53 protein-coding genes (2 of these 53 cut by a window edge) are annotated in these 56925 nt (G+C 70.0%); 12 read left to right on the plus strand and 41 right to left on the minus strand.

Features of this window, described 5'->3' with window-relative positions:
- From AB0K60_RS19095 to dacB, 11 genes are all read right to left on the minus strand, one after another.
- On the minus strand, positions 1 to 247 hold the 5' portion of the coding sequence (locus tag AB0K60_RS19095; protein ID WP_364056186.1) for a DUF3180 domain-containing protein. It extends 215 nt beyond the left edge of the window; 247 of the gene's 462 nt are visible here — the first part of the coding sequence; its start codon is at positions 245 to 247; its stop codon lies beyond the left edge, outside the window.
- Positions 248 to 261: 14 nt separating this feature from the next.
- The gene (folK, locus tag AB0K60_RS19100; RefSeq protein WP_364056189.1) at positions 262 to 762 is read right to left on the minus strand and encodes a 2-amino-4-hydroxy-6-hydroxymethyldihydropteridine diphosphokinase; all 501 of its coding nucleotides are present in this window, start codon (positions 760 to 762) and stop codon (positions 262 to 264) included.
- Positions 759 to 1127, minus strand: coding sequence for a dihydroneopterin aldolase (gene folB, locus AB0K60_RS19105; RefSeq protein ID WP_364056192.1), 369 nt, complete (start codon positions 1125 to 1127; stop codon positions 759 to 761). Before folB ends, folK begins: the two co-directional genes overlap by 4 nt.
- Positions 1124 to 1564 carry a nuclear transport factor 2 family protein gene (locus AB0K60_RS19110; protein WP_364056195.1) on the minus strand — a complete coding sequence of 147 codons (441 nt, stop codon included), beginning with the start codon at positions 1562 to 1564 and terminating at the stop codon, positions 1124 to 1126. The genes folB and AB0K60_RS19110 overlap by 4 nt, the downstream gene beginning before the upstream one ends.
- Complete coding sequence (gene folP / locus AB0K60_RS19115) at positions 1561 to 2427, minus strand: dihydropteroate synthase (RefSeq protein WP_364056198.1); 867 nt, start codon at positions 2425 to 2427, stop codon at positions 1561 to 1563. The genes AB0K60_RS19110 and folP overlap by 4 nt, the downstream gene beginning before the upstream one ends.
- 292 nt (positions 2428 to 2719) lie before the next feature.
- Entirely contained in the window at positions 2720 to 3331 is a 612-nt protein-coding gene (gene folE, locus AB0K60_RS19120; protein WP_364056201.1) for a GTP cyclohydrolase I FolE, read from the minus strand.
- 434 nt (positions 3332 to 3765) lie between these two features.
- Positions 3766 to 5763, minus strand: a complete 1998-nt coding sequence (gene ftsH, locus AB0K60_RS19125) for an ATP-dependent zinc metalloprotease FtsH (RefSeq protein ID WP_364056204.1) — start codon at positions 5761 to 5763, stop codon at positions 3766 to 3768.
- 307 nt (positions 5764 to 6070) lie between these two features.
- Positions 6071 to 6628 carry a hypoxanthine phosphoribosyltransferase gene (hpt, locus tag AB0K60_RS19130; RefSeq protein ID WP_364056207.1) on the minus strand — a complete coding sequence of 186 codons (558 nt, stop codon included), beginning with the start codon at positions 6626 to 6628 and terminating at the stop codon, positions 6071 to 6073.
- Between the two features lie 12 nt (positions 6629 to 6640).
- Positions 6641 to 7675: a tRNA lysidine(34) synthetase TilS gene (tilS, locus tag AB0K60_RS19135; RefSeq protein ID WP_364056210.1), complete on the minus strand. Its 1035-nt coding sequence runs from the start codon at positions 7673 to 7675 to the stop codon at positions 6641 to 6643.
- A gap of 83 nt (positions 7676 to 7758) precedes the next feature.
- Positions 7759 to 8835 carry a zinc-dependent metalloprotease gene (locus AB0K60_RS19140; RefSeq protein ID WP_364056213.1) on the minus strand — a complete coding sequence of 359 codons (1077 nt, stop codon included), beginning with the start codon at positions 8833 to 8835 and terminating at the stop codon, positions 7759 to 7761.
- 121 nt (positions 8836 to 8956) lie between these two features.
- Positions 8957 to 10345 (minus strand): D-alanyl-D-alanine carboxypeptidase/D-alanyl-D-alanine-endopeptidase, encoded by a 1389-nt coding sequence (gene dacB / locus AB0K60_RS19145; RefSeq protein WP_364056215.1) that lies wholly within the window; start codon positions 10343 to 10345, stop codon positions 8957 to 8959.
- A gap of 104 nt (positions 10346 to 10449) precedes the next feature.
- On the opposite strand from dacB, the gene AB0K60_RS19150 reads away from it, so the two are divergent.
- Complete coding sequence (locus AB0K60_RS19150) at positions 10450 to 10947, plus strand: inorganic diphosphatase (protein WP_364056218.1); 498 nt, start codon at positions 10450 to 10452, stop codon at positions 10945 to 10947.
- 818 nt (positions 10948 to 11765) lie between these two features.
- Here AB0K60_RS19150 and AB0K60_RS19155 read toward each other — a convergent pair.
- The 4 genes from AB0K60_RS19155 to AB0K60_RS19170 all read right to left on the minus strand — a co-directional run bounded on the left by AB0K60_RS19155 (position 11766) and on the right by AB0K60_RS19170 (position 17359).
- On the minus strand, positions 11766 to 12965 hold the full coding sequence (locus AB0K60_RS19155; RefSeq protein ID WP_364056221.1) for an NlpC/P60 family protein: 1200 nt from the start codon (positions 12963 to 12965) through the stop codon (positions 11766 to 11768).
- A 141-nt stretch (positions 12966 to 13106) separates the two neighbouring features.
- Entirely contained in the window at positions 13107 to 14675 is a 1569-nt protein-coding gene (locus AB0K60_RS19160; protein WP_364056224.1) for a sigma factor-like helix-turn-helix DNA-binding protein, read from the minus strand.
- Between the two features lie 109 nt (positions 14676 to 14784).
- Complete coding sequence (locus AB0K60_RS19165) at positions 14785 to 15600, minus strand: hypothetical protein (RefSeq protein ID WP_364056227.1); 816 nt, start codon at positions 15598 to 15600, stop codon at positions 14785 to 14787.
- Between the two features lie 94 nt (positions 15601 to 15694).
- On the minus strand, positions 15695 to 17359 hold the full coding sequence (locus AB0K60_RS19170; RefSeq protein ID WP_364056230.1) for an ABC-F family ATP-binding cassette domain-containing protein: 1665 nt from the start codon (positions 17357 to 17359) through the stop codon (positions 15695 to 15697).
- 221 nt (positions 17360 to 17580) lie between these two features.
- On the opposite strand from AB0K60_RS19170, the gene AB0K60_RS19175 reads away from it, so the two are divergent.
- Positions 17581 to 18171 carry an RNA polymerase sigma factor gene (locus AB0K60_RS19175; protein ID WP_364056233.1) on the plus strand — a complete coding sequence of 197 codons (591 nt, stop codon included), beginning with the start codon at positions 17581 to 17583 and terminating at the stop codon, positions 18169 to 18171.
- Positions 18171 to 19103, plus strand: coding sequence for a CU044_5270 family protein (locus AB0K60_RS19180; protein ID WP_364056237.1), 933 nt, complete (start codon positions 18171 to 18173; stop codon positions 19101 to 19103). The genes AB0K60_RS19175 and AB0K60_RS19180 overlap by 1 nt, the downstream gene beginning before the upstream one ends.
- 118 nt (positions 19104 to 19221) lie before the next feature.
- Here AB0K60_RS19180 and AB0K60_RS19185 read toward each other — a convergent pair whose 3' ends face one another.
- Genes AB0K60_RS19185 through AB0K60_RS19195 form a run of 3 tightly spaced genes read right to left on the minus strand, consistent with a single transcriptional unit; the run spans position 19222 to position 21291 of the window.
- Complete coding sequence (locus AB0K60_RS19185) at positions 19222 to 19746, minus strand: DUF6789 family protein (RefSeq protein ID WP_364056240.1); 525 nt, start codon at positions 19744 to 19746, stop codon at positions 19222 to 19224.
- Positions 19743 to 20138: a hypothetical protein gene (locus tag AB0K60_RS19190; protein WP_364056243.1), complete on the minus strand. Its 396-nt coding sequence runs from the start codon at positions 20136 to 20138 to the stop codon at positions 19743 to 19745. The genes AB0K60_RS19185 and AB0K60_RS19190 overlap by 4 nt, the downstream gene beginning before the upstream one ends.
- 1 nt (position 20139) lies before the next feature.
- On the minus strand, positions 20140 to 21291 hold the full coding sequence (locus AB0K60_RS19195) for a zinc-dependent alcohol dehydrogenase (protein ID WP_364056246.1): 1152 nt from the start codon (positions 21289 to 21291) through the stop codon (positions 20140 to 20142).
- Positions 21292 to 21577: 286 nt separating this feature from the next.
- Here AB0K60_RS19195 and AB0K60_RS19200 point away from each other — a divergent pair, with 286 nt between their 5' ends.
- A complete protein-coding gene (locus tag AB0K60_RS19200; protein WP_364056249.1) occupies positions 21578 to 21751 on the plus strand; it encodes a transposase in 174 nt (57 codons plus the stop codon).
- A gap of 867 nt (positions 21752 to 22618) precedes the next feature.
- Here AB0K60_RS19200 and AB0K60_RS19205 read toward each other — a convergent pair.
- Entirely contained in the window at positions 22619 to 22768 is a 150-nt protein-coding gene (locus AB0K60_RS19205; protein ID WP_364056252.1) for a hypothetical protein, read from the minus strand.
- Positions 22769 to 23093: 325 nt separating this feature from the next.
- Here AB0K60_RS19205 and AB0K60_RS19210 point away from each other — a divergent pair, with 325 nt between their 5' ends.
- The gene (locus AB0K60_RS19210) at positions 23094 to 23645 is read left to right on the plus strand and encodes an RNA polymerase sigma factor (RefSeq protein WP_364056255.1); all 552 of its coding nucleotides are present in this window, start codon (positions 23094 to 23096) and stop codon (positions 23643 to 23645) included.
- Positions 23646 to 23673: 28 nt separating this feature from the next.
- Positions 23674 to 24918 carry a hypothetical protein gene (locus tag AB0K60_RS19215; RefSeq protein ID WP_364056258.1) on the plus strand — a complete coding sequence of 415 codons (1245 nt, stop codon included), beginning with the start codon at positions 23674 to 23676 and terminating at the stop codon, positions 24916 to 24918.
- 103 nt (positions 24919 to 25021) lie between these two features.
- On the opposite strand, the gene AB0K60_RS19220 is transcribed toward AB0K60_RS19215, so the two are convergent.
- Together AB0K60_RS19220 and AB0K60_RS19225 are read right to left on the minus strand one after the other, a co-directional pair.
- A complete protein-coding gene (locus AB0K60_RS19220; RefSeq protein WP_364056261.1) occupies positions 25022 to 26221 on the minus strand; it encodes an RNA-guided endonuclease TnpB family protein in 1200 nt (399 codons plus the stop codon).
- A gap of 9 nt (positions 26222 to 26230) precedes the next feature.
- Positions 26231 to 26500, minus strand: a complete 270-nt coding sequence (locus tag AB0K60_RS19225; RefSeq protein ID WP_364056264.1) for a hypothetical protein — start codon at positions 26498 to 26500, stop codon at positions 26231 to 26233.
- A 664-nt stretch (positions 26501 to 27164) separates the two neighbouring features.
- On the opposite strand from AB0K60_RS19225, the gene AB0K60_RS19230 reads away from it, so the two are divergent.
- The gene (locus AB0K60_RS19230) at positions 27165 to 27554 is read left to right on the plus strand and encodes a cupin domain-containing protein (protein WP_364056267.1); all 390 of its coding nucleotides are present in this window, start codon (positions 27165 to 27167) and stop codon (positions 27552 to 27554) included.
- 174 nt (positions 27555 to 27728) lie between these two features.
- Here the strand turns inward: AB0K60_RS19230 and AB0K60_RS19235 are convergent, their stop codons facing one another.
- The 8 genes from AB0K60_RS19235 to AB0K60_RS19270 all read right to left on the minus strand — a co-directional run bounded on the left by AB0K60_RS19235 (position 27729) and on the right by AB0K60_RS19270 (position 36770).
- The gene (locus tag AB0K60_RS19235) at positions 27729 to 29171 is read right to left on the minus strand and encodes an aldehyde dehydrogenase family protein (RefSeq protein ID WP_364056270.1); all 1443 of its coding nucleotides are present in this window, start codon (positions 29169 to 29171) and stop codon (positions 27729 to 27731) included.
- A 32-nt stretch (positions 29172 to 29203) separates the two neighbouring features.
- Entirely contained in the window at positions 29204 to 29638 is a 435-nt protein-coding gene (locus AB0K60_RS19240) for a limonene-1,2-epoxide hydrolase family protein (protein WP_364056273.1), read from the minus strand.
- Positions 29639 to 29693: 55 nt separating this feature from the next.
- A complete protein-coding gene (locus AB0K60_RS19245) occupies positions 29694 to 30905 on the minus strand; it encodes an amidohydrolase family protein (protein WP_364056276.1) in 1212 nt (403 codons plus the stop codon).
- Between the two features lie 88 nt (positions 30906 to 30993).
- Positions 30994 to 31407: an OB-fold domain-containing protein gene (locus AB0K60_RS19250; protein WP_364056279.1), complete on the minus strand. Its 414-nt coding sequence runs from the start codon at positions 31405 to 31407 to the stop codon at positions 30994 to 30996.
- Complete coding sequence (locus AB0K60_RS19255) at positions 31404 to 32630, minus strand: amidohydrolase family protein (protein ID WP_364056282.1); 1227 nt, start codon at positions 32628 to 32630, stop codon at positions 31404 to 31406. Before AB0K60_RS19255 ends, AB0K60_RS19250 begins: the two co-directional genes overlap by 4 nt.
- A 106-nt stretch (positions 32631 to 32736) precedes the next feature.
- The gene (locus AB0K60_RS19260; RefSeq protein ID WP_364056285.1) at positions 32737 to 33960 is read right to left on the minus strand and encodes an acetyl-CoA acetyltransferase; all 1224 of its coding nucleotides are present in this window, start codon (positions 33958 to 33960) and stop codon (positions 32737 to 32739) included.
- A gap of 18 nt (positions 33961 to 33978) precedes the next feature.
- The gene (locus AB0K60_RS19265) at positions 33979 to 35157 is read right to left on the minus strand and encodes an acetyl-CoA acetyltransferase (protein WP_364056287.1); all 1179 of its coding nucleotides are present in this window, start codon (positions 35155 to 35157) and stop codon (positions 33979 to 33981) included.
- Positions 35154 to 36770: an AMP-binding protein gene (locus AB0K60_RS19270; protein WP_364056290.1), complete on the minus strand. Its 1617-nt coding sequence runs from the start codon at positions 36768 to 36770 to the stop codon at positions 35154 to 35156. The genes AB0K60_RS19265 and AB0K60_RS19270 overlap by 4 nt, the downstream gene beginning before the upstream one ends.
- Before the next feature lie 767 nt (positions 36771 to 37537).
- On the opposite strand from AB0K60_RS19270, the gene AB0K60_RS19275 reads away from it, so the two are divergent.
- On the plus strand, positions 37538 to 38050 hold the full coding sequence (locus AB0K60_RS19275; RefSeq protein ID WP_364056293.1) for a DoxX family protein: 513 nt from the start codon (positions 37538 to 37540) through the stop codon (positions 38048 to 38050).
- Between the two features lie 39 nt (positions 38051 to 38089).
- On the opposite strand, the gene AB0K60_RS19280 is transcribed toward AB0K60_RS19275, so the two are convergent.
- Complete coding sequence (locus AB0K60_RS19280) at positions 38090 to 38890, minus strand: helix-turn-helix domain-containing protein (RefSeq protein ID WP_364056296.1); 801 nt, start codon at positions 38888 to 38890, stop codon at positions 38090 to 38092.
- Positions 38891 to 38892: 2 nt separating this feature from the next.
- Complete coding sequence (locus AB0K60_RS19285; protein WP_364056299.1) at positions 38893 to 39162, minus strand: helix-turn-helix domain-containing protein; 270 nt, start codon at positions 39160 to 39162, stop codon at positions 38893 to 38895.
- 219 nt (positions 39163 to 39381) lie between these two features.
- On the opposite strand from AB0K60_RS19285, the gene AB0K60_RS19290 reads away from it, so the two are divergent.
- Both AB0K60_RS19290 and AB0K60_RS19295 read left to right on the plus strand, forming a co-directional pair.
- Complete coding sequence (locus tag AB0K60_RS19290; protein ID WP_364056302.1) at positions 39382 to 40122, plus strand: TetR/AcrR family transcriptional regulator; 741 nt, start codon at positions 39382 to 39384, stop codon at positions 40120 to 40122.
- Entirely contained in the window at positions 40119 to 40919 is an 801-nt protein-coding gene (locus tag AB0K60_RS19295) for an SDR family oxidoreductase (RefSeq protein WP_364056305.1), read from the plus strand. Before AB0K60_RS19290 ends, AB0K60_RS19295 begins: the two co-directional genes overlap by 4 nt.
- A 12-nt stretch (positions 40920 to 40931) precedes the next feature.
- Here the strand turns inward: AB0K60_RS19295 and AB0K60_RS19300 are convergent, their stop codons facing one another.
- The 6 genes from AB0K60_RS19300 to AB0K60_RS19325 form a co-directional block, all read right to left on the minus strand.
- Positions 40932 to 41297 (minus strand): 2Fe-2S iron-sulfur cluster-binding protein, encoded by a 366-nt coding sequence (locus AB0K60_RS19300; RefSeq protein ID WP_364056308.1) that lies wholly within the window; start codon positions 41295 to 41297, stop codon positions 40932 to 40934.
- A complete protein-coding gene (locus AB0K60_RS19305) occupies positions 41281 to 42606 on the minus strand; it encodes an aromatic ring-hydroxylating dioxygenase subunit alpha (RefSeq protein WP_364056311.1) in 1326 nt (441 codons plus the stop codon). The genes AB0K60_RS19300 and AB0K60_RS19305 overlap by 17 nt, the downstream gene beginning before the upstream one ends.
- A gap of 24 nt (positions 42607 to 42630) precedes the next feature.
- Positions 42631 to 44160: an AMP-binding protein gene (locus tag AB0K60_RS19310; protein WP_364056314.1), complete on the minus strand. Its 1530-nt coding sequence runs from the start codon at positions 44158 to 44160 to the stop codon at positions 42631 to 42633.
- Between the two features lie 33 nt (positions 44161 to 44193).
- Entirely contained in the window at positions 44194 to 46797 is a 2604-nt protein-coding gene (locus AB0K60_RS19315; RefSeq protein ID WP_364056317.1) for an alpha/beta hydrolase fold domain-containing protein, read from the minus strand.
- Between the two features lie 234 nt (positions 46798 to 47031).
- Entirely contained in the window at positions 47032 to 47694 is a 663-nt protein-coding gene (locus AB0K60_RS19320) for a response regulator transcription factor (protein ID WP_364056320.1), read from the minus strand.
- Positions 47691 to 48818: a sensor histidine kinase gene (locus AB0K60_RS19325; RefSeq protein ID WP_364056323.1), complete on the minus strand. Its 1128-nt coding sequence runs from the start codon at positions 48816 to 48818 to the stop codon at positions 47691 to 47693. The genes AB0K60_RS19320 and AB0K60_RS19325 overlap by 4 nt, the downstream gene beginning before the upstream one ends.
- 176 nt (positions 48819 to 48994) lie before the next feature.
- On the opposite strand from AB0K60_RS19325, the gene AB0K60_RS19330 reads away from it, so the two are divergent.
- Complete coding sequence (locus AB0K60_RS19330; RefSeq protein ID WP_364056325.1) at positions 48995 to 49465, plus strand: hypothetical protein; 471 nt, start codon at positions 48995 to 48997, stop codon at positions 49463 to 49465.
- Positions 49438 to 50988 (plus strand): multicopper oxidase domain-containing protein, encoded by a 1551-nt coding sequence (locus AB0K60_RS19335; protein ID WP_364056328.1) that lies wholly within the window; start codon positions 49438 to 49440, stop codon positions 50986 to 50988. Before AB0K60_RS19330 ends, AB0K60_RS19335 begins: the two co-directional genes overlap by 28 nt.
- A gap of 113 nt (positions 50989 to 51101) precedes the next feature.
- Here the strand turns inward: AB0K60_RS19335 and AB0K60_RS19340 are convergent, their stop codons facing one another.
- From AB0K60_RS19340 to AB0K60_RS19355, 4 genes are all read right to left on the minus strand, one after another.
- The gene (locus AB0K60_RS19340; RefSeq protein ID WP_364056331.1) at positions 51102 to 51854 is read right to left on the minus strand and encodes a hypothetical protein; all 753 of its coding nucleotides are present in this window, start codon (positions 51852 to 51854) and stop codon (positions 51102 to 51104) included.
- Between the two features lie 122 nt (positions 51855 to 51976).
- Positions 51977 to 52261: a hypothetical protein gene (locus tag AB0K60_RS19345; protein WP_364056334.1), complete on the minus strand. Its 285-nt coding sequence runs from the start codon at positions 52259 to 52261 to the stop codon at positions 51977 to 51979.
- Between the two features lie 65 nt (positions 52262 to 52326).
- Positions 52327 to 56418, minus strand: coding sequence for a Pls/PosA family non-ribosomal peptide synthetase (locus AB0K60_RS19350; RefSeq protein WP_364056337.1), 4092 nt, complete (start codon positions 56416 to 56418; stop codon positions 52327 to 52329).
- A gap of 394 nt (positions 56419 to 56812) precedes the next feature.
- Positions 56813 to 56925: the 3' end of a diaminobutyrate--2-oxoglutarate transaminase family protein gene (locus tag AB0K60_RS19355; protein ID WP_364056340.1), read on the minus strand. 1255 nt of this gene lie beyond the right edge of the window; 113 of the gene's 1368 nt are visible here — the last part of the coding sequence; its start codon lies off the right edge, out of view — the gene reads right to left on this strand; its stop codon occupies positions 56813 to 56815.

The raw sequence follows: 56925 nt of genomic DNA on the forward strand, positions 1-56925 counted from the left end.
CCTTGGCGAGGGCGACCAGGCGGGCCACGGCGATCGGATCGACGGGCTTGGTGCCGGGTTTGCGGTGGATGCGGGCGCGGGTGGCCCAGCCGGTGTACGCCTCGCCGATCGCCAGCAGCAGCACGGTGGGGATCGCCGTCCACGGCAGCGTCTGCAGCTCGGAGTAGGTCTTTTGCAGCAGCGCCCAGGTGATCAGCGCGAAGACGACGACGAGGACGACGAGCAGGCCGGGGCGGCTGGGCTTCACGGAGTTCCGGTTCCTTACGCGGGAGGTTGCAGTTTCAGGTCGGGGCGCCGCCGTACGCCCTCCTGGTCGAGGGAGGCGAGCAGGGCCGCGGCCGAGCCCCGGCCGGGCAGTTCCGCCGCCGGGTCGGCCTCCACCCAGGGCACCAGCACGAAGGCGCGCTCGTGCGCCAGCGGATGCGGCAGGGTGAGGTCGGGGTCGCTCAGGGTCACGTCATCGACGGTGATCAGGTCGACGTCGAGGGTGCGCGGACCCCAGCGCTCGGCGCGGACCCGGCCGAAGGCGTTCTCCACGCCCAGCGCCCGATCCAGCAGCGTACGCGGGTCGAGCGTCGTCTCGCCGATGACGACCGCGTTGAGGAACGGCCCCTGCTCGGGCCCGCCCACCGGGTCGGTCTCGTACACCGACGACATCGCCACGAACTCCAGCCCGGGCGCGTCGAAGAGGGTGTCGATCGCGCCCTGAAGATTCTCCAGCCGCCGCCCCACGTTGCTGCCCAGCCCGATCACGACTCTCATGACCGCCTCCGCCTGATCGTCACCACCACGTCGTCGAACGGCAGGGGGATGGGAGCGGCCGGTTTGTGTACGCTCACCTCCACCTCCTCGACCCGTTCGTGGGACAGGCAGACGTCGGCCAGCTTCTGCGCCAGGGTCTCGATGAGGTTCACCGGCTTGCCCGCCACGACTGCGGAAAGGCGCGTGGCCAGCTCGCCGTAGTCGACCGTCCGGGTCAGGTCGTCCTCCGCCGCCGCCGGGGCGGTGTCCAGGAACAACGTGACGTCCACCACGAACTCCTGGCCCAGCTCACGCTCGGCCGGCAGCACCCCATGGCGGCCACGCGCCCGGATGCCCCGCAGGGCGATGGCGTCGAGCGCCCTCACACGACCTCCTGCCCGTCCTCGTCGTCCTCCTCGCCCTGCAGGACCGGCGACCCGTGGTGGATCCACAGCTTCCAGCCGCGGGGCGTGAGCACGAACGTGTTCGTGGCCACCACCTTTCCCGCGACGAAGCCCGTCTCACCCTCGTCGCCCGCGGTGAGGATGTTTTCCGCGCAGGAGACCACCGCGACGTCGCCGACCACGCAGGTCCACACGTCGGTGAGCACGAACTGGATGTACGGCGTGTTCGCCATGATCAGCGCATAGGAGCGCATGATCGCCCGGCGGCCGGTCAGCATCGACCACCCGGGGTGCACGCACATCGCCACCCGGTCGCCGGTGTCGTCCGCCCAGATCTCCTCCATGCGGTCGAGGTCGGCGCCCTCGATGGCCGCGTAGAACTCCTGGTTCAGCGACTCGATCTCCGTGACGACGCTCACCGCTCGGCCCCCGCCTGCCAGGCGGCGGCGACACGGACGGCGTCGGCGTTGGGGCGCACCTCGTGCACGCGCACGCACCAGGCCCCGGCGCGGGCCGCCAGGGCGGTCGCGGCGACGGTCGCGGCGTCGCACTCGTCGAACGGGCGGGGGGTGCCGTCGGGGGCGGCCAGGAGGCGGGTCAGGAAGCGTTTTCGGGACGCGCCGACGAGGAGCGGGCGGCCCAGCTCGGCGAGCCGGTCCAGGCCCGCCAGGAGGCTCCAGTTGTGCTCGGCGCGCTTGGCGAAGCCGAGGCCGGGGTCGAGCACGATCTGATCCTCGTGTACGCCCTCGGCGAGCACCGAGTCCACCCGCTTGGCCAGCTCCTCGCGCACCTCGGTCACCACGTCGGTGTAGACGGCGCGGTTGTCCATGTCGTGGCTGTGGCCGCGCCAGTGCATGACCACGTACGGCACGCCGGTCGCGGCGACCATGCGGGGCATCGCGGGGTCGGCGAGCCCCCCGCTGACGTCGTTCACGAGCACGGCCCCGGCGGCGACGGCGATCTCGGCCACCTCGGCGCGCATCGTGTCCACGCTCACCTTCACGCCTTCGGCGGCGAGGGCGCGGATGACGGGCTCCACCCGCCGGATCTCCTCGTCGAGCTCGACGCGGGCCGCGCCCGGCCGCGTCGACTCGCCGCCGACGTCAACGATGTCGGCGCCCTGCTCCACCAGTTCCAGGCCGCGCCGGATGGCCGCCGCCGAGTCGAACCATCGGCCGCCGTCGGAGAAGGAGTCGGGGGTGACGTTCACCACGCCCATCACCAGACACCGCGCCGGGCCCTGTGACTGACTGGGCAACCCCCGCAGACTCCATGTGGTCATGCTCCCCAGCCTAGGCGGTCGCGGGCGATCGAAACGAGGGGGACCTTCGCCCTGCGGAAGACCGGTCGGCGGGACCGCACGGCCAGGGGCATCCCCCTAACATCCCCTCGGCACGGACACGGCCGCGTCGCGGAAGCCTGCCTCGCGGGGCACCGATCAACGATCCTCCCCGATCAGGGCAACCAGGTCGGCACAGGCGCGTCACGTCGCGAAACCCACCTCACAGGACACCGACGCCACGGCACAGGGACAGGTACGGCCACGGTACGAGACCCACCCCACGGGACGCCGATCAACGGTGCCCCAGGATCAGGGCCATCGCCTCGGCGCGGGTGCGGTCGCTGTTGCGGAAGTTGCCGCGTACGGCCGAGGTGATGGTCTTCGCGCCGGGCTTGCGGACGCCGCGCATGGTCATGCACAGGTGCTCGGCCTCGATTACCACGATTACGCCGCGTGGTTCGAGGACACGCATCAGCGCGTCGGCCACCTGCGAGGTCATACGCTCCTGCAGTTGCGGGCGGCGGGCGAAGACGTCGATGAGCCTGGCCAGTTTGGACAGCCCGGTGACCTGGCCGCGGTCGTTGGGGATGTAGCCGACGTGGGCCACGCCGTAGAAGGGCACCAGGTGGTGCTCGCAGACGCTGGACACCTCGATGTCGCGCACCAGGACCATCTCGTCGTGGTCGGCGTCGAAGACCGTGGTGAGCACCTCTTCGGGGGTCTGGCGCAGCCCGGCGAACTGTTCGGCGTAGGCGCGGGCGACGCGGGCGGGGGTGTCGCGCAGCCCGTCCCGGTCGGGGTCCTCGCCGATGGCGATGAGGATCTCCCTGACGGCCTTCTCGATCCGGGGAGCGTCGAAGGGCGGGGGCTCCGGGGGCAGTTCCGGCATCGGCTCGCTGTCCATGAGACTTCCTTACCGGCCGAGCCTCGGCCCGCGCGGTGCCGCCGGCCTCGGCCGTGTTGTCACCGGCGTTCCCACGCCGGTATGGCGTTCGCCGGCTCCTTTGCCGACGCTTTCTTCGTCGGTGCCAGTTCTACCGGTGCGTGCGTACCGGCCTGACGTCGAGGTCGGCGTACGGCCACCGGCCCCGATGACACCGAGTTTGTCACCGGGCTTGTCACGGGGCCTGTCACCAGGCCGCCGCGGGCCCGCCGCGAGGCCCTGCCGACGGCTTGTCACGTCGTGAGGTCGCCATGGGCTCACCGTGACGTCCGCGACATGCCTGAGGTCGCCAGGTCGCCACGGGGGGTTCACTGTGAGGACCGTGACGACCTCGTGCCGACGAGGTCGCCGTGGGCTTGCGATGAAGTCCGCGGCGACCTCGCCTGCGAAGCTCGTTACGCCTCGTCCTTCGGCGCGCGCTCGCTCAGCCACGGCTGCTCGACCGGCGAGCCGCCGTTCGGCGCGCCGTTGGGCAGGGCGGGCGTGGATCCGTTGCCCGCGCGCTCCTTGGGCGTGATGACCGGCGGGCGGTCCGACGGCAGGCGCTTGCCGTAGCCGGAGTAGGACGGGCGGTGCTCCTTCTTCACGACCGGGGAGAAGATCTCCATGACCTGCTGGCGGGAGAGGGTCTCCTTCTCCATCAGCTCAAGGACCAGGTTGTCGAGCACGTCGCGGTACTCGACGAGGATCTCCCACGCCTGGTCGTGCGCGGTCTCGATGAGCCTGCGCACCTCCTCGTCGATCGTGGAGGCGATCTTCTCGGAGTAGTCGCGCTCGTGGCCCATGTCGCGGCCGAGGAAGACCTCGCTGTTGCCGGTGCCGAACTTGCGGGCGCCGAGCTGCTCGCTCATGCCGTACTCGGTGACCATGCGGCGGGCGATCGCCGTGGCCTTCTCGATGTCGTTGGCCGCGCCCGTCGTCGGCTCGTGGAACACCAGTTCCTCGGCCGTGCGGCCGCCGAGCAGCATGGCGAGCTGGTCCATCATCTCCGAGCGCGTGGCGAGGAACTTGTCCTCCATCGGCAGCGTCATCGTGTAGCCGAGGGCGCGGCCGCGGGACAGGATGGTGATCTTGTGAACCGGGTCGGCGTTCGGCAGGGCGTGCGCCACCAGGGCGTGGCCGCCCTCGTGGTACGCGATGATCTTCTTTTCCTGGTCGGACATGACCCGGGTCTTGCGCTCCGGACCGGCCATCACGCGGTCGATGGACTCCTCGAGGGTCGCCATCGTGATGAGCTTCTCGTTCTTCCGGGCGGTGAGCAGCGCGGCCTCGTTGATCACGTTCGCCAGGTCGGCGCCGGTGAAGCCCGGCGTACGGCGGGCGATCGTGTCCAGGTCCACGTCGGGCGCGAACGGCTTGCCGCGGCCGTGCACCCGCAGGATGCCCTTGCGGCCCTCCAGGTCCGGCCGGTCGATGACGATCTGCCGGTCGAAGCGGCCGGGACGCAGCAGCGCCGGGTCGAGGATGTCGGGCCGGTTCGTCGCGGCGATGAGGATCACGCCGCCCTTGACGTCGAAGCCGTCCATCTCGACGAGGAGCTGGTTGAGCGTCTGCTCGCGCTCGTCGTGGCCGCCGCCGAGGCCGGCGCCGCGGTGCCGGCCGACCGCGTCGATCTCGTCGATGAAGATGATCGCCGGGGCGTTCGCCTTCGCCTGCTCGAACAGGTCGCGCACGCGGGAGGCGCCGACGCCGACGAACATCTCCACGAAGTCCGAACCGGAGATCGAGTAGAACGGGACGCCCGCCTCACCGGCGACCGCGCGGGCCAGCAGCGTCTTGCCGGTGCCGGGCGAGCCGTACAGCAGCACGCCCTTGGGGATCTTGGCGCCGATCGCCTGGAACTTCGCCGGGGCCTGCAGGAACTCCTTGATCTCCTGGAGCTCCTCGATGGCCTCGTCGGCGCCGGCGACGTCGGCGAAGGTGGTCTTGGGAGTGTCCTTGGTGACCAGCTTGGCCTTGGACTTGCCGAAGCTCATCACCCGGGAGCCGCCGCCCTGCATCTGGTTCATGATGAACAGGAAGATGAGGACGATGATCACGATGGGGAGGAAGCTCACCAGCAGGCCGACCAGGAAGTTCTCCCGGGGCACCTCGACCGTCCAGCCCTGACGGGGATTGGCGGCCTTCAGCGCGTCGGCGAGCTGCAGACCCTGCCCGGCCACCCAGGACGAGTAGTAGCTGCGCCCGTCGGTGGTGGTGACCTCGATGCGCTGGTCCTTGTCGATGATCTTCGCGTTGGAGATCTTCCCCTGGTCGATCAGCGACACGATGGTGGAGGTGTCGGTCCTCTGGTAGTTGCCGTCGCCCCCGAACATCGTGGTGACGAGCAAAAGCAGCACGACAATGCCTAGGATCCACAGCAGTGGCCCACGTGTAAATCGCTTGAGATCCATCCGATGCGGAACCCCGGCGGGCCCGTCCCTTCCTGACCAAGGCCTTGGCACCCCCGTGAGGGGGTCGCGGCATCCCTAGCCGCTCCTTCTGCGTACCCGAAGGCGCCGTGATGGCACCTTCGAGAATCAGAAGGTACACCGCTCACCCGAGTGGGGTAACCGCTCGGGCTTCGCGGCTCTTGCCATTCCAACGTACGTCAGGTGCCCCTGTGTTCCAGGCGGCAGAGCGGAATATCACGTTATTCACAGGCCACTTCGCTCAGGGCGAATTGATTGCGACGCCGGCGCGTCGCGGCGAGCTGGAGGTTCATTCGCCGCCGTACACGTGAGGGGCGAGGGTGCCGATGAAGGGAAGGTTGCGGTAGCGCTCGGCGTAGTCGAGGCCGTAGCCGATGACGAACTCGTTGGGGATGTCGAATCCCACGTAGCGGACGTCGATCGGCACCTTCACCGCGTCGGGCTTGCGGAGCAGGGCGCAGACCTCGACGGAGGCCGGGTTGCGCGACTGCAGGTTCTGCAGCAGCCACGACAGGGTCAGGCCGGAGTCGATGATGTCCTCCACGACCAGCACGTGCCGCCCGGCGATGTCGGTGTCGAGGTCCTTGAGCACCCGGACGACGCCGGACGACTTGGTCCCCGCCCCGTACGAGGAGACGGCCATCCAGTCCATCTGGACCGGCAGGTGCAGGGCGCGGGCGATGTCCGCCATCACCATCACCGCCCCCTTGAGCACGCCCACGAGCAGCACTTCCCGGCCCGCGTAGTCGGCGTCGATTCGCCCGGCGAGCTCCCGGATCTTGGTCTGGAGCTCTTCCTCGGGGATGAGGACCTTCGAGAGATCCCTGCCCATGTCGGCTACGTCCACCTGGAGTTCCCTTTATGCGTCGTTTCTGGCGAATATCAGGGTGCCATACCGCCGGAAGGCCCCTACCCCCCCGGGCAGATCGACACGCCGCTGCCCCCGCCAATCGGTGATCAGCCGATCCACCTGCTCGATGTGCACCGCCGCCAGCGCCGACGCCGTCGCCCCGGCCGCCACCGCCGCCCGCTGAACGACCCGCCGCCGCACCGCCGCCGGGGCCTGCTCCAGCACCGAAACCGCCAGCACCGAGCCCGACAGCTCTTCCGTGACCAGCAGCCCCGTAGCCTCCCCCTTAGCTTCCCCCGTGGCCGCCGCCCGCGCCTGGGCGGCCACCCGCTCGGCCCACGCGTCGAGGGCGTCGGCGTCGTCGGCGCAGAGCCGGGCCGTACGGGCGAGCGCCTCGGCGACGCCGGGGCCGAGGGCGTCCTCCAGCACCGGGAGGGCCTTGTGGCGGACGCGGACCCGGGTGTAGGCCGGGTCGTCGTTGTGGGGGTCCTGCCAGGGGTCGAGGCCGAGCGCCTCGCACGCCTCGGCCGTGCGGCGTCGCCGGATGCCGAGGAAGGGCCGCCGATAGCGGCCGGAGACGCGGGGCATGCCCGCGAGCGACCGGGTGCCGCTGCCCCGGGACAGCCGCAGCAGCACCGTCTCGGCCTGGTCGTCCAGGGTGTGGCCGAGCAGCACGGTCACCGCCCCCAGGCGGTCCGCGGCCTCCGCGAGCGCCGCGTAACGGGCGTCCCGCGCCGCCGCCTCGGGCCCGCCCGCGCGGCCCACGGTCACGGTCAGCGCCTCGGCGGGCGACAGCCCCAGGCGCGCCGCCAGCGCCACCACCTCGCGGGCGCGGGCCGCCGAGCCCTCCTGCAGGCCGTGATCGACGGTCACCAGCCCGGCCCGCAACCCCATGCGCGGCGCGGCGAACCCGGTCGCGGCGGCCAGCGCCAGCGAGTCGGCCCCGCCGCTGCACGCCACCAGCACCAACCCGCCCTCGGGCAGGTCGGCCAGACACTCTCGTACGGCCCGCCGGACATCGGCGACCGCGGGATGCGGACCCATGCCCTCAGTCTGGGCCAATCACCGCAGCGGCCCGTCCACGCCCGGCCGCGCGGGCGGCCTCGGCCGTGGTCGGTCGTGGTCGGTCAGTTGGCGCTGGGCAGCTGGCCGGTGCCGTGGACGCGGTTGAGCCAGCGTTCGGGGGTGGTGATCTCCACGTGCGTCGGCAGCGTCTCCGGGGAGGTCCAGACGCGGTTGAAACCGTCCATGCCCACCCGGTCGACGACCGTGCGCACGAAGACCGAGCCCTCGGCGTACTGCTTCATCTTCAGGTCGATGCCGAGCAGGCGGCGGACGAGCTGGTCCATCCGCGAGCCGCCCTGGCGGCGGTGCTGGAACTTGCTGCGGATCTCCGCCACCGTGGGCACGACCGACGGGCCGACCGCGTCCATGACGTAGTCTCCGTGGCCCTCGACCAGGGTCATCACCGCGGTGAGCCGGTCGAGGATCTCCTTCTGCTCGGGCGTCTGGATGACGTCGATGAGGTTGCCGTCGCCGCCGCGGAACACGTCCGCGACCACGTCGGAGGCGGCGCGCAGCCGTTCGAGCAGGGTGGTGACGTCGATGTCGGAGGCGAGCAGGAAATCGGTCATCTGGGACCGCACGTACTCGCGCAGCCACGGCACGCCGGTGAACTGCACCCGGTGGGTCTCCTCGTGCAGGCACACCCACAGGCGGAAGTCGTGCGGGTCTACTCGCATCTCGCGCTCGGCGTGCACGATGTTCGGCGCGACGAGGGTGAGCCGGCCGGTGGGGGCCTGGCCGGTCGGGTCCGGCGGCAGGAACAGCTCGTACTGGCCCAGCACGCGAGACGCCATGAACGCCAGCACCGCGCCGACCTCGACGCCGGTGATGCGCGAGCCGACGGCGCCGACGATCGCCGGCATGTTCGAGCGTGACGCGCGCTCGGTCAGGGGCTCCAGGATGACGCGGAAACCGTCCACGTTCGCCCGGATCCAGCCTGGTCGGTCGACGATGGTGGCAGGCTGCGGCGCGACCCCCCCGTCGATGCGGGTGAACTCCCGCACATGTCCTTCGGCCACGCGGGACAGCCGCCGCAGCTCGGTGACGGCCTCGCGGGCCTCTTGTCTGCTCACCTGCGGGCCGGGCCGCACCAGACGTGTCCCGGTCGCGACGGCCAGATCCCAGTCGATCACCTGCATAGTTCCACCGTATGCGCTCGTGGGTGTGTCCGCGCGTCTTACCCGACACAGGGCCGTGAAACTCAGTACGCCGAATTTCAGGTCGCCGAACTCAGGTCGCCGAGACTCAGGTCGCCGAGACTCATGACGCCGAAACGATCGCGGCCAGGCGGTCCAGGGCGGCGACGGCGGGGTCGGGGGCCGGGACGCGGTCGGCCATGAAGGCGAAGGTGACCAGGTGGCCGTTGGCGGTGCGGGCGATGCCGGCGAGGGTGTTGACGCCGTTGAGGGTGCCGGTCTTGGCGCGCACCAGGCCCGCGCCGTCCGCGCTGCCCTTGCCGTCGTAGCGGTCGTCGAGGGTGCCGGTGAAGTGGGCCACCGGCAGGCCGCTGATCACGGTGTGCAGTTCGGGGTGCTCGGGCGAGGCGGCCAGGGCGAGCAGGCGGGCCAGGGCCTGCGGGGTGATGCGGTTGCCTGTGGACAGGCCGCTGCCGTCGAAGACGCGCACGCCCTTGTCGACGCCGAGTTCGCGCAGAATGCGGGTGGTGGCGCGGGCGCCGTCGGCGAACGTGCCGCGCAGGCCCTCCTTGACCGCGACCTGGTGGGCGAGGGCCTCGGCGAGGTCGTTGTCGCTGTAGGTGAGCATGCGCTCGACGAGCTGGTAGATCGGGGGCGACTCGACCCGGGCGATCTCCTTGGCCGAACCTGCCGCGTGCGCCGTACGCACGCTGGGGGCGACCGTGACGCCCTGGCGGCGCAGCAGCGAGGCGAACGCGACGGCGGTGGCGCGGGAGGGCTGGGGCCAGCGTTCGCGTACGCGAGGGGCTACCCGGCCGACGTCGTGCATGAGCGCGGTGACGGGGGCGACGGTGCCCTCGGGGACGTAGTTGGGCTTCCAGCCCTGGGCGGTGTGGGGGGCGCTGAACAGGGAGTCGTCGTACGCGAGGGTGACCTTGGTGACGCCGGCCGCCTTGAGCGCCTTGGCGGTGCGCGAGGCGAGCGTGACGAGGGACGCCGGGCGCGGGTAGCCGCGGTCGGCGGACTTCGGGCCGGCGAGGGTGGGGTCGCCGCCGCCGACCAGGATGATCGCGTCGGCCGCCGCGCCCTGCACCACGCGCGTGGACAGGCGGGCGTCGGGGCCGAGGGAGGTCAGCGCGGCCACCGCCGTCACCACCTTGGTGGTGGAGGCGGGGGTGAGACCGGTGGTGGACCTGCTGCTGAACAGGGTGGCGCCGGAGGCGGCGTCGATGACCACGGCGCCGACGTTGCCGCCGAGGGCGGCGGCGGACAGCGGGCCGGAGAGCCGGGCGGCGAGGGTCTTCTTCTCCGGGGGCGCGCCGCCCGCCTCGGTGGAGAGCACCGGGGCCGAGGTGAGCAGGGGGATCGGGGCGCGCGACGGGCTCGGGGCCGCCGCCTGCGGGCGTTCGCCGGAGGCGGTCAGGCCGCCGGACCACACGTACAGGGCGGCGCTGATCGTGAACGCCTGCAGCAGGACGAGGGTGACGAGCAGCACCCAACGTCCCCGGACCACCACCGCACCGACCTCTTTTCGCCATGCGTCATGCTGAGATGTACGACTACGAGACATTAGCCCCCGCCCCGGGAGGCCCGGGGACGGAGCCGGGAGGAAATACCGTGGAGTTCGACGTCGTCGTTGAAATCCCCAAGGGTCAGCGCAACAAGTACGAGGTGGACCACGAGACGGGCCGCATCCGGCTCGACCGTATGCTCTTCACGTCCACCCAATACCCCGCCGACTACGGGTTCATCGAGCACACGCTCGGCGAGGACGGCGATCCGCTCGACGCGCTCGTGCTGCTGCAGGAGCCCACGTTCCCCGGCTGCCTCATCCGCTGCCGCGCCGTCGGCATGTTCCGGATGACGGACGAGAAGGGCGGCGACGACAAGGTGCTCTGCGTGCCCGCCACCGACCCCCGCATGGGGCACATTCGCGACATTCACCACGTACCGGAATTCGACCGGCTGGAGATCCAGCACTTCTTCGAGGTGTACAAGGACCTCGAACCGGGCAAGTCGGTTGAAGGCGCCAACTGGGTCGGTCGCGCCGAGGCCGAGGCCGAGATCGAGCGCTCACTCGACCGCGCCGCCGCCCAGCCCCCCGGCGAACACTAGGCCGCCGGTCGCGCCACCGGCATCGGCGAGCGTCGTCAGGCGACGTGCCCACAGGTGCGCGTCCCTGGACTCTGCGACCGCGTTCGGCCCGGACGTTCGGCTCGGACTGCGTCCGCGGCTCCCGTACGGCGGGGCCGTGGATCGCTCCGCGGTCGGCCGTCTCGCATTCGGCGCGGCAGAGGCGATATCCCGCCAAACCCCTCCAACCGGAGGTCGGCTTTTCCTGCCCGGCCGGTGCGACTGGCCCGGACGTTCGGCTCGGACGTTCGGCTCGGATTGCGTCCGCGGCTCCCGTACGGCGGGGCCGTGGATCGCTCCGCAGTCGGCCGTCTCGCATTCGGCGCGGCGGAGGCGATGTCCGGCCAACCCCTCCAACCGAAGGTCGGCTTTTCCTGCCCGGCCGGTGCGACTGGCCCGGACGTTCGGCTCGGACGTTCGACTCGGACTGCGTCCGCGGCCTCCGTACGGCGGGGCCGTGAATCGTCCGCGGTCGGCCGTCTCGCATTCGGCGCAGCGGAGGCGATGTCCCGCCAAATCCCTCCAACCGGAGGTCGGCTTTTCTGCCTGGCCGGTGCGACTGGCCCGGACGTTCGGCTCGGACTGCGTCCGCAGCTCCCGTACGGGCGGAGCCGTGGATCGCTCCGCGGTCGGTCGTCTCGCGTTTCGGCGCGGCGGGGCGATGTCCCCTCCAACCGGAGGTCGGCTTTCCCTGCCCGGCCGATGCGACGGCCCTTCGACCGGCCCTGGCGGTCGGCCCCTGCGGCGAGTCGGGCGGCCGTCCGGCGTGTCCCCCGGCGCTCCCGGCGGGACGGGCCCAATCAGCCGATGGGGCGGGTGGCGCCGAACAGGTCGCGGCGCCAGATGGGCGCTACGCGGACCACGTCGCCGGTGTACGGGGCGTGGACCATCAGGCCCGCGCCGATGTAGATGCCCACGTGGTGGATGCTCTTGGGATTGTTCTTGATCTTTCCGAAGAACACCAGGTCGCCGCGGCTGAGTTCCTCGATGGGCACGTGCGGGCCCGAGGTCCACTGCGTGCCCGTCCAGTGGTCGAGGCGGATGCCGACCCGTTCGTAGGCGCGCATGGTCAGGCCCGAGCAGTCGTAGGCGTGCGGGCCGGATGCCGCCCACACGTACGGCTTGCCCAGCTGGGTGAGCGCCCAGCTCGCCACGATGTCGCCGCGCGCGGCCTGCGCGCCCTCGGCGCGGGCGGCCCTCGCCCACTTGGCGTTCGCGTACTTGAAGCCGATCCGCCGCACCGTGCGCGCGTTCAGCAACGTGCTCAGGAGGGTACGCCGCCGTTCGATGCGGACGACCCGGTCGCGCGCCCGGTCGAGCCGCTGCTGCAGCTCGGCCTGCTCCTGCTCGATCCGGCGTACCTGCTCGACCTGCCGGGCGACGGCCTCCTCGGCCGCCCGCTTCGCCTCCTCGGCCCGCTGGACGGCCCGCAGCCGCTCCAGGTGGGTCGCGCGGGCCTGGTCGCGGATGATGGCCTGCACCCGCCGCATGTCGCGCAGGCGGCGCAGCTTCTCCGCCCGCTCCGCCTTCAGATGGCTGAGCACGCTGGTGCGCTGCAGGTAGCCGGTGGGGCCGCCCTCACCGGCGACCGCGGCCATCGCGGGCCGGGTCGCGTCGTAGCCACCGTAGCTGCTCGCCGCGATGTCCACGGCCTCCTCGCGGGCGGCGCGGAGCAGTTCGTCGGCCCGCTTGACCGCCTCGGCGGCCCGCTCGTGCTCGGCCTTCGCCTCGGCGGCGAGCACGTCGGCCTCGTGGAAGGCCTCAACGGCCTGGGAGGCCGCCCAGGTCAGCTCCTCCTGCCTGGCCCGGGACTCGGCCAGGCGGACCGCGGTCTCATCGAGTTCCTCAGCGCGGTCGCGCACCTGTTTTCGGGCCTTGGACGCCTCCTGAGCCGACGGCCTGGGTTTGGCCGCCACCGCCGGCTGGCCAATGGTCACGGCGTAACCGCAGGCGAGTCCCACCACTATCGCCGCTATGCGGCGGCAGCCTGTGTTCGGCATCTGTCCCCTCCTCAGGGTTTGGATCACCTTTCACAGGCTTCCCGTCAGTCACTCTCCGCACACGTTTTGATTACTGAAAGTCATCATTGAGGATTGGGTGGCGGTGAATGTGCCCGTGCGGGCATCTCGCGTGCGGGCCGGTCAGCACTCGGACGGCGACGGGCCCGCACCCGCCGCGCACGGGCGCGGGGTCGGCGCGGGCGCCGGGGCGGGGATCGTGCGGGGCCGCGGGGAGTCCGGGGTGCGGTGGACTCCGGGCAGCGAGGGCATGCTCTCGGGCGTACGGCGGACGGGCGGCCACGGCCCGTCGAGCGCGCGCGGCGTCCAGGGCGAAGGGACGCGCGGCCGGTCGGTGGGCCCGGCCGGCCGGTCCTCGCCGTCCGCGGCGCGATCCTCGCCGGGGTCGCCCGGAGACGGGAGGCGACCGGGTGCTCGATCGGGGGCTCGATCGGGGGCTCGGTCGGAGGCTCGGTCGGGGGCTCGGTGCTTCGGCGTGCCGTCCGCGTCGTGCGCGTCCTTGAGGATGCCGTCGCCCGGCGCTTCGCCGCCGTCCCGGCGGGGCACCCGGGTGGGATGCCCGCGCGGGCGGTCCCGCTCCGGACTCCCGCGATCCGGATGCTCCGGATGCCGTCCGTTCTCGCTCGCGCCATCGCGCGCCGCGCCGTCCCCGGCGTCGTCACGGTCGCCTGCCTCCGACGCCTCGCCGGTCATGTCGCGCCCGTACCGTAAGGGGTCGGCGGGCGTGGACGCGCTCCACGGCAGGACCGTCGCCGGGGGCTCCCCGTACGGCGTGGCCGCCATGGGCCGAGCCGGTGTCGGCAGCCCGACGCCGACGACGGGCATGCGGCCGAACGGGCGCGTGGGCGTGGGAACGCCGTCGCCGCGACCTTCGGCGAGGGTGCGGACCCCCGCGGGCTCACCGGACGGCGCGTACGTGCCGGAGGCGGCCGTGCCCCCGGTGCCGCCCCCGCTCCAGACCTGGTTGAAGACGAGCGTGACCGCCAGCGTCACGGCCACCGAGGCGGTGCCCGCCACCACGCCCCGTACGACGCGGTGCTCGGAGGCGACGGGGAAGCCCGAGCCGTCGAGCGGGCCGACGCGGCGGGCCACCAGGCGGCGGTAGGGCAGCAGGTCCGGGTCGACGAAGCAGCTCATCACCCGCACGCGCAGGGACTCGGGCAGCACCGTGCGCGGGAGCAGTCCGAACACCTGGGATTCGCGTCCGCGTAGCTCGGCGGTGACGGCGTCGAAGAGGCGCTCGGCGGCGGCGCCGTACCGGGCCCTGGCGTGCCTGCGGGACACGCCGAGGACGCGGGCGGCGTCGGGCAGGGTGAAGCCGTGCCGGTGGACCAGTTCGAGGATCTCGCGGTCGGCCGGGGCCAGGCGGCCGACGGCGTCGCGGGCCACCGCGCCCAGGCCCGTGTGGCCGGGGTCGGTGTCCGCGTCGAGGGGGGCGGCGGAGCGGCGGCGCAGGCATTCGCCGCGGGCCAGCGCGTAGAGCCAGACCCTGAACCGGGAGGCGTCGGTGAGCGCGTGGATGCGGGCCTCCGCGGCGATCATCGTGTCGCGCAGGGCCACCTGCGCCCCGTCCGGGCCGCCGGTCAGGGTCCAGCAGTATCCGTAGACGCTTTCCGCGTACTTGTCGTACAGCTCGGCGAGGGCGTTCGCGTCGCGGGCACGAAGGGCGTCCACCAGACCGCGGTCATTCATGTGACCGACAGTAATGACTGTTAACTAGGAGTTCCACCTTTTTAGGAAAGCAGAATGAAGACTCGACTATGCGTGCCCCACGGAAAAGAATCCGATTTATCGTGTCAAATCACTCGAAAGACGAAACCTGCGTGTTGCGATCCTTCGGGAAGGGTTCGGTCTTCGGCTTGACCGTGTGCAGCGGGACCAGACCCGCCTTCACCAGTTCCTCGTACGGCCCGGCCGTCGATCCCCACGGCGAGACGAACAACTGGGTCCGCTCCGGCGCGACCGTGCCCGTGATGCCCGGCACCGTGATGACGAACCGCTGCCGCCCGCCCGCGCTCACGTCATCGACGAAATCGCTGCGACCCCCCAGCAGCCGGCCGTCGCCATCGTGCAGCAGGGCCGTCACCCGGAGCGTGCTCGCCGGTTTGCGGTACGGGTCTATCACATATCCGCTCACCAAATATTGGCCGTCGCGCAATTTAACCGTCTGAACATCGGTCAGCGGAAATTGCCGGAACGCCGACGGAACCCGAACCGCCTTGCGCCACTGCGGCGACCGCACGTCGATCTCCACCTTGGCCGGCCGCCGCGCCGCCGTCACCGTGCCGCTGAACGCCATCGCACGCCCCGGCGGCACCGCGTCCATGGGCTCCCGCTGGCGTACGACCTCCTTGCCCTGCGCGTCCCGGCCGACCACCGTGGCCACCACGTTCTCCCCGAAGTGCCAGCGGTTGGGGTTGGCGACCAGCACCACCCAGTTCACCCGGTAGTCCTTGCCCACGGCGACGATCGACGACGCCTGCCCCTTGGCCGCGAGCGGCCGGAACGCCTCCGTCGTCTCCTCCGGCCCGGCCGAGCACCCGGCGACCGCGGCGGCCAGGGCGGCGGCCATGAACGATGAACAGAGCATCCCGATAGCACTACGCTGTGTCACCATTCCGTGATATCCGGGCACAGCACCGCAGCCGCACTGACACGCCCAACCAGGACGAAGACGTATAGATCTCTTTAACCGGCCCTCCGGACGGCGCTCACCGGCGGCGGGCCACCCGGCCCTCGTCCCAGACCGGCTCCGGCGACTCGTACACCCGGCCGTCCGCCCCGAAGACGAGGTAACGGTCGAAGGCTGAGGCGAACCAGCGGTCGTGGGTGACCGCGAGAACCGTGCCCTCGAAGCGCTCCAGCCCGTCCTGCAGCGCCTCGGCGCTGGCGAGGTCGAGGTTGTCGGTGGGCTCGTCGAGCAGCAGCATGGTCGCGCCGGACAGCTCAAGCAGCAGGATCTGCAGACGCGCCTGCTGGCCGCCGGAGAGGGTCTCGAAGCGCTGGTCGCCGATGTCCCCGGCGAGTTCGTAGCGGGCCAGCGCGCGCATCGCCTCCTGGCGGAGCTTGGCGTGCTCGGTCATGACGATCTCGCAGGGCGTACGGCCGTGCAGGTCCGGCCGGCCGTGCGTCTGCACGAAATGCCCGGGTACGACGCGCGCGCCGAGCTTCGCCGTACCGGTATGCGGGATGTCCTCCCCCGCAAGCAGCCGCAAAAAGTGGGATTTGCCGGATCCGTTCGAGCCGAGCACCGCGACCCGCTCGCCGTACCAGACCTCCAGGTCGAACGGCTTCATCAGCACCGACCCGTCCTGGGTGTGCAGCGTCAGGTTCTCGCAGGCCAGCGCCCGCTTGCCGGTCCGGCCGCCGCGCAGCCGCATACTGATGTTCTGGTCGCGCGGGGCGAGCTCGGGCGGCCCGGCCTCCTCGAACTTGCGCAGCCGGGTCTGGGCCGCATGGTAGGCCGGAGCCATGCCGTCGTTGTACGTGGCCTTCTGCTTGAGCGTGTTCACCAGCCGTTTGAGCTTGGCGTGCTCCTCGTCCCACCGGCGGCGCAACTCGTCGAGACGCTCGTTGCGCTCCTTACGCGCCTGCGCGTACGTCGCGAACCCCCCGCCGTGAATCCAGACACCACCGGACTCGACGGTGACGATCCGGTCGGCGGTGTTGGCGAGCAACTGACGGTCGTGCGAGACGAGCAACACCGTCTTGGGCGTCTCCCGCAGCGCCTGCTCCAGCCACTGCTTGCCCGGCACATCAAGGAAGTTGTCCGGCTCGTCCAGCAGCAGCGTCTGCTCCGGCCCGCGCAGCAGCGCCTCCAGCACCAGACGCTTCTGCTCGCCGCCCGACAACGTGTCCAGCTCCCGATATTTCACCCGATCGTACGGCACGCCCAACGCGGCGATCGCGCACGCATCCCACATCACCTCGATGTCGTAACCGCCCGCGTCCGCGTAATCGGTGATCGCCTGGGCGTACCGCATCTGAGTCTTCTCGTCGTCCCGCTCCATCATGAGCAGCTCGACCTGCTCCAGCCGCGCCGCCGCCTCCCGAACCCGCTCCGGCGCCACCGACAGCAGCAACTCCTGCACCGTACGGCCGCCACCCGCCCCCGGCCCGCCCTCGCCCTCCGGCCCGGCCTTCCGGCGCCCGCCGATGAACTGCCGCATGACCCCCAGCCCACCCGAGCTGGTCACGCTCCCCTCGACCGGCTGAATATCCCCCGCGATCAGCCGCAACAGGGTCGTCTTCCCCGCGCCGTTCGGCCCGACTAGCGCCGCCTTCACCCCGTCCCCGACCCGAAAGGACACGTCGTTCAGCAACGGCCGCCCATCGGGCAGCACATATGTCAGATGACCGACCTCGACGTGTCCCATGGCTTCCCCTTCGGCGCTCCCCGCGCAGGGTACCTATCGCCGCCCCAGGACGGCATCCGAGTTTCCGGCGAATCCGCCCCCCCGGTGATCAAGCAGTCATCACCCCTATAACGAACTGGGCCCGACCAATCGGGAGGTGAAGGATTCGACCTGCCATCCCCGGGGCGAGAACCCGGATCCGCCCAACGGGAGACAGCAGGCATGACATCACGAGGACCAAGATGATCCCCCGGCTCGACCAGGCGGTGGAGACGGACGACGCCGAGCTGATTCGCCGCTCCCACGACGACCCCGAACAGTTCGCCGCCCTGTTCGACCGTTATGTCACGCAGATTCACCACTATGTGGCGCGACGACTGGGCACCCAGGCGGCCGATGACATCACGGCGGAGACGTTCCTCATCGCCTTCCGCCGCCGCGGCACCTACGACCTGGCCCAGCCCACGGCACGACCCTGGTTGTACGGCATCGCCACCACCTTGATCGCCAGGCATCGACGGGACGAAGTACGGCTGCTGCGGGCGCTGAGCCGTACCGGGGTGGACCCGCACCCGGAGCCGGTGGCCGACACGATGGCCGACCGCGTCGACGCACAGGAGCAGGAACGGCGCATCGCCCGGGCGCTGGCCGGACTGTCCCGCGGTGACCGGGACGTGCTGCTGCTCATCGCCTGGGGCGACCTTGCCTACGAGGAGGTCGCGCACGCACTCGGCATCCCGGTCGGGACCGTGCGATCCCGGCTGCACCGGGCGCGAAAGAAGGTCAAGGCCACCCTGGGCGACGACGGTCCGATTGGGCAGGAGGAGGAATAGTGGAAGAGATCAAGCGGTTCCGTGCGGCCACTCCAGTGATCACGCGCGAGGCGCAGGAGTCGGCTCGCGCCCGCCTCATGCACGAAATCCACGCCGCCCCAGCGCCCGTGCGACGACGCCTGCCCCGGCTGGCCTGGCGGGTCGCGCTCACCGGCGCGTTCGCGGTGGCACTGGGCTTCGGCGCCGTACGGCTGCAGGCGCCCCCTGCGGTTCCGGTGGCGAACGTTCAGGAGCTCAGCGAGCGCGCGGCCAGGGCGGCGGAATCCCGCCCGGCGGTGACGCCCTCGTCCGACCAGTGGCTGTACGTGAAGGAAAAGCAGGCCGCGCCTCGGGAAGGGGCCGGTGGATTCGGCGTGGATCTCGACAGACGCGTCACCCGTGAGATGTGGACGAGTGTGGACGGCAGGCGCGTGGCGTGGTACCGGCCCGACGGCAAGCTGCTCGTCCAGGGCACCCACCCCGGCATCTCCGCGACCGATCTGGCCAAGCCACCCATCACCCCCCAGGGACTGCTGGACCGAATCGACCGGGTTCTGACAAGATCCGCGGACGAGCCGTTCGAGGAGTCGAAGGGAGAACGGCTCTTCCAGGCCATCTACCAGCTCATGGGCGAGCAGGCGCTCAGCCGGGAGGTCCGGGCCGCCCTGTTTCGCGCACTGCCCTTGATCAAGGGAGTGTCCGTACGGCAGGACGCCGTGGACGCCGACGGCCGTCACGGGGTCGCCTTCACCTACACCGGGAACTGGGCCCGCTACGAACTCATCCTGAACCCGGACGATTTCCGCTACCTGGGGACCTACGGGGTCTCCGTCAGGGACCGCACATTCAAGTACGCCAACCTGGACCCGATCTTCGTACCGGCGGGCACCCCCCTGGGGCTCAGCGCCCAGTTGGAGACTCACCTCGTCAACAAGGCCGGCGAACGGCCATAGGGGCGGGCGGTCCTCCTGCCCCACGAACGGTTGAGACGCAAGTGTTCGCATGGGCAGGGGATGGGAGTCGTGGCTCCGCCCGTCGTCCGGCGCGCGGAGTCACCCCCGCCGCCCTCGGCTATCCGCCGTAGCCCCTGCCGCCGACCGCCGGAGCGACCGCCCGGTCCTCTGGCATCGGCCGCCCAGTCTCGACGCGGTAGGGCCGGGCCGGGGTCAGGCGGTTCAGCGCGAGCACCAGCGCCGCGCCGTACACCAGGTGCGCACCGACCATGACCGCCTGCCGCTCCGGCACGTCCTGCGTGGCGGGGGGCATGATGTGCAGCCGGGGCACCCAGCCCTGGTAACCGACGGCCCAGATCGCCAGCGCGTACACGACCCCGGCGAGGATCCTCGGCCGCCGGTCGCCGACGAGCAGCCCGAAGACCGCCCCGCTCGCGGCACCGAAGCCGAAGTGGGCGGCCGTGCCGAGCAGGCGCTCCCCCGGCTTCGGCCGGTGCCGGTGGCCTGGCAGGAACGCGCGCGCGATGCGCTTGGGCGGCTGGTGCCGCATCAGGCCGGCGCGGGCGCCCGCGAGCATGAGCGCGCTCATCGCGCCCGTGGCCAGCGTCCCGGCGGCGGCGCCGCGCAGCGTCCTGGCGATCATCCGGGCACCACCGCCACGAGCCGGTTCAGGTGCTCGGCGAGGCTCTCGGGGTCGGCGACGGTGACGGTCACGCCCGGATGCGTCAGCACCTTGCCGGGCGCGAGCGCCGACACCGGCCTGTGGAAGCGGACGCACACGCCCTGCCGCCCGTTGGTGCCGAAGGTGACGCCGCGGTCCGCGAGGGACAGGTGCGGCCCCAGCACCTTCCAGACCGAGAACGGCCCGGTCACCGTCGCACCGGCCACGTTGGACATCGGGGTGCGCAGCGTCCACGGCCCGAACCGGACCATGAACTCGTCGTCAACCTCGACATAGGCGCTGCTCGGCCGCACGCCGATCAGGCGCAGCGGAAGCCGCCAGGTGGGGTCCACCGAGAACGGGTAGCGTCGCATCTCATCCCTCTCCAGGCCGCAGCACGACCTTGACGATTCCGGGTTCCTTGTCGCGGAAGGCGTTGTACGCGCGCACCGCCTCGCCCAGCGGCATCTCCGTGGTGACCAGGCCGCCCGCGTCGATCGGGTCGCCCTGACGCAGCACATCGAGAATGCGGTCGGTCCAGCGACGCACGTTCGCCTGGCCCCAGTGCAGCGCCACCTGCTTGTCGAACAGGTCCCCGATGGGGAAACGCACCATCCAGGCGCCGTAGACGCCGGTCACCGAGACGGTGCCGCCGCGCCGTACCGAGCCGAGGGCATGGTGCAGCGCCGTCAGGCGGTCCGGTTGCACCTTCACCGTCTGCAGCATGCGCTCGGTGAGCGAGCCGTCGGCGTCCATGCCCACCGCGTCGATCACCGAGTCGCCGCCGCGCCCGCCGGTCATCTCCCGTACGGTTTCCACCACGTCGTCCACCGTGGTGAAGTCGATCGTCTCGGCACCGTGCGCTTCGGCGGTCTTCAGGCGGTCCGGGTAGCGGTCGATGGCGATCACGCGACCCGCGCCCAGGTGCTTGGCGATGCGGCAGCACATCTGGCCGATCGGGCCGAGGCCGTACACGACCACCGTGCCGCCGGGCGGGATTTTCGCGTACTCGACGGCCTGCCACGCGGTCGGCAGCACGTCGGCCAGGAGCACCGCCGTGGTGTCGGGGAGGCCGCCGTCGATCTTGATGGGGCCGAAGTGGGCCTGCGGGACGCGCAGGTACTCGGCTTGGCCGCCGGGGACGCCGCCGTACATGTGGGTGTAGCCGAACAGGGACGCGCCCTTACGGCCGTTGAGGTTTTGAGTGGTTTCGCACTGCGAGTACAGCCCCTGGTCACACATGAAGCAGTGGCCGCACGAGATGTTGAACGGGACCACGACCGTGTCGCCGGGCTTGATGTGCGTGACACCCGCTCCGACCTCCTCGACGACGCCGAGCGCTTCGTGGCCGAGGATGTCGCCCGGTTTCATCAGCATCGCCGCGCCATGGTCGTACAAGTGCAGGTCCGAGCCGCACACCGCGGTCGCGGTCACCCTGATCACCGCATCCGTGGGCTCCTCGATGCGAGGGTCGGGCACGTCCTCGACGGACACTTTCCGCGGCCCCTGCCACACGACTGCCCTCATCCGGCTCGCCTCCTCCGTTTCCCACTGCCGCGTCTTCCTGGCCAGGCCAGGTCAAATGACGATAAAGAAGTATCGATGCCGCCCTTGCTCACGCTGCGTGAGCGTCTGACCCGGTCGCCCCTCCCTTCTGCCCGCTGGGTCCGGACGAAAACAGACGCCGCCCTCTGATCGCCGGTTTCCCCCGGTGACCCTCGCGCGCCCATGCCAACCACGACGCAAGGAGAAGCTGACCGACACTTGTAAGTGCTTTGTCCGGCCTTGACCTGCGGTTTCGTACTCTTCCCGCATGTCCCGATGGATAGGCACAGACGGCTGGGAAGTCGAACCCATCCGGCTGAACGGCAGCACCGTCCTCAGAATCCGTCACCTGGGCTACCACGTCGCCTACGCCCGCAGCATCGCCGACCTCACCAAGCACGGCATCGACATCGGCGATCTCGTGGAGGTCGTGGACCTGTAGCTCTGACCGGCCACCTTCCCAGGCAAGCCGGGCCACGCCGTCATTCACAGGCAGTGGTCTATACCGAGACCTCACAGGCCGTCCCTCGTGGGGGGATCGCGGACGTGGATCAACCTCCCGTTGTCCTTCTGTAACGTGTTGCCATCCCTCGTGGGGGCGATGAGGACCCTATCCAGACTGGGCACCTGTGCTTCAACCGCGCGTTGCGCGCCCCCTCCCAGGGATGCCCTTCAGGGATGATCGTGGACGCGTCCGTCGCTGCACCGCGTCACCTGACCGGGTCGTGCGATCCCTCTAGGGAGGATCGTGGACCGGCTGACCTTTTTGAGGACCTGGGGGTTGTCCCCCCGAGACTTATTCGGCAAGATGCGCGGAGAGATCCCCAACGGTTTGATCGGCGTTCCCGCCCAACCCTTGTCGTGCAGCTCATCAGTGGAGCGGACGCCTGCGTGGCCGAGCTAGGGATCATGGAGTCGCCAATGCCAACCGTTGATATAAGAGTCGTATCTGCGGACGGAAGTGCCTACGTTTGGAATCTGGAGTTCCAGGAAGAGTTTCGTGACTACTTCATCCGTTTGCGTGCGCCGGAGGGCATGTCATGGGAGGCTCGAGGGACTGATCTGTTCGGCTGTCTTCGGAATGTGCGGGAGCAGCTAGATCCGGCCGGGTGGAAGATCTGCGTGAACGGGGCCCGGAGGGACGCTTACCCTTCCCGGCTGACCCTTGAGATGTCTGGAGGGTATTACGTCTACATAATTCATCGATGGTGGAGAGCTAGAAGAGTAGCTATATTCGATCCTGCCCCGGCCGAAAAGATAGCCAGTGTAGATGATCACGAGCGATACTATGAGAGGTGGAGAGACTGGATCATGAAAGGCGGCCGGCGCCCGCGTAGTTGATTTTCGGGCATTGCTTTGTCTCGTCCACTTCCAGGAAGGCTGGGTTCCCCCACATCAGGCAGCGCAGAAACGAGTTGAGCGCGAACGCGGCGCGGATGTCGCCAAGCAGTTCGCCCATGCCGTTGTGCTGTGACGCGACTTCCCGGTCAAGATCGAAGACCCGGTAAAGCGCCCCGAACCAGTCGTGAAGAGCGCCCGGCCGTACTCCTGCCCGCTAGGAGAACGGCCCCGGCGGGGCGGTCGCCGCCGCCCTTCAGACCTGCTCCAGAGCCGGGCGCGGCGAGGCGGGCGGTAGCCAGAACGGCCAAGGTCTTCCTTCAGCCGGAGAGAGGAAGGGCTGGAGCGACCAGGACAGGCGGAGAAGCTCGCGCAGCGGGGCCCTGGATGTGAGAGAAAGTTTGGGTCTGGTGGTAATCGCGGGGCGGCGGGCGGGACTACTGGGCGTGGACGATCCCCAAGAGCGATTCACCGCGCTGTACGACCGGTACTACCGGAGCGTGCTGGGCTACGTACTGCTGCGAGTCGAGCAGGGCGTGGCCGAGGACGTGTGCAGCGAGACCTTCCTCGTGGCCTGGCGGCGGATCGACGAACTGCCCGAGCAGGTGCTGCCGTGGCTGCTCGGCGTCGCCCGCAACGTGCTCGCCAAACAGCGTGAGATCCGGTACCGGCGCAAGGTCTTGGTCGACCGGATCTCGGCGCTGACGACCAAGCAGGAGCACGTCGCGTGGGACGTCGCCGAGCACGTGGTGGACCGGGAACAGGCCATCTCCGCCATACGCGATCTTCGTGAGAAGGACGTCGAGGCGATGATCCTGGCCACCTGGTACGGCCTGACGCCCGATCAGGCCGCGACCGTCATGGGCTGCTCGGCGCGCACGTTCAACGTCCGGTTGCACCGGGCGCGACATCGCCTCGCCGCCAGGCTGCGCCAGGAGGCGGAGGTGGCGCGCCGGACGGCGCGAAGGCCCCGCAGCCGGTTCGCCGAGGAGAGCTGACATTCGCGGTATCCACCCGGAGGAAGACATGACCGACCGTATGTTCGCCCGGCTCAGGCCCGATGAGCTGGACGAACTCGCCGAGGTGAGCTACCAGCGGCGACGCCGCGAGGACCTCGCCCGGGCATTTCACAGCACCCGACACCCCACATCGAAGCGGAGCTTTTCCGTGGCACGCCGCCCCATCTTCCTACTGGCCACCGGCGCGGTGGCCGCGGTCGCCGCCGGAGCGGTGGTCCTCTCCACCGGCGTGTTGTCCGGCGCGCCCGCCCGGAACAACCCGCCGGTCGCGGCGGGTTCCCCGAGCACCGCGTCGAGCGCGGCCGGCGGCGCGGGGGCATCGCCGGCCCCGACGCGGATCGACGCACGATCCTTCCTGCTCGCCGCCGCCGACACGGCGCTGCGCGAGCCGACCGCCTCCGGCGAGTACTGGTACGTCCGCGAGCGTTCGATGGACCGCGTCTTCGTCTGGCCCAAGGACGCCCGGTACAAGGAGTTCTGGGCCGAGCTGTCCAAGCTGCAGAAGCAGGAGGCGGCGGAGGTCGAGAAGATCGATGTCAACTCCGACCGGCTCGTGGAGATCAACGAGAAGTACAACAAAAAGCTCGACGAGCTGAGAGAGAGGATCTATCCCGGCCCCTTCCCGTACGAGGCATACAGGGTTCAGGTCACGGAGCGGTGGCGGCCGAAGCGGGCGGGCGGCACCAACCGGGAGAAAAGCAAGGACCTCGATGTCGTCTTCGCCTCGCCGGAGGACGAGGTGAAGTGGAAGGAACTCGGCTCGCCGAAGCTGCTCAAGGACGGAGTTAGGACCGACGACGACAACCTCCCACAGCCGCTGTCGATCCAGAACATGAACATCACCATGCAGAACGTGGGCAAACTTCCGACGTCGAAGAAGGCGCTGGCCGACCGCCTGCGCACCCAGTTCGAGAGCCTGCCGAATCCCGACAAGGATTTCGCGCTCTACCTGTGGCAGACGACCGTCGATCTGATGACCGCCCCGACCACTCCCGGCACTCGGGCCGCCCTCTTCCGGATTCTCGCCGACCAGCCCGGCATCGTCTCCAATGGCGAGGTCAAGGATGCCACCGGACGTGAGGGGGTCGGCCTGTCGCTCAAGGACCCCGACGGGAACGACTTCGGGCTGATCATCAATCCGGACACGGCCGAGCTGCTGGGGTACTCGGTGCGCACCAAGGACGCCGCCCACCGCGTGGCGTACGAGGAGTTCGGCTGGACCGACAGGCTGGGCCAGCGGCCGCAAGGCTAGCCTCCTGCGCGGCGGGGAGAAGGGCGGGTGCCCGGACGGGAGCACCCGCCCGTGCGGAAGGCGGCGGAATGCTATCCCTCCAGGGTTGACTTCCTCCCCACGGCTAAAGCCGGGGGATTCCAACCCTCGCGGGCTGGGTTTCCTGCTTCACAGCCGACCGCACCCGGGCAGACCCGGAGTGTCTTACGTCAGCTCCACAGGCCGACACCGCTCGACCAGCGGCCAGGATGTTCTTGGCGGCGTTGACGTCCCGGTCGTGCCGGGTGCCGCAGGACGGGCACCGCCACGTCCGGGTGCCGAGCGTGAGCTCGGCGAGCAGGTGCCCGCACGCCGAGCACGTCTTGCTGGAGGGGTACCAGCGGTCGATCACGATCAGGCGCCGCCCCTGCCGGGCCGTCTTGTACTCGAGCAGGCGGCGGAACTCCCCCCACCCGCAATCGGAGATGGCCCGGGCCAGGCGGCGGTTGCGGAGCATTCCTCTCACGTTGAGGTCTTCGATCACGATCACGTCGTGGTCGCGGACCAGCCGTGTGCTGGTCCTGTGCAAGAAGTCCCGGCGGGCGTCGCGGACCTTGCGGCAGGCGCGGGCGACCTTCGCGCGGGCCTTGGCCCGGTTGGCGCCGCCGCGCTGTTTGCGGGCCATGCGCCGCTGGTAGCGGGCCAGGTTACGCACCTTGCGCTCCAGGTGGCGCGGGTTGGCGATCTTCTCACCGGTGGACAGGACCGCGAAGTCCTTCACCCCCAGATCCACGCCGGCCATCGCGCCGGTCGCCGGGGCCTGATCGGGATCGGCCACGTCCACCGCGAGGGAGACGTACCAGCGGCCATCCGGGTCGCGGGAGATCGTCACCGTGGACGGGTCGAGCGTGGCCGGGTCCACCTGCGGCCACGACCACACCAGCTCCAGCGGGCCGTCCAACTTCGCCAGGTACAGCCGCCCGGCCCTCCAGCGGAACCCTCTGCGGGTGTACTCCGCGCTCTGCCGCCCGGACCGGGACTTGAAACGGGGGTGGCGGGCGCGTCCCTCGAAGAAGTTGACGAAGGCGCGCTGCTGGGTGCGCAGCACCTGCTGCAGCGGGACCGAGGACACCTCGTTCAGCCAGGCGAATTGTTCGGTGCGTTTGAGCTGGGTGAGGAAGGCGTTGGCCTGCGGCACGTTCGTGGACTGCCGTTCGGTGTGCCAGCGGTGGCGCCGCCAGGCCAGGGTCTGGTTCCATACGACGCGCACGCACCCGAACGTGCGGCTGAGCATCGCCGCCTGCTGCGGAGTCGGGTAGGCCCGACACTTGTACGCCGTCCTCACACCGGGATTTTAGAAGTACGTCGTTCCTGCTTGATGCCATTTCGACTTGGCGGCGGACCGACCTGCGCGGAGGGTGCCCAGCAGCCAGCCGCCCGCGCCTGACAGGGCGAGTACGAGCAGGGTGGATCCGATGAGGTACGGCCAGCGCACGCTCACGTTCTTGACCAGGGCGTCGATGACGATCGACACCGCTCCCGCGAAAACGGCCGTGCCCAGGGACACCAACAGCGTCCCGGCAAGTGTCCGCAGGCAGCGTCGGCGGGCGATGGTCAGGGCCACGATCCCTCCAACCGGGCGAAGGTCAACGGCATGACGCCCGCGACCTCGTACAGGACGACCCACTGGTTTTGCCAGCGCTCCGGGAGGTGGACACGACGCTCCCCAATGGGCCAGGTGGGGCTGTGCCGTTCCGTGACCTTGACCCGAACGGCTTGCCACCGCCCAGCCGCAGCGCGTGGTCGGCCGTCTCGCGACCCTCGCATCGCGGCAGCACGCTTCCCGGCAACAGGGTCAGCAACAGCGACCCGAGCTCGGCCTTCGACACGTTGTCGAAGGTGATCTGCTGCCGGAAGACGGTTTCGGCCGGGACGAGTTCCGAGCCCCCGTCATCGCCTCATTTCGCACGTCCCGTGCCAGGTGGCGCGGGGGTTGCTGCACCGCTGGGTCGCCGTGCCAGAAGGACTTGCGGCCTCGGGCGCCCTCGCGTTGCTATCCCTCCAGGGAGACGCGTGAACGTACGGCAGCACCGGCAAGGACAAGTGGGGCGTGAAGTGGGGTTGCTATCCCCTCAGGAATGATCGTGAACACCGTCCCGGACGGCCTTCATGATGGCGGCGCTCAACGAGGGCTCTGCGATTCACCGTTCTGAGAAGGTCTCTCTGTCTGCCGACGGCCGCGACCGATTCACTCGGATCGAACAACCCGGCGACGGATAGGAGCCGCTATGTCAGCCGAAGACCTCTTTCAGATCAGCCGCTGCGAGACGGACGAGATGGGCGGATCGCGCCTGGTGGAGACCGTCATGACGATGCGGTCGGCCGGGCTCGTCGAGGGGGAGGCGGCGTTGCTCGCCAGCGCTCCCGAGCGGGCCGTCGCGGCGACCTTCGTGGAGGTGCCCGCGGAGGCGAGCGCGAGCGGCTGGCACCGGGCGCCGTGTCGCCAGTACGTGGTTGTGCTGAGTGGCCAGATCGAGATCGAGGCGCGTGACGGCAGCACTCGGTGCCTGGGGCCCGGGGATGTCATCCTCGCCGCCGACACGGAGGGCAGCGGGCATCGCGCGACCGTGGCCGAGGGGCGCGCGCGGCTGTTGTTCGTCTCGCTCGCGGATGACTGAATCACACGCGTGAGGCCCGGTGGTGCCGGCCGGAGATTGAGCTCCGGCCCGCATCACCAGGGTGCGCGATCGGTAGACGGCCAGGACGTGAATCACTTGGACATGGCGCCGCCCTCGGCGCTTCGATGATGAAGGAGCCGAGGGCGGCGGTTGTGTGGTCAGGCCGGTGTGTGGTCAGGCGGGCAGGCCCAGGGTCTTGGTTTCGAGGAACTCGCCGAAGCCCTCGTCGCCGAACTCGCGGCCGAGTCCGCTCTGCTTGTAGCCGCCGAACGGGGCGTCGGGCGCGAACCAGACGCCGTCGTTGACGCTGACGGTGCCGGTGCGGATTCGGCGTGCGACGCCGATCGCCCGGTCGAGGTCCGCGCTGTGGACGGCGCCGGAGAGGCCGTACACGCTGTCGTTGGCGATCGCGACGGCGTCGTCGTCGTTCTCGTACGGGATCAGCGACAGCACGGGGCCGAAGATCTCCTCTTGGGCGACGGTCGCCTTGGGGGCGACGTCGGCGAACAGGGTCGGTTCGACGTAATACCCCTTTGGCCGCGGTGACGGCGTGCCCCCGACGACGAGCCGCGCCTCGGACTTGCCCTTCTCGATGTAACCGAGCACCCGTTCACGCTGAGCCGCGTTGATCAGCGGCCCGACGATCACGGTCGGGTCGGTGGGGTCGCCGGCCTTGACGGACTCGAACGAGGCCTTGGCGATGGACACCCCCTCCTCGTATCTGCTGCGGGGCAGCAGCATCCGGGTCGGCAGCGCGCAGCCCTGGCCGGCGTGCGCGCACATCGAGACCGCCGCGCCGACGACCGTGGGGAGGTCCGCGTCGTCCAGGACGATGTTGGCCGACTTGCCGCCCAGTTCCAGGCACACCCGCTTGAGCCGGGCGGACGCGGCGGCCATGATCTTGCGGCCGGTGGCCGTCGAGCCGGTGAAGGAGACCATGTCGACGCGCGGGTCGGCGACGAGATCCGCGCCGAGGCCGGGGTCGCGGCCCGAGATCACGTTGACGACACCGGCGGGGATGTCGGTGTGCTGCGCGATCAACCTTCCCAGTTCCGTTCCGGACCAAGGGGTGTCCGGGGCCGGTTTGAGGATCACGGTGCAGCCCGCCGCGAGCGCGCCGGCCAGTTTGAAGAGGTTCAGCGGCAGTGGGTAGTTCCATGGCGTGATCGCGGCGACCACCCCGACCGGCTCCCGGAGGATCCTGCGCCGGGACGGCACGCCGGCGAAGGTGTCCCCCACGCCGAGGTCCCGTTCGTAGGGGTGGTTCACCGCGGCGTCCGCCCAGTACGCCGGGGCGTCCAGGATCGTGTCGAGCCAGATCGAGTGCGTCAACGCGACGGGCACGCCGGCCTCCTGGACGGTGACCGTCCGCAGCGTCTTCCGCTCGTTGTGCAGCGCGTCCCGCAGCTGGCGCAGGCAGTGCGCGCGGAATGCGGCGTCCCTCGACCAGTCCGTCATGTCGAAGGCACGTCGCGCCGCGCCGATGGCGGCGTCGAGATCCTCCGGCGTGGCGTCGGCGGCCTCGCCGATCGGCTCCTCGGTCGCCGGGTTCACGTTGGGGTACGTGCGGCCGCCGGTCGCGCGCCGCAGTCGTCCGTCGATCAGCAGGTCACTCACCGAACGCCTCCTCACACCTGGTCCGCCGGCGCTCAGGAGGCCGCGGACTTGCCGGTGAAGTAGGCCTCGACGTCCGGGAACGTGGCGAGGTTCTTGAGCAGACCGGCCGGGTCGAAGTAGTCGGTCCAGCGGGCGATCCTCCCGTCGCGCACGACGAAGACGCCGACGACGGGGACCGTGAGGATCTCCTCGCCGGCCTGGGTCCGGCCGACGTCGACGCGCTCGGTGAAGACGACGTCGCCGTCGGCGGCGATGTTGAGCAGGTCGATGTCCATCACGTAGTCGCCGAAGACCTGGCGGCTCGCCTCGTGCTTGCCGACGATGTCCTCGATGCCGACGGCCGGGGGGAAGCCGCTGTTGCCCCACTCGGCGTCCTCGGTCAGGAACGCGCGCAGGTGGTCGGGCACCTGCGAGATCGGCTTCTGCATGCCGTCGAGGAACGCCTTGACGATCTCAATGTTGCTCATGGGTTGCTCCACATCTTGACGGGATCGGATTCGTAGGGACGTGACCGCGGCCTGGTCAGGACGCGGAGAGCAGGGCCGCCGCGGTCCCGCCGAAGAACTTGGCCTTCTGCTCCTCGCTGAAGTCGGCGACCGCGGGCTGGAAGGTGTTGACCGCGTTGATGAACCCCTCGCTGTGCGGGTAGTCGCCGCCGAACAGGATGTTGTCGCCGAGGCCGGACGCGACGTAGGCTGCGAGCGGCTCCACGGGGTTCACCGTCGAGCGGAAGTGCTCGTACAGGTACTCGCTGGGCGCTCTCTTCAACTGCACCGTATTGCGGCGGAAGAAGCCCTCGACGCGGTACGACACGTCCAGGCCGGGGCCGTTCACCACGCCGCCGATGCTGCCGGGGATGCCGGTTCCGCCGGCGATCAGCGGGTTGATCCACCCGGCGGTCAGCTCGACGGTGACGAACCTCAGCGAGGGGAACCGGTCGAAGACGCCGCCCAGGATCAGATCGGCCACGGCGACCTGGACGCCGAGGTGGCTGAAGACGAAGTCCAGCGCCCCGAACAGCGCGTCGCCGTCGGCCTCGAACCATCCCTCCGGCAGGCCGGAGGCGCGTACGTCGCCGTCCTGGATGTGGAACACGGGGATGATCCCGTTGTCGACGAAGGCCTTCCAGGCACGGTCGTGGTCCGGGTGCGACATGCGCCGGCCGTCCACCAGCCCGTAGGAGAGCAGCGCGAACCGGACGCCGTTGCGGGCCAGGTAGGCCAGTTCGTTCTCCAGCCAGGTCAGGTCGCCGCCGCGCAGCGTGACGTGGCCGGTCGGCTCCAGTCGCTCGCCGCCGTCCTGCTTGGCGGCGGCGGCCCACCTGTTCCACGCCGACATGTTGGCCCGCATGATGTCGAGCCGGTTGCCGAGTTGGCGGCCCCACAGGAAGCCGAAGTGCGGCAGCAGCAGCGCCTTGTCGACGCCCTGCTCGTCGAGTTTGCGCACGCGGGCGCCCGCGTACTGCAGATCCTCCGGGATGTCGGCGAGGTAGTCCGTCTCCGGCGGCAGGTGGTCCTTCCAGCGCTGCCAGGGGGTGATGTGGGAGACGAAGCCGTCCTCCGGCACCGTCTTGGCGTAAATGTAGATTCGCTGGTTGGTCGCGCGCGAGAAGACCCACGGGAAGCCCAGCTCGTCCCGCTCCACCGTCAGCGCCAGATCGCGCTCGTCCGGCGCGATGTGGTCGAGCCACATCCGCGGGTACTCGAAAAGATGCTGATCGAAATCGAAAATCATGACCTGCTCCAATTCACGTGAGAATTCGCGCGGCTGATCACTGGCGCCACTCAAACGCCCGCAGGCCGGGCCGGCAAGCGGCCCGAATTCAAGTGACGTCAGTCGTTTCGGGAATCCAGTCGACCAATGACACGCCCGGCACGGCCTCACGGAAGACGGCCCGCATCGGCATGTCCGGCACGAGCGCGGGGCGGCCGGGAAGGTGGCCGGCCAGCCGGACCCGCGGCGCGTCCCGCAGTTCGACGAGCACGACCGTGTAGGGCACCGGGAACGCCGGGTGCACCTGATGTTCGGCGACGGTCCACGCCACGAGCCGGGCCCGTGGCGCGACCGCCTCCCATGCGACGCGGGTGCCGTGGCACCGGTGGCAGATGCCGCGCGGCAGGTGAAGGAGCTCACCGCACCGCGCGCAGCGGCACACCGCGACCTCGCCGCGTCGCGCCGCGGCCCAGAACCCGCCGGTGTCCGGATTGTCGGCCACCGGCAGCGGCGCGGACGTCACGGCGTGTTCAGCGTTTCGCGCCTGGTCTCAAGCTTGGCGACGTCGAGGTTGTACAGCGACGCGGCGTTGCGCCACAGGACCTTCTCCCGATCCGCCTCGGAGAGATCGCCGAGGCTGTTGTCGATCGCCTCGGTGATTTCGTCGCCGGCCAGGCAGGTCTGGTGCGGATAGTCCGTCTCGAACAGCAGGTTGTCGGTGCCGATCGCCGCCACGTGCCAGGGCTGCAGCTTCTCGTACCAGAAGTTCGCGTACACCTGCCGGCGGAAGTAGTCGCTGGGCAGCAGGTCGTTGGCCGCGAACTCGGGCCGCTCGACCCACGGCTCGTACTTCTTGAAGTGGAAGTCGAGCGACTCCAGCAGGAAGGGGATCCACCCGATCGCGCTCTCCACCGACACGAACCTCAGCCGGGGGAATCGGGCCAGCACGCCGGACATCAGCAGGTCGGCGACGCCGATTCCGCTCTCCATGAAGAAGCTCGTCGTCAGCCGCGCCAGCGTCCCCCGCCAGCCCTCCTTCTCGATGCGCTCGGGGTTCATGTGCCGGCTCAGGTCGCCGCCGCCGACGTGGAAGCTGATCGACAGGCCGGCGTCCTGGGCCGCCGCCCACATCGGGTCCCAGTGGGGGTCCGCGAACAGCGGCCGGCCGTGCTCCTGCGGTTTGCCGGTCGAGACCAGGCCCTTGTGCCCGAGCGCCGCGCAGCGCTCGATCTCGGCGACCGCGGCGTCGACGTCCCAGTACGGGATCAGCGCCAGCGAGAGCAGGCGGTCCGGGTCCACGCTGCACCATTCGAGCAGGAAGTCGTTGTACGCCTGCAGCGCGGCGGTCTGGAACTCGAGGGCGTCGGGTCCGGCGGCGGCGAAGATGTTCGGCCCCACGAAGCCCAGGTTGGGGAACAGCGCGGCGGCGTGGATCCCGTAGGCGTCCAGGACCTTCAGCCGCTCGGTCGCGTCGTACGCGGACGGGTGCATCTGCTCGTAGGTCTGCGCGTAGTCCGGAAACCGCGGCGAGCGGATCGGCCGCCCGTTCTCATCCGGCACCATGATGCAGGTGCCGACGGTGAACAGCGGTTTTCCGGCCACGCACCAGTATTCGCCCTGCCGCTCCTCGATCCAGCGCACCTCGGGAATGAGGTCGCCCCATCGCGCCCGGGACATTCGGCTGGTCCACAGATCACGCGGCTCGTTCACATGCGTGTCGGTGTCGATAATGAGCGGGACACTCATCAGAACCTCCATGGTCGGAACTGCATTTTCGAGAATTCCCGGTGTCGCGGCGGCGGGCGAGGTCCGTGAATTCAGATGAAGCAACCGCCCGCCGGAAAAGGCGTTTTCAGACGCCGACGACGAACGTGGCGACGGTGGTCGCGGAGCCGCCGAGGTTCAGCAGGCCGACCCGCCGGGCGCCGGGGACCTGGTAGTCGCCGGCCCGGCCGCTCACCTGTTTGGCGCCGTCGAGAAGCATGCGCACGCCGGTGGCGCCGACGGGGTGCCCCAGTCCCAGCAGCCCGCCGCTGGGATTGACGGGCAGACGTCCGCCCGGCTCGATGGTGCCGTCCTCGACCGCCTGCCAGGCTTTGCCGGGAGGGGTGACGCCGAAGTGGTCGATGGCGAGGTACTCGGAGATCGAGAAGCAGTCGTGGGTCTCGATGGCGTCGAGTTCGTACGGGCCCGAGATACCGGCCCTGCGGAAGCAGTCGGCGATCGCCGCGCGCAGATGCGGGAAGACGTACTCCGCACGAGCACTGGCGGCCAGCTTGTCCTCCAGCAGCATCGTGCCGGTGCGGTGCCCCCACCCCTGGATGCGCGGCACGGACTCCAGCGCGACGCCACGCGCCCGCGCCCACTCGCCGCCCGCCCGCTCCGATGCCAGGACCACGCCGGCCGACCCGTCGGTGATCCGGCTGCAGTCCTGCTTGCGCAGGATCGCGCCGACGCGGGGATTCAGCTCGTCGTCGGCGTGGAAGGAGCCGTCCGCGAACTCCCACGCCCGCGTCTGCGCGTTGCCGTTGCGCCGCGCGTTGGTGAGGTTGATCTCGGCGATGCGGCCGAGGTGCCGGTGGTCGAGCCCGTACCGGCGCTCGTACTCGACGGCCATGCGGTCGAACATGCTCGGCCAGGGGAACGGCTCGTCCACGATCTCGCGGCCCGTCCACGCGGCGCATCCCAGCCGGAGGCCCGCCTCGGGCCCGGGGACGTTGCGGAGCACCTCGGCGCCGATGACGAGCGCGGTGTCGTAGCGGCCGCTCTCCAGGTCCGCCATCGCGGCGAGGACGGCCATGCCGCCCGAGGCGCAGGCGGCCTCGTGCCGTGCGGCGGGTTTGCCGGCCAGGTCGTGATGGACGGCGGCGACCAGGCCGCCGAGCTGCCCCTGGAAGTTGAACAGCTCGCCCGCGAAGTTCCCGACGTGGATGACGTCGACGTCCGCGGGGGCGATTCGCGCGTCGTCGAGCGTCTCGAGAGTCGCGGACTCGATCAGCGGGTAGACGTCTCCGCCGGGCGCCTTCCGGGCGAAGTCCGACTGCCATCCGCCGAGGATGAAGACTGGTGTGGGCATGTGCGTCCCTTCCGTGGGTCAGCCCGCGCGCAGGATGAGCGCGCTCGCGCCCGGGCCGGGGATTCCCGAGGTGACGAGGCAGGTCTGCGCGCCGGGGACCGGTGCCGTGGATTCGCCGCGCAGTTGCCGTACGCCTTCGACGATGTGGGTCATGCCGTGGATGTAGCCCTCGGCGAGGTTTCCGCCGGAGGTGTTGATCGGCAGCGATCCGCCGGGTTCCAGCGCTCCGCCGGCCGCGAACGGGCCGCCTTCGCCCCGGGGGCAGAAGCCGTAGTCCTCAAGCTGCATCAGGACGGTGATGGTGAAGCAGTCGTAGAGCTGGGCGACGTCGATGTCCTGCGGTCCGAGGCCCGCGTCGTGGTAGAGCCGCCGCGCCGGCGCGTCGGCGTGGCCGAGCAGCGGGCCGCTCAGCAGGGTTCCCCACAGACCGCCCAGCCGGGGCCGGGGGAGGTCGCCCTGGGTCACCGCGCGGATGAGCACCCTGGGCTTGGGCGCGTCCAGCGCCCGGTCGGCGGCGGTGACGATCACCGCCGCGGCGCCGTCGGTCTCCAGGCAGAAGTCGTACAGGCGCAACGGGTCCGCGATCATCCGCGCGTCGAGGTACTCGGCCATCGTCAGCGGGCGCCCGTACCGCTGCGCCGTCGGGTTCTCGTTCGCGCGGGCGTGACAGGCCAGGGCGATGTGGCCCAGGTGCTCGGCGGTCGTCCCGTACTCGATCATGTGCCGGCGGGCGAACATCGCGTACGCCATGCCGGGCGAGACCAGGCCGTACGGCATCAGGTACTCCAGGTAGGTGCCGCGGCCTCCGACGCTGGGGCCGGCGGCCCAGCCCTGGCCGAACCGCCTGCCCGACCGTCCGTTCAGCGCGCGGAACACCAGCACGTTGGTCGCGCGCCCGGCGAGTATCGCGTCGACGGCCAGCCCGACCATCCCGCAGGGAGCGGCGCCCGCCCAGCTTCCGGCCGCCCAGAACGCGACGTCGGTCATGCCGAGGGCCGCGGCGACGTCCGCGTGCAGGGCTTCGTCCATCTCGCAGCGCACGATGCCGTCGATGTCCGGCGGGGTCAGCCCGGCGTCGCGGATCGCGGCGAGCGACGCCTGCGCGGCGAGGGTGAGCGCCGAGCGGCCGGATTCGCGGCTGAAGTCCGTGGTGCCGACGCCGACGATGGCGCACCGGTCGCGGACGGAGCCGGTCACCGCCGCTCCCAGGTCACCCCGGCGACCTCGCGATCCCAGGTCGCCGGGGTGCGTCCCTGGTCACGCAGCAGGTTCTTGCGCACGTGCCCGGTCGGGCTGAGCGGGAGTTCGTCACGGAACTCGATGTAGCGCGGGAGGGCGAAGTACGGCACCCGCTCCTTGGACCACTCGAAGAGCTCTTCGGGGCTGAGGTCCGATCCCTCGGCCAGCACCGCGGTGACCTTCAGGTCGTCCTCGGCGAGTTCGGAGCGGACGGCGTGCACCGCGACCTGCCGGATCTCCGGATGCGCGGCGTAGACGGCCTCGACCTCCTTGCTGGAGATGTTCTCGCCGCGGCGGCGCAGGTAGTCGTGCTTGCGGTCGACGAAGTAGAAGTGGCCGTCCTCGTCGAAGCGCCCCAGGTCGCCGGTGTGGAACCACAGGTTCCTGGTGGCCTCCACGGTGGCCTCGGGGCGGTTCCAGTAGCCCTTGAACATCACGTTCGGGCGGCGTGGCCGACACACCACCTCGCCCACCTGGCCCGACGGCAGTTCGTTGTCGTTCTCGTCGACGACGCGTACCTCGAAATCGGTGTCGTTGACGCGTCCGGCGCTCGCGGCGGGTGACTCGTCCTCCGCGGCCTGGAAGGTCATCGGAAACGCCTCGGTCATGCCGTACCCCTTCGATCCCGGGGTCTTGACGCCGAATCGCTCGCGCCAGACGTCCTGCAGGGCGGGCGGGAACGGGACGCAGTGGATCATGCGGATCTGCCCGTGGCAGCGCAGCGACTCGGGGGTGTCGGGCTGCTGGGCGAGCAGCACGGGCATGGTGCCGATCAGGTTCACCACGCGTGCGCCGGTCCGTTCGATCTCCGGCCAGAAGCTGGACACCGAGAAGCGGGGGGCGAGCGCCGCGGTGCCTCCCACGAGCATCGTGGCGACGATCGTCATGGACAGGACGTTGAGGTGGAACATCGGCAGCGGGTTCCAGTTCACCTCCTCGGCGGTGCGCCCGGTCTGCACCAGGCCGCGCCGGGCGATGTTGACGGCGTATCCGTGGCTGATCATGCAGCCCTTGGACGGCCCGGTCGTGCCCCCCGTGTACGTGAGACAGGTGAGATCGTCGGGGGTCGGGTTGTACGCCGGGGCGGTGAGCGGCCGCCGGTGGTCGGCCAGGGGCTCGATGCGCAGGGCGTCCCGCCGCCAGTCGAGCGGCTCGCCACGGTGCAGCACCCGTGCCACGCCGGGCAGCCGGTCGGAGATCGCGATGAACCGGTCGACGAAGTCCTGTTCGCAGATCACCACGGCGGCGCCGGCGTCGGTCACGACGTGGCGCAGGAACTCGCCCCGCAGGGCGGTGTTCGTGCCCACCCACACCGCGCCGAGCAGGTTCGCGCCGAACCACGACGCGACGGCGTCGATGTGCGTGTCCTGCATGCTGACGACGGTCTGCCCGGCGCCGACGCCGAGCGCGGACAATCCGCCCGCCATCTCCTGGGCGCGTTGCCAGACGTCGGCGTACGAGTAGGTCTCGCCGTTCAGGTCGAGGAACGTTCGGTCGGGGTCGTGCTCCACGCATCGTCGTAGCAACTCAACGACCGTGACCCGGTCGTGGCCGGTGGGACGCGCGCTCATCGTGATCCTCTCGTGAAGACTGCCGACACCAACCTCGCCCCGGTGGGGTGGACGTTCCAGGCCGGCGATTTCAGATTCCTGCACGACGGCCCGATGCCTTGGAAATGCCGGCCCGATTCGTCATGCGAAGGGACCGGCCGCCGCGTACCGCGCGGAGAACGCGAGCGGGTCGCAGCCTTTATGCCGCGATGAATCGGCGGGCGTCGGATACTCGGAAACGTCGGTGAGCCGACGATATCCGAACTCGAACGGACCCTTTCCGCTCCTGGTGCAGCGCACCCTCAGCCCGGAGATTGGATCGGCGTAACAGGCGCCGGCGACCACCCCGTGTTCCGGCCCCGTCCTGGAGCGGACGCTGCAGGGGACCGGCCTCGCCGCACGCATGAGCACGCCGCAGCACGTCAGCACGCCGTCCGTCCTCGCGGCGCCGATCACGACGGCCACGGCGTCGCAGGACACGCACTCGAAGTTCTCACCCGGCCGCATTCGCGCACCCCCATCAGGTCGTCATCGACACGGCAATCGCGATCCGCCGCGCTCGTTCGCCGTGGCGGCGGCCACTCGCTCTGCGGCCAAGCGTGCGCCGCGCCGCCGAGGACCGACAAGGAACCCGATCTCAAATGACGATTACGGGCTCGAAATCGTCAGGCTTCGCCTTATGAGCGGGTGCCGCTGAACCGTCATGTGAAAAGCTCGCGCTTCCGCCGGGGAATCGGCGGCGTAACGATCTACGCGAAATGACCGCCGGCACGAACGGAGAAACCGAGATGATCGAAATCGATATCGGCGCGGCGATTCTGCGGCTGTCGATCGGCGGGACCATGCTGGCGCACGGGCTCAATCACGCCTTCGGCGGAGGCCGCCTGGCCGGCACCGCACGGTGGTTCGAGTCGATCGGCATCCGTCCGGGGAGGCTGCACGCCGTGACGGCGACGGCGACGGAGGTGGGCGCGGGGCTGCTGCTGTTGCTCGGCGCCCTCACGCCCCTTGCGGCGGCGGCCGTCATCGGCACGATGGGCGTCGCCCTGATCGCCAATCACCTGCGCAACGGGTTCTTCATCTTCCGTCCGGGCGAGGGCTACGAGTACGTGCTGATGATCGCACTCGCCTCCGCCGCCCTCGGCGCGCTGGGAGCGGGCCGCTGGTCGGTCGACCACGTGGTGGGGTTCCAGGTCGGCGGCTGGGCCGGTCTGGGCATCGCCGGGCTGGGCGGGAGCTTGGGGGCCGCCGGAGTGCTGCTGACCTCGTGGCGTCCCGGACGGGTGGCCGCCCGGGACTAGCCGGTGCCCGAGGGGACGGCGCGCGTCCGGCCACGGCCGTCACACGGCCTCCGGGCCGGACAGACAGGTGAGGTCCTCGACGGTCTCCACCAGCGCCTCCTCCAGCCGCGCCTGTCGTCGCGGCGCCAGGCCGGTGTGGAAGCAGACGGCCAGCGCGCCCGGCCGCCGCAGACCGGGCAGCGGCATGGCGACGCACGAGATGCCGTAGCGGTACTGGTCCTGGCTGTGCGTCGTCGGCGAGCCGACCGGCCGCCGCATGAGCAGGAGCGGGTCCGTTATCGTACGCGCCGTGTAGCGCGCGAGCGGCTGGGCGGTCAGCAGTTCGTCGCGACGCGCCGGATCCACTCGCCCCAGTACGGCCCTGCCGACCGCCGTGGCGTGCACCGGCAGGCGCATGCCGGCCCACAGGTCCGGGGTCGCCCACTTCCGGCTCGGCGACAGGTGCGTCAGGAGGAGGTCGCGGCCGTCCAGCTCGGCGACCAGGGCGGTGGCGTTGGTCAGGTCCCGCAGTCGCGAGGTCGTCTCCCGCAGCACCCGTACGATGCGGGCCTGCCGTTCAAGCTCCGCGGTGGAACGGAATTGGGGGCCCAGCGCGTAGCGACCCCCGGGCAGCCGCCCCAGGTAGCCCTCGTGCACCAGGGTGCGCAGCAGGTGGTAGGTCGTGGGCAGGCCGAGCCCGGTGGCCTTGCTCAGGGCCCGGGCCGTCATCGGCCCGCGCGCCGCGACGGCCTCGACGAGGCGCAGCCCACGTTGCAGGCTTTGAATGAGGGTGAGGTTGCGCCCCGCGAGCTCGTCGTCACCTGTCGTCGTGGTCTCGGTCTTCGAGATCACCTCACGCATCGTCACGCGTCCGTGGCGGTGACCGCGAACCGGGTGCCGCCGCGGCCCGCGGCGCGCAGCGCCGGGCCGAGCACGTACGAGCCGTCTTCGAGGCGCACGACGTACCGGTCGTGCAGCAGCGTGCGGAGCAGGTGGTAGACCGTCGCCAGGGGCACGTCCGTGTGACGCGCGAGCTGCTTGGCGTGCACCGGGCCCTGCTCCCCCACGGCGTTCATCAACTGCAGCCCCCGTTGGAGAGAGCGCACCATCGACTGCTTTTCATTGGTCATCATTGCCTCCACCGCACGATGTTGATGCCTTTCACATCGGCGTGTATCGGAGTGTAAGAGTAATTAACATCACACACAAGACCGCAGTTGAGGGCCGGTCCGCGGCGATCGGCGAAATCTCGCGAGAACACGTCCACGCTCCGGCCGAGAGGGCAAAGTCGCTATTTTCAAATAGCTGAATCGAGCACCGAAACGAGCGCAGGGCGTCAGTAACATTGACGCGTGACCAAGTCCTGGAACTCAGGGAGGGCGCAACGTGCCCCGGCCGAGTCCAAGCGCGGGGCCTACCACCACGGCAACCTGCGCAGCGCCCTCATCGAGGTCGCCATCGAGATGATCGGGACGTCCGGGGTCTCCGGGTTCTCCATGGCGGAGGCGTGCCGGCGGCTGAACGTCACGGTGAGCGCTCCCTACCGGCATTTCGCCGACCGCAACGCGCTGCTCACCGCCGTCGCGGTGCAAAGTTGCGAGACCCTCGCCGCGCTCCTGAAGCCGGCCGCCGACGAGCGGACGGATCCCGTCGATCACCTCGCCCTGCTGGCCCGTGCGTACGTGCGGTTCGCCGCCGAGTACCCGGCCTTGTTCGACACCCTGTACGCCAAGGAGGTCTTCTTCCCTGGCAACGTCGAACTCGCCGAGGCGATGCTCCCGGTCGTCGAGGCGTTCGTCGCCCCCGCGCGAGCGCTCGAGGACACCTCCCCCGAACTGACCGTACGGCTCGTCGTCGCCGTCGCGGCGATCGCGCACGGATATGCCGCGTTCCTCCGAACGGGTTCCTTCGCCGGCAGCGACGACCCGTTCCGTGCCGCCGCCGACAACGCCGCGCTCGCCACCCGCGCGCTGATCGCCGGACGGGAGGAACTGAAGGCCGAACGAAAGGCGCCAGAAATGATGCTCGCCGGGCTGTCGGCGGACCTGTGGGTCAAGACCGCGGCACGCGTGCTCGCCGGGGCCGCCCGGTGAGCGCCACCCCGCACGACGCCGTCGCGGATCCAAAGGTTCCCGGCCCGGCGGACCTGTTCGACCTCACCGGCAAGACCGCTCTCGTCACCGGGGCGTCGAGCGGCCTCGGCGTGCACTTCGCGATCGGGCTGCGGCACGCCGGGGCGTCGGTCTACGTCGCGGCACGCCGCGTGGACAGACTCAACGACCTGTGCGCCCGGCATCCCGGCCTCATCCCGATCGCCTGCGACGTCTCCGACGAGGACTCGGTCGCCGAGGCGGCCGCCCGGATCAACGGCGAGGTCGGCGCCCTGGACATCCTGGTGAACAACGCGGGCACGAGCGTGCCGAGCCGCGCCGAGCACGAGTCGATGGCGGACTTCCGCTACGTCATGGACGTCAACGTCCACGGCACGTTCAAGCTCACCCAGCTGCTCGCCCGGCCGATGCTCGACGCCGGCCGCGGCAGCATCATCAACATCGCGTCCATCCTGGGCCTGGTGGCCGCGAGCCCCAACCGGCTGGCGAGCTACTGCGCGTCCAAGGGCGCCCTGATCAGCCTCACCCGCGAGCTGGCGGTCCAGTGGGCGCGGCGCGGCGTCCGGGTCAACGCGATCGCCCCCGGCTTCTTCCCCAGCGAGCTGACCACCGAGCTCATGGACGGACCGGGCCACGACTACATCACCCGCAACACGCCGATGGCGCGCACCGGCGACCCGAACGAGCTGCTGGGAACGCTGCTGCTGCTCGCCGGCGACGCCGGCACGTTCATCACCGGCCAGGTGATCGCCGTCGACGGCGGCTGGACGGCCCGCTGACCGGCCGCCGGCTCACGGCCTGACCGAGTTCGGGGCGTCCGACGGCCGGACGCCCTTCCTGCGGACGACGACGTCGCCGAGCACCCTCGCCTGGCAGGCGAGCCGCAGCTCGCCCGCGCACCACCGCGATGCCCCGCAGTACCGCAGGGCATCGCGCTCGGCCGGCGAGGGAGGCGCCAGCCCCGCCGCCTCACCGATCACCTCGAAGTGGCAGATCGTGCAGCTTCCCTCGCCGTGGCACAGCGTCGGCCATCGGTAGCCCTGGCGTACGGCGGCGTGCATGACGGTCTCGCCGGGTTCCGTCTCGAAGACGATGCCGGAGGGCTCCACCCGGACGGTCGGGGACGCCGCCGGGTGCGCGTCAGCGCTCCTGCGCAAGATACTCACCGAGGACGCGGTGCATGTTCGCGACGTTGCCGTCGGGACGGCCCCAGATCGGGCCGGCGTATCCCCGCGTACGGACGCCCAACTGCCAGATCGGGAGGTTCGTCAGGTCCTGTTCCAGCACGATCCCCCAGTGCGGATGGTCACGCCAATCGTCGACGTGCACGAAGCCGGGCTCCGGCGCCTCCCGGCCCTCGCCGACGAACTTGAGGTCGTACTTGTCCCAGTAGCACGACTCCGGGTTCAGGCCATCCGGACGCCACCGGAAGACCAGGATGTTGCCCGCGTTGCAGGGGAGCGTGACGTTCGGGAACAGGTTCCACAGCGGCCCCAGCGCGATGTCGCGGTCGCTGTACGCCGAGAGGTCGACGCCGTTGGCCTTCGCCTCCGCACGCCGCAGGTTCGCGAAGAACTCGGTCATCGAGGCGTCCTCGGGCAGGGCGTTCACGACGGGGACCAGCGCGCGCATCGCCTCGACCTCCTCGTCCCGGTAGAGGTTGGCCGAGGCGAGTTCCGTCACCGCCGCGAGCAGGATGTCGCCGCGGTCGAAGTCGTCCGCGTCGAGCCGCTTGCTGGGCGTGCCCATCGCCTGCGGCCCGAAGCGGTGCATGCCGTGGATCCCGTGCTGCTCGTATTCGAGTGAGGTGTCGTCCACGTACCGAAGCGCCTGCGGATGCGTGCCTATCGCGTGATAGGTCTCGATGAACGCCTCGTGCGCCAGCTTCCAGTTACAGGCGATCTTCGTCGTGACCTTGGAGAGCAGCCGCATCTCCCCCATGCGGAAGTGCGCGACCTTCTCCGGCACGACGCCAAGGAAGTCGTGCAGCGGCGGCGCGTCGGCGTCCATGTTGACGAAGACGAGCCCGGACCAGGTGTCGACCCGGACCTCCGGCAACCGGATCCGCTCGGGGTCGATGGCGGCGGGGTCGAAGTCCTGCGGGTCGATGACCTCCTTCAGCGACCCGTCGAGGTTCCAGCACCACGCGTGGGAGCGGCAGCGAAGCTCGGTCGCGTTGCCGCGGCCGGTCTTCAGCCGCATCCCCCGGTGCCGGCAGGCGTTGTGGAACGCCTTGAGCCCGCCGTCGGCGAGCCGGACGATCAGAATCGACTCGCGGCCGATCTCGTATTCGAGATAGTCCCCGCCGTTCGGGATCTCGTCGACGTGGCAGGCGAACTGCCAGACGTACGGCCAGAGCCGCTCGTACTCCAAGGCCAGATATTCCGGCGACGTGTACCGCTCGGCGATCCCCACCTCCGGCGAGGCGCTGCGGTATCCGGTGGTGGAGCTCGTGGTCTGCGTCATCTCTATCGATCCTTTCCGGCCGGCTCAGTTGACCTGACGGGTGCGCCCAGCCCAGTAGGGCTCGCGTAGCTTGAATTTCTGCAGCTTGCCGGTGGCGGTCCGCGCGAGGTGATCGACGAAGTCGACCCGTTTCGGGCACTTGTAGCCGGCGAGCCGGGTACGGCAGTGCGCGATCAGATCCTGCGCCGTCACCGGTAAGCCGTCGGTCACCACAAGCGCCGTGACCAGCTCGCCCCACTTGTCGTCGGGGATCCCGATGACGGCGACCTCCCGTACGGCGGGATGCGACATCAGCGCGTCCTCGACCTCGATCGAGCTGACGTTCTCGCCGCCGGTGATGATGACGTCCTTCTTCCGGTCGCTGATGACGACGTAGCCCTCGTCGTCGACGACTCCCCCGTCGCCGGTGTGGAACCAGCCGCCGGCCTGCGCCTTCGCGGTCTCCTCCGGCTGGTTCCAGTAGCCGTCCAGATTGTGGTTCGTGGCGGCGAGCAGCTCCCCGCTCGCATCGACCTTGATCCGCACGCCCAGCGCCGGGACGCCCGCGCGGGCGAGCCGCTTGGCCCGCTCGATCGACGCCAGCCCGTCCCACTCGGCCCGGCCACGGTTGATCGTGAGCAGCGGCGACGTCTCGGTGAGGCCGTAGATCTGGATGAACTCCCAGCCCAGCTCGTCGATGACCCGTTGAATGGTCCTGGTCGGCGGGGGCGCCCCGGCGCACACGACCCGGACCCGGTCACGCCTCGGAACCTCGCCCCGCCAGGCCGCACGCGCGTCGAGCACCGCGTTCAGCACCGCGGGCGCGGCGCACATGAGGGTCACGCCGTGCTCGTCGACGCGACGCAGAATCTCGGCGCCGTCGATCTGCCGCAGCACGACGTGCTTGGCCCCGACGCCCGTCAGGGCGAACGGCATGCCCCAGCCGTTGCAGTGGAACATCGGCAGCGTGTGCAGGTACACGTCCCGGTCGCCGATGGTCGTGTGCATGCCGAACACCACGGCGTTCAGCCACAGGTTCCGATGGGTCAGTTGCACGCCCTTGGGCCGGGCCGTCGTGCCCGAGGTGTAGTTGATCGAGGCGGTGGCCGCCTCGTCGGGCGTCGCCCAGGGCCGTGGCTCGACGCCGTGCAGGAACATCGAATCGTCGTCGCCCAGCAGGAACCTGTGCTTGACGTCCAGCGCGTCGAGCGCGTCCTTCAGCGACGGGTCGGCGTAGACGACGTCCGCCCCGCAGTGCCGCACGATGTACTCGATCTCCGGCTGGGCCAGCCGGAAGTTGATCGGCACGAGGATCCGCCCGTACGCGGGCACGCCGAAGAACGACGTGAACAGCCGCGACGAGTTCTGCGAGATGACGGCGACCCGGCCGCCGACCGGCACATCCAGCGAGTCGAGGAAGGCCGCCTGGGCGCGGGCGTGCTCGGCGATCTCCCGGAACGTGAGCGCCGGCAGCGGCGAGGCGGGCTGATCGGGCTCGTCCACGATGCCGATGCGGTCCGGGTAGACGTGCTCGGCCCGGTCGAGAAAGTCGCGGATGGTCAGGGGGTAGTACACGCGCATACCTCCGGTGGAAGCGGGTCGGACGGGTCAGGCGACGACGCCGGCGGCCGCCGACCGGGCAGGCGCGAGACGCGCCACCAGGAACTCCGCCGCCGCGGCGCGCTGCTCCGCGCTGCGCGGGACGGCCAGGGACGCCCAGAACATGCCGTGCGCGAGCCCGTCGAAGCGCCGCACCGTCGCGTCCACGCCGGCCTCGGTCAGCAGCCGGCCGAGCAGTTCGGCCTCGTCCCGCAAGGTGTCGAGCTCGTTGGTGATGATGAACGTCGGCGGCAGCCCGGCCAGGTCGGCCGTGTCGAGCGCCAGCCGCGGATCGGCGAGGTCGTCGGCGCCGCTCACATACTGCTCACCGCACCAGGCCAGATCGTCGAGTTCGATCAGGTAGCCGGTGGCGAACCGCTCACGTGACGGCGTCGCGATGGTGGCGTTCACCAGCGGATAGATCAGCAGCAGCGCGCTCAGCGGCACGGCGTCCTCGACCGCCCGCAGCGCCGCCCCGGCCGCGAGATTGCCCCCGGCGGAGTCCCCCGCCAGCGCGACGCGTGCGGGATCGCCTCCGTGCCCGGAGATGTTCCCGACCGTCCAGCGCAGCGCCGCGTAGACGTCGTCGTGCGCGGCGGGGAAGCGGTGCTCCGGCGCACGCCGGTAGGTCACCGACACGACGACGGCGCCGGTGCGGACGGCGAGGTCGCGGGCCACCTCGTCCACGACGTCGAGGTTGCCGCCGACGAAGCCGCCGCCGTGGACGTAGACCACCACGGGAAGGCCCGTCGCGCCCGGTTCGGGGTGGTAGATCCGCAGTCGATGCGCGGGATCGGGACCATAGGAGTGGTCGGAGACCCGGGCGACCTCCTTCTTCGGGGCCTGCAGTCCCGTGAAGGACTCCACCACCGCTCGGGTGCCGTCGACGCCGGCCGCGCGGAACCCGGCGTACGCCTGCCGTTTGAGCGTTTCCACCAGGAATGCCACCGACGGATCGAGCGCGGGCGCGCTGTCGGCGGCGTCCAGGTCTCTGCTCGTGGCGGCGAACCGGAACCCGCGATAGCCGTTCCGCCCGATGTTGTCGCTGATCGTTCGGTAACGGGGAGCGCCACCGGCGTACGGCAGCATCTTGCGAGGTTTGCCCGGTATGTTCGCACCCATGTAGTACGACGACGGGCTGTCGGGCACCAGCGTCATGGCCCCGATCGCGTCGGTCTCGATCACCCACTGCCGCTGCGCCTGCGCCGTCGGTTCGACGACCGTGTGGCCGCGTTCACGCATGAAGCCGATCATCCGGCCGATGTAGTCGATGTGATCTTCGATGCCGAGGACCGCGTTGTACAGCACCGAAGGACTCTGCGGCCCGGTGACCGTGAACAGGTTCGGGAAGTCGTGCACGGTCAGGCCCAGGTAGGTCCGGGGCCCCTCCGCCCAGGCGTCGGCCAGCCGCAGACCCCGGCGACCGGTGATGTTCAGCGCCAGCAACGGCCCGGTGAGGACGTCGAAGCCGGTGGCGAGAATGAGCACGTCAAGCGGGTACACCGTCCCGTCGGCCAGCCGGACGCCCTCCGGGACGACGGTGTCGATCGGGTTCTCCTTGACGTCGACGAGGTGCACGTTGTCGCGGTTGAACGCCTCGTAGTAGTCGATCTCCAGTGGCGGCCGCTTCGTGCCGTACGGATGGTCCGTCGGCGTCAGCTTGGCGGCCTTCTCCGGATCCTTGACCCTCTCCCGGATCTTGTTCCGGATGAACTCGGCGGCCAGCTCGTTCGACTCGGCGTCCACCAGCAGGTCGGCGAAGCTGTCGATGAAGAACCGCAGCCCGCCCCGGTTCCAGCGATCGTTGAAGATCGCCTCCCGCTCCTCGGGAGTGGCCGCCTTCGCCGACGGCCGCACCTCGGTGTAGGGGACGCCGAGGAAGTGATTACGCGCCGCCTCCCGGATCTCGGCGTACCTCGCCTTCTCCGCCGCCTCCTCCGCCGGATCGGTCGGATAGTTCCCGACCGGCGTGATGTAGTTGGGCGTGCGCTGAAAGACAGTGAGCTCGCCGGCGTACTTGGCGACGTCCTGAATCACCTGGATCCCGGTCGAGCCGGTGCCGATGACACCGATGCGTTCGCCGACGAGATCGACGTCCTCGGTCCAGTTGCCGGTCACCAGCGCCCGCCCGGCAAACGCCTCGATGCCCGGAAAGTCCGGCTTCTTGGGCACGGAGAGCGTCCCGGCCCCCGAGACGAAGTACCGCCCGGTCGCGGTCCGTCCGTCGTCGGTCGCCACCCGCCAGAGATCCGCCTGCTCATCCCACGTCACCGAGACGATCCGCGTGTTGAAGCTGATGTCCTTGCGCACGTCGAACCGATCCGCGACGTGCTGCAGATACCGCAGAATCTCGGCCTGAGTCGGATACCGCTCGCTCCAGTGCCACTCCTGCTGCAACTCATCCGAGAAGGAGTAGGAGTAGTGCACGCTCTCGATGTCGACCCTCGCACCGGGGTACCGATTCCAATACCACGTCCCGCCGACGTCACCCGCCGCGTCATAGGCGTGGACCCGCAAACCCATCCGGTCCCGGAACTTGTGGACCGCATAGATACCGGCGAAGCCGGCACCGACCACGATGACGTCATAGTCGGGCTGCTCGGAATTGGGCATGTTCACTCCTCGGAGGTCCGTACGGCCGCCAGTCTGCGTGCCACGCCGAGGCCGAGAAACAGCCCGAATTTCGAATAGTGCAACTACACGCCGCCAACCACCTCCCGTTCACCCTTCTGAAATGCCCCACCCACCCCACGACCGCCACGGCCACCGAGGAACGGCGTACGCCACTCGCCACGCCACGACGTTGCCATCCCGCCAGGGGTCAGGTCGGTCGCCTCGTAAGGATGTTCAACGGCCGCCGGGGACGACCAGGCCGGATTCATACGCGAAGACCACCAGTTGGGCGCGGTCCCGGGCGGCGAGCTTGGTCATGACGCGGCTGACGTGCGTTTTGACCGTGGCGTTGCTGATCACCAGGTGGGCGGCGATCTCCTCGTTGGACAGCCCGGTGGCGACGAGTTGCAGCACCTCGCGTTCGCGGGTGGTCAGGCGTTCCATGCCTTTCACGGCCACGAGCCGAGGCGGGGTGGATACGTATTCCTCTATGAGGCGGCGGGTCACCAGTGGGGAGAGCAGCGCCTCGCCGGCGGCGGCCACGCGGATCGAGCGCAAAAGTTCCATCGGCTCGGTGTCCTTGACCAGGAATCCGGCGGCGCCGGCGCGCAGGGCGGCGAACACGTACTCGTCGAGGGCGTAGTTGGTGAGGATCACCACGCGGACGCCGGTGAGGTCGGGGTCGGCTCCGATGCGGCGGGTGGCCTGGATGCCGTCGAGCAGGGGCATGCGTACGTCCAAGAGGGCCACGTCGGGATGCAGCGCTCGGCATAGCTCGATCGCCTCGCCGCCGTTGCCGGCCTCGGCGACCACCTCGATGTCGTCCTCGGAGTCGAGCAGGGCGCGGAAGCCGGCGCGGATCAGGCGCTGGTCGTCGGCGAGGAGGACGCGGATCATGCGTTCCCCAGCGGCAGTTCGGCCCGTACGGCGAAGCCGCCCCCGGCCCGCGGCCCGGCCGTCAGCGAGCCGCCGACGGCGACCGCCCGTTCCCGCATGCCGATCAACCCCATTCCCTGCCCGATGTCCTCCGGCTCGTTTCGCCCATCGTCCTCCACACGTACCGTCACCGTGTCAGGACCGTACTCCATCGTGATCGTCGCCGACGCCCCGCCCGCGTGCCGCAGAACGTTCGTGAGCGCCTCCTGCACGATGCGGTAGGCGGCCCGGTCCACCGGCTGGGACAGTTCCCGCCGCTCGCCCTTCGTCACCACCTCCACCGGTATGCCCGCCGCCTCCGCCCGCGCCGCCAGCCTCGGCACCCCGTCCAGCCCGGCGGCCATCCCGTCCTGGTCGGCCTGCCGCAGCACTTTCAGGGTGCCCCGCAGCTCCCGCATCGCCTCCTGCCCCGACTCCCGGATCGCGGCGAGCGCCTCACGGGCCTGTTCCGGCTTGCGGTCCAGCAGATGCGTCGCCACCGCCGCCTGCACGTTGATCACGGAGATGGCGTGGGTGAGCGTGTCGTGGAGTTCCTGGGCGATCCACAGCCGTTCTTCGCTCGCCCGGCGCAGCGCCGCCTCGTCGCGGGTGCGCTCGGCCTCGGCGGCCCGGCGCTCGGCCTCTCGGAGGTAGGCGCGGCGGTTGCGCGTCACCTCTCCGGCGATGACCGTTGCCACCAGCCAGCCGCTGATCAGACCGATGCCTCCCGGTTTGGGGTCGGTGTCGGCCAAGGCGACCGGAATGGCTATGCCGACGGCCAGCGCGACCGCGAGGGTGACCGACAGCCGCCGACGACCCAGGGTCGCGGCCGTGAAGATCGCCACGAGTGGCGGCGCGCCGGCGAAGATTCCCGGATAGCCGATCGCGTAGTAGGCGACGCAGCAGGCCACCGTGAGCAGTCCGACCGCCAGGGGCGTGACGTGCCGGAATGCCAGCACCGCGGAGGACACCAGGAGCAGCAGCAGTCCGACGGTGGCGAGTGGCCGCTCGACCATTCCCGAGTTGGAGAGGTTCCCGTAGGTGCCCCCGACGCACAACGTCATGACCACTGCCGCGATCAGCGCGTCCCTTGCCCGCTGTCCCACGTCGTCAACGGTAGGCGGGCCGGAGGGCGACGGCGAGGACCTGCCGGACGAGGTGACGCCTCCTACCGGAGTGGTACGCCGCCGACCGTAGGCGCTGCCGTACATCCGGGGATGTACGCGTGAACGCCCACGTCGAGGCGACGATTTTGAACCGGTATACGGTCACGATGACGCCCATGACCCGCGAATCGGGCACGGCCCACCCCAGAACCCCCGGTTCCCGCCTGCGCGCCGGTGCCCGCCTCTTCCCCACGACACCGCCGGCAATCTTCACGACCCGCAGGATCGTTCTCTCCCTGCGGGTCCTCACCGCCGCGACCCTGCTCGATGTGCTCGCCCAGGCGGCCCTCGCCGGGCTGTTCGTCACCGGCGACGTCGACATGCTCTCCTGGCACCACGACAACGCCACATTACTGATCACGCTCGTGGAGCTGCAGGCCCTGGTCGCGGCCCCGCTGTGGTTCCGCCGCGTCGGCCCCCGTACTCCCGTCGTCGCCAATCTCCTGCTCGTGGCGCTGGCGCTGACCCAGTTCTCGCTGGGAGAGGACCGCGTCCTCACCGTCCACCTGCCGCTTGGCATGACGATCTTCGGCCTGTCCGCCCTGCTGACCGTGTGGGCGTGGCGACTGCCGGTCGGCGGCGAGTGATGCGCCGCCGACGCTTCCTCGCCGTCACCGGCGGCGCCGCGCTGGCCGCCGCCGGTTACGGGGTGCTCGCCGCGCAGACGGGCGAGGCCGCCGGCCAGGTCCTGACCAGCCGGCTCCCCCTGCCCGCCCCGTTCACCGTGCCGCTCCCGATCCCCCGGACCGCCGCCCCGGTACGGCCCGGCCACTACGAACTGGTCCAGCGTTCGGCCACACAGGAGATCATCCCCGGCACCACGACGGAGGTGTGGGGCTACGACGGCACCTTCCCCGGCCCCACCCTCGACCTGCGCCGCGGCTCCCCCGTCACCGTACGGGTCCGCAACGAACTGCCCGTACCCACCTCGACCCACCTGCACGGCGGCGTCACCCCGCCCGGCTCCGACGGCTACCCCACCGACCTGGTGGTGGCCGCGACCCGCGGCTTCCGCCCGCCGCCCGGCCATCACGGGACCGCGCTGGACCTCTCGAAGTGGACCCTGCACTCCGGCGCGAGAGACTACGCCTACCCCGTCGATCAGCGGGCGGCCACCCTCTGGTACCACGATCACCGCATGGACTTCACCGGCCCCCAGGTCTGGCGCGGTCTCGCCGGTTTCGCCCTGATCCGCGACGACGAGGACGACGCCCTCCCCCTCCCGAAGGGCGACCGGGACATCCCTCTGATGATCTGCGACCGGGCCTTCGAGGAGGACGGCTCCTTCCGCTACCCGTCCACCGACCCGTCCCTCCTGGTACGGCCCGGCGTCGACGCCGACTACATGGAAGGCGTGGAGGGCGACGTGATCCTCGTCAACGGCGCCCCTTGGCCGGAACTGCAGGTGACCGCCACCCGCCACCGGTTGCGCCTGCTCAACGCGTCCAACGCCCGCCGCTACCGGCTCGCCCTGTCGCCCGGAGGCGACTTCACCCAGATCGGCAGCGACCAGGGGCTGCTCACCGCCCCCCTGCGCCACACCACCCTTCCCATCTCCCCCGGCGAACGCTTCGACGTGGTGGTCGACTTCTCCGCCTACCCGATCGGCTCGACGGTCACGCTCATCAACACCCTGAGCAACGACCAAACCCGAAATGTCATGCGATTCCGCATCACCCGTTCCGCCCACGACCCCAGCTCAATCCCCCACCGCCTCTCCCGCCCGGACACCCCACCCCCCAGCCGCGCAACCACCACCCGCCATCTCGATTTCCGCCTCCACAACACCCTGTGGGCGATCAACGGCCGCCCGTACCACCCCGGCACCCCACTGGCCACCCCCCGCCTCGGCACCACCGAAATCTGGCGCTTCGCCAGCGACTTCCACCACCCGGTCCACATCCACCTGGCCCACTTCCAGGTCCTCTCCCGCAGCGGCAAGCCCCCGGCCCCCTCCGACGCCGGTTGGAAGGACACCGTGGACGTCCGGCCGTACGAGGTCGTCGAAGCCCTGGTCAGATTCGAAGGCCACCGGGGCCGCTACATGCTCCACTGCCACAACCTCGAACACGAGGACATGGGCATGATGGCCGACTTCGACGTCATCTGACCGGCGAAGCGCCACATCAACCATGGCCCATCGCGCGATGTGAGCGAATGTGGGCGCGGGCCGGCCGGTGGGCGAAGTTCACCACCGCCGGCCTGGAACGCGCGCTTCTCCCGCTATTCGTCAGGCAGCAAGTACCTCCAGGAGAGCACGAAAACCGCCCCCGAACTGGTTGTGAAGAGCGACCGGCCGTACTCCTGCTTGGCGGGAACCGCCTTGGTGACCGCCGTCGCCGCCGCCCCCTGCAGATCCTGCCGCCACACCGGGTCCACCTGCCCCGAAGGCTCCGGAACCCCTGCGGGCCAGGGCGCAGGCTTGCCCTCCGCCGACGCGGCCCCTTCGGCGACCACTCTCACCCGGGTGGCCACGTAATCGGTGCCCTCCTTCGCGGCGCGGGCCGCCAGGCCGCTCATCAGATTCTTCGCGTCCGAGAGCTGCTGTGGATAGAAGTCCGCGACCTGCTCAAGAGCCGGGACCCGGACCTCCAGCACCTTCGCGTCCTGCCCCCGCACCCCGAACACCGTGGTCGGCACATCCGTCACCGCCGGCGCACCCGGCCGAGGCTCCGCCGTCGGCGGCTGCCCGCTCAGGCTCTTCCCCAACGCCGCGACCGTCTCCCCCACCTCGGCATCGGTGAGCTTCAGTTGCCTGCTCGCATCCACGACCACCAGGCCGTCGCCGTACACCACCACCTTCGGCGGCCGCAGCACATTCACGGTCGGGGGCACGAACCCGCCCTCTTCCCCCCACGAGGCGACCCGCTTCGCCGGCCCGTCCCCAGCAGAGGCGACCGACATATCCGACTCCGCCCCTCCGCAAGCCGCCGTCAGCGCCAACACCGCCATGACCAGGGCCGTTCGTATCCTCATGCCCCAAGAACGTACGCCCCCCGCACGAGGTTCAGGGCCTTGGTAGGGGCACCGGGCGGGATGGGCAGGCTCAGGTCATCACGTAGGACACGAAGTGTCGGGCGGACACGCTGCACAGAGGGTCATTCCTCCCAGTCGCCTGTACCGCCGAGTTCCTCGATGCGTTCAGGTGAGAAACCGGTGAGCAACGACACCCCGGAGGACAGCGAACCATCAAGAATCTTCATCGACTCCAGCATCCCGCGACGAATTTGTTCGCGCTGATCGTCCAGATAGGCGCGTACGGCTGTGGCGACCAGATCCTTCTTTGTCATGCCCAGGAAATGAGCACCCTGAGTGATCAATTCGTCCGTGGCGGGGTCGACCTTCAGTGGTGCTTGCCGTTTAGTGGCGTGAGGTGGTGTCATACTCTCCTCCTCAACCCATGCTACCAAAGTACCTCAGCAGCAAAGTCGCTCAGGAGGCTTGACGATCAGCGTCGGTGTCTGGCGGGGTTGCCTTGCCATTGGGTGTGGGGCTCGACCTCTTCGCCCTTCATGAGGAAGGCGTTGGCTTCGAGTACGGCGCCGGGGCCCATGGTCACGTCGTAGTGGACGAAGGACTTGGTGCCGATGGTGCAGGTGGCGCCGATTTTGATGGGGGCGGACTTGAAGACGCCTTCTTCGAGGGAGTGGGCCTGGAGGACGGTGCCCTCGGCCAGGGCGCAGTCGTCTCCCAGGGTGACGAGGCTTTTCTCTGGGATGCCGCAGCCGTCGTCGAAGACGCGGCGGCCGATGTGGACGCCTGACAGGCGTAGGAGCAGGGGCTTGAAGGGGGTGCCGTTGAAGAGGGTCAGGGGGGTGAGGGAGCTGATTTTCCAGTAGCGCTCGTGCCACCAGTAGTAGGGGTCGTAGATCGAGCAGGTACGGGGGCGCAGGGGGCGGAAGCCGGCGATGGCGCGTTCGGTGAGGAGGAGGAAGGTCACGGTGGCGAGGAGGGCGGCGAGGACGCCTGCGGCTATGGCCGGGGGGCCGAGGTTGGTGTAGAGGGAGGCGGTGAGGAGGGTGAGCAGGGTGATGATCAGCGTGTTGGTGTAGGCCACGAAGAGGTAGAGGGCGAGGGTCTGGGCGTTATGGCGGTTTTTGGCGGTCAGGCGGTGGGGGCGGTCGGGGGTGGTGAGGTGGGCGATCTCGGTGTCGCGGGTGACGGTGCGCGGGATCTCGAAGGGTGGGGAGCCGAGCAGGCCGGTGTCGTGGCGCGGGGTGCCGTCGATGGGGATCATGGTCTTGGTGGCTAGGAGGCAGTTGTCGCCGGCCTTGCTCTGGGCGGGGTAGGTGATGTCGTTGCCGAGGAAGCTGCGGGCGCCGATGGTGGTGTGGGTCAGGCGGAAGGACGTGCTTGAGTAGTCGGCGTTCATGATGGACAGGCCGTCGGAGACCATCGTGCCGGTGCCGACGTGGGACAGGTACGGGGACTCGTGTTTGAGTTCGGCGCCGAAGTTGGAGCCGGTCTGTTCGACGTGGGACAGGTCGTAGCCGAGGCAGCGCAGGTAGTGGACGACGAACGAGCTGTCGCCGAAGAGGGTCATGTAGAAGGGCGAGTTCGTTAGGGCGGCGGTTGTGCGGTGGGCCCAGTGGTGGAAGCCGTACAGGGGGTAGGTTCGGCCGGGTTTGAGGATGGGGCGGAGCAGGCGCGGGACGGCGATCATGAAGAGCAGGCCGGTGATGAGGGCGCCGAAGAAGAGGGCGCTGGAGAGGGTCAGGGCGTCGAGGTAGAAGGCGGCGGCGGTGGGGTCGGCCGGGTGGCCGTTCACGATCTTGGCGAGGGCGGGGATTTGGGTGGCCAGGAGGTAGGTGCCGCCGATGGTGAGGGGGATGGCCAGGGTGAGGGTGGTCAGGGCCTGGGTGGTGGCGAAGAGGAATCGGCGTAGGGTGCCGCAGCGGGCGGGGGCGACCGTCCGGTAGTCGGTGGTGGTGGGCTGGGCCGGGGAGCCGTGCCAGCGGGCGGCTTCGGGGATGGTTTGGCCTGATTGGAGGCAGGAGGCGTGGCCGAGTTGGGCGGAGTCGCCGATTCGGGTGCCGATGTCGATGACGGTGGCCTCGCCGACGTAGACGTTGTCGCCGAGGGTGACCGGGCCGGTTTGGATCCTGCCGGTGCGGGGGCGGTAGCAGGAGAAGTACGTGTCCTTGCGGATGATGGTGCCGCGGCCGATGGTCAGCAGGTCGGTGCAGACGGGGACGGTTTTGGAGAGGATCGTCACGCCTGGGCCGATCTTGGCGCCGAGTGCGCGCAGATACAGCACGTAGAGGGGTGACCCGGCGAACAGGGCCAGGGGGTTGCTTCGGATCAGGGTTTTGACGGTCCAGAAGCGGATGTACGGCAGGCTCCAGATGCGGATCTCGCCGGGTTTCCAGCGGCCGATGAGCACCCATTTGACCAGGATGGGGATCGCGCACATGCCGATGAAGATCGCGCCCCCGGCGGTCAGGGAGCGCAGGTACACCTCGGCGGGTCCGGAGGCGTCGGCGATCCACTCGTAGCAGCGGGTGCCGGCGAGTGCGGCCAGGTAGAGGTAGCCGAGGAACAGCAGAAGCTGAATGGTCCCGCACAGGAGGTGGCGGGGCGTGCTCACGGGTGCGGCGCGGCTCCGGCCTGGGTCGGCGTGTTCGGGGGCGCTGCCGAGGCCGTCTGCGCATGCTGCGGCGAGGTCTCTGATCGTCGGGTGGAGGTAGACGTCTTTCATGGACACATTCATCGACACTGCGGACGCGCCCGCGTGTTTCCTGACCTGTGCGCAGAAGCGGGCCATCAGCAGGGAGTTGGCGCCCAGGTCGGTGAAGAAGTGGCTGTCGACGCCGACCTGTTCGAGGCGGAGGACGTGGGCGAGCGCGTCGGCGAGGAGGCGTTCGGCCGGGCCGGACGGCGGTGTGCGGCCGGGTTCGGCGTCGGCGGAGAGTCCGCGGGGGCCTTTCGGCGGGGGGAGGCTTGTGCGGTCGGCCTTGTCGCTCGGCAACGTCGGGATGGCGGCGAGCCGTTCCAGGTACGCCGGGACCATGTAGGCGGGCAGGCGGTCGCGGAGCCGCCGGTAGACGGTCGCGTGGTCCACGTCGCCGTCGGCGCAGGTGTAGTACCCCACCAGTTCGGTCACGCCGGGTTCCGGCTCGTGGGTGCCCACCACCGCCTGGGCGATGCCGGGGACCTGCAGCAGGACCGACTCGATCTCGTCGAGTTCGACGCGGTACCCCTTGATCTTGACCTGTGCGTCGATGCGGCCGTGGTATTCGATCTCGCCGTCGTCATTGACGCGTCCCAGGTCGCCGGTCCGGTAGATGCGGCCGGACGGGTTGCCGGGGATGCCGAGGAAGTCGGGGATGAACGCCCGGCGGGTGAGGTCGTCGCGGTTGACGTAGCCGCGGGCGAGCCCGATGCCCGCGATGCCGATCTCGCCGAGTTCGCCGGGCGGGAGCGCCCTATTCTCGGCGGGGTCGAGGACGACGACGGTGTACGTCGGCAGCGGCACGCCGAGGGTCACGGGCCGGGCGGGGTCGAGGACGGACCAGGTGGCGGTGACGGTCGCCTCGGTCGGGCCGTACACGTTGAGGAATCGGCGGCCGGGGCGGTGCCAGCGGGCGGCCAGGTCGGCGGGGCAGGGCTCGCCGGAGACCAGCAGGAAGCGGAGGCCGGGGAGGTCGGCGTCGAGGGTCGCGAGCAGCGTGGGCACGCAGCACAGCGCGGTGACGCGGTTCGCGGTCAGGAAGGCGTGGAGTTCGTCGCCGAGCAGGGTCGTGCCCGCGGGTTTGGGGACGAGGGTGGCGCCGGTGAGCAGCGGCACCCAGATCTCCTCGACGGAGAAGTCGAACGCGATGGTCATGCCCTGGTAGACGCGGTCGTCCGGGCGCAGGCCGTACATTTCGGCGGCGACGCGGACGAAGTTGCAGACGGCGGCGTGCGGGATCGCCACGCCCTTGGGGCGGCCGGTCGATCCGGAGGTGTAGATGATGTAGCAGATGTCGTCGGCGGGGCCGCCGGTCTCCGCGTCGGTGAGCCGCCGGTCGTCCTCGGCCGCGACGCGGTCCGCCGCCTCGTCCACGGCCACGCACGTGACGCCGTCGCCGCATATCTCGGCGAGGTCGCGCAGGTGGGCCTGGGTGAGGATGACGCGTACGCCCGCGTCCCGGGCGATGTAGGCGATGCGGTCGGCGGGGAAGGCGACGTCGAGGGGTACGTAGGCGGCGTTGAGCTTCAGTACGGCGAGCATGCCGATATATCCGGACAAGGGGTGGTCGAACAGCAGCGCGACGCGGTCCCCCGCCCGGGTCCCGCACCGGGCCAGATACCGAGCGAGCCGGTTGGCCCGGACATCCAGCTCCCCGTAGGTGAGCCTGTCGTCCCCTGCGTCCACCGCGAGCCGCCCGCCTCGCCCGGTACGGCACAGCCGATCGCACCGGCCCTCGAACAGATGGTGGAACCGCTCGCCACGCCGCCACCGAACGGCATGGCCGCCGCCTTGGGCTCCCCGCACGCTCACCCCGTCCGCCGACGTCCACCGCCGACCGCGCTCACGGAACTCTTGAACGTCGCTCATGCCCCCTCCACTGCCTTGGACGATCGAGAAGCACCCGCACTGACCACCTCCAGCCGTGCGATCCCGGGCCGCACGGACTTCCCCGGCCATCCCCGCCCCGCTCACCAGGGCTCACAAAACCCTCCCGAACGTCACCCAAGCCCCTCCCACACACTCGGACAATCCAGGAAGGAACACCCGGCACCAACCCCCTCCAGCGCCGATCCCCGAACCGCACCAACTCCCCCGGCCATCCCCGCCCCACCCACCAGAGCTCACAAAACCCTCCCGAACATCACCCAAGCCCCTCCCACACACTCAGACGATCCAGGAACACCCGGCACCACCCCCCTCCAGCAGCGATTCCTGAGCTGCACGGACTCCCCGGCCGGCAGGGCAACGCCCGGTCACGGCGCTAGGCAGCGTCGATCGCGTCGAGGAGGATGTCGCAGGCCATGTCGACGACCTCGGGCGTCACGTTCAGCGCGGGCAGCAGCCGTATCACGCAGTCGCCGCGCCCGCCGACCT

This window comes from Thermopolyspora sp. NPDC052614, assembly GCF_040678635.1.
Taxonomy (GTDB): domain Bacteria; phylum Actinomycetota; class Actinomycetes; order Streptosporangiales; family Streptosporangiaceae; genus Thermopolyspora.

Bases quoted from the DNA above. Each gene is read 5' to 3' on its own strand.
- folK (WP_364056189.1), bottom strand. From the start codon at position 762: ATGAGAGTCGTGATCGGGCTGGGCAGCAACGTGGGGCGGCGGCTGGAG.
- folP (WP_364056198.1), bottom strand. From the start codon at position 2,427: ATGACCACATGGAGTCTGCGGGGGTTGCCCAGTCAGTCACAGGGCCCG.
- folE (WP_364056201.1), bottom strand. From the start codon at position 3,331: ATGGACAGCGAGCCGATGCCGGAACTGCCCCCGGAGCCCCCGCCCTTC.
- ftsH (WP_364056204.1), bottom strand. From the start codon at position 5,763: ATGGATCTCAAGCGATTTACACGTGGGCCACTGCTGTGGATCCTAGGC.
- tilS (WP_364056210.1), bottom strand. From the start codon at position 7,675: ATGGGTCCGCATCCCGCGGTCGCCGATGTCCGGCGGGCCGTACGAGAG.
- AB0K60_RS19140 (WP_364056213.1), bottom strand. From the start codon at position 8,835: ATGCAGGTGATCGACTGGGATCTGGCCGTCGCGACCGGGACACGTCTG.
- AB0K60_RS19155 (WP_364056221.1), bottom strand. From the start codon at position 12,965: ATGCCGAACACAGGCTGCCGCCGCATAGCGGCGATAGTGGTGGGACTC.
- AB0K60_RS19160 (WP_364056224.1), bottom strand. From the start codon at position 14,675: ATGAATGACCGCGGTCTGGTGGACGCCCTTCGTGCCCGCGACGCGAAC.
- AB0K60_RS19165 (WP_364056227.1), bottom strand. From the start codon at position 15,600: ATGGTGACACAGCGTAGTGCTATCGGGATGCTCTGTTCATCGTTCATG.
- AB0K60_RS19170 (WP_364056230.1), bottom strand. From the start codon at position 17,359: ATGGGACACGTCGAGGTCGGTCATCTGACATATGTGCTGCCCGATGGG.
- AB0K60_RS19175 (WP_364056233.1), top strand. From the start codon at position 17,581: ATGATCCCCCGGCTCGACCAGGCGGTGGAGACGGACGACGCCGAGCTG.
- AB0K60_RS19185 (WP_364056240.1), bottom strand. From the start codon at position 19,746: ATGATCGCCAGGACGCTGCGCGGCGCCGCCGCCGGGACGCTGGCCACG.
- AB0K60_RS19190 (WP_364056243.1), bottom strand. From the start codon at position 20,138: ATGCGACGCTACCCGTTCTCGGTGGACCCCACCTGGCGGCTTCCGCTG.
- AB0K60_RS19195 (WP_364056246.1), bottom strand. From the start codon at position 21,291: ATGAGGGCAGTCGTGTGGCAGGGGCCGCGGAAAGTGTCCGTCGAGGAC.
- AB0K60_RS19200 (WP_364056249.1), top strand. From the start codon at position 21,578: ATGTCCCGATGGATAGGCACAGACGGCTGGGAAGTCGAACCCATCCGG.
- AB0K60_RS19205 (WP_364056252.1), bottom strand. From the start codon at position 22,768: ATGGGCGAACTGCTTGGCGACATCCGCGCCGCGTTCGCGCTCAACTCG.
- AB0K60_RS19215 (WP_364056258.1), top strand. From the start codon at position 23,674: ATGACCGACCGTATGTTCGCCCGGCTCAGGCCCGATGAGCTGGACGAA.
- AB0K60_RS19230 (WP_364056267.1), top strand. From the start codon at position 27,165: ATGTCAGCCGAAGACCTCTTTCAGATCAGCCGCTGCGAGACGGACGAG.
- AB0K60_RS19240 (WP_364056273.1), bottom strand. From the start codon at position 29,638: ATGAGCAACATTGAGATCGTCAAGGCGTTCCTCGACGGCATGCAGAAG.
- AB0K60_RS19245 (WP_364056276.1), bottom strand. From the start codon at position 30,905: ATGATTTTCGATTTCGATCAGCATCTTTTCGAGTACCCGCGGATGTGG.
- AB0K60_RS19255 (WP_364056282.1), bottom strand. From the start codon at position 32,630: ATGAGTGTCCCGCTCATTATCGACACCGACACGCATGTGAACGAGCCG.
- AB0K60_RS19260 (WP_364056285.1), bottom strand. From the start codon at position 33,960: ATGCCCACACCAGTCTTCATCCTCGGCGGATGGCAGTCGGACTTCGCC.
- AB0K60_RS19270 (WP_364056290.1), bottom strand. From the start codon at position 36,770: ATGAGCGCGCGTCCCACCGGCCACGACCGGGTCACGGTCGTTGAGTTG.
- AB0K60_RS19275 (WP_364056293.1), top strand. From the start codon at position 37,538: ATGATCGAAATCGATATCGGCGCGGCGATTCTGCGGCTGTCGATCGGC.
- AB0K60_RS19280 (WP_364056296.1), bottom strand. From the start codon at position 38,890: ATGCGTGAGGTGATCTCGAAGACCGAGACCACGACGACAGGTGACGAC.
- AB0K60_RS19285 (WP_364056299.1), bottom strand. From the start codon at position 39,162: ATGATGACCAATGAAAAGCAGTCGATGGTGCGCTCTCTCCAACGGGGG.
- AB0K60_RS19305 (WP_364056311.1), bottom strand. From the start codon at position 42,606: ATGACGCAGACCACGAGCTCCACCACCGGATACCGCAGCGCCTCGCCG.
- AB0K60_RS19315 (WP_364056317.1), bottom strand. From the start codon at position 46,797: ATGCCCAATTCCGAGCAGCCCGACTATGACGTCATCGTGGTCGGTGCC.
- AB0K60_RS19320 (WP_364056320.1), bottom strand. From the start codon at position 47,694: ATGATCCGCGTCCTCCTCGCCGACGACCAGCGCCTGATCCGCGCCGGC.
- AB0K60_RS19330 (WP_364056325.1), top strand. From the start codon at position 48,995: ATGACCCGCGAATCGGGCACGGCCCACCCCAGAACCCCCGGTTCCCGC.
- AB0K60_RS19340 (WP_364056331.1), bottom strand. From the start codon at position 51,854: ATGAGGATACGAACGGCCCTGGTCATGGCGGTGTTGGCGCTGACGGCG.
- AB0K60_RS19345 (WP_364056334.1), bottom strand. From the start codon at position 52,261: ATGACACCACCTCACGCCACTAAACGGCAAGCACCACTGAAGGTCGAC.
- AB0K60_RS19350 (WP_364056337.1), bottom strand. From the start codon at position 56,418: ATGAGCGACGTTCAAGAGTTCCGTGAGCGCGGTCGGCGGTGGACGTCG.